52 protein-coding genes (1 of these 52 running past the window's edge) are annotated in these 56,874 nt (G+C 64.5%); 26 read left to right on the top strand and 26 right to left on the bottom strand.

Features of this window, described 5'->3' with window-relative positions; genetic code table 11:
* Positions 1–905 carry the 5' portion of a chloride channel protein gene (locus PCA20602_RS19885; RefSeq protein WP_150722712.1) on the bottom strand. Its footprint begins 850 nt before the window's first position, so 905 of the gene's 1,755 nt are visible here — the first part of the coding sequence; it begins with the start codon at positions 903–905; its stop codon lies beyond the left edge, outside the window.
* Between the two features lie 70 nt (positions 906–975).
* Positions 976–1,449 carry a MarR family winged helix-turn-helix transcriptional regulator gene (locus PCA20602_RS19880; protein ID WP_246182248.1) on the bottom strand — a complete coding sequence of 158 codons (474 nt, stop codon included), beginning with the start codon at positions 1,447–1,449 and terminating at the stop codon, positions 976–978.
* A gap of 255 nt (positions 1,450–1,704) precedes the next feature.
* On the opposite strand from PCA20602_RS19880, the gene PCA20602_RS19875 reads away from it, so the two are divergent.
* Both PCA20602_RS19875 and PCA20602_RS19870 read left to right on the top strand, forming a co-directional pair.
* Positions 1,705–1,947, top strand: a complete 243-nt coding sequence (locus PCA20602_RS19875; RefSeq protein ID WP_069342159.1) for a hypothetical protein — start codon at positions 1,705–1,707, stop codon at positions 1,945–1,947.
* A gap of 442 nt (positions 1,948–2,389) precedes the next feature.
* Positions 2,390–3,040, top strand: coding sequence for a hypothetical protein (locus PCA20602_RS19870; protein WP_150722660.1), 651 nt, complete (start codon positions 2,390–2,392; stop codon positions 3,038–3,040).
* Positions 3,041–3,094: 54 nt separating this feature from the next.
* Here the strand turns inward: PCA20602_RS19870 and PCA20602_RS19865 are convergent, their stop codons facing one another.
* Positions 3,095–4,129 carry a cation diffusion facilitator family transporter gene (locus PCA20602_RS19865; RefSeq protein ID WP_150722659.1) on the bottom strand — a complete coding sequence of 345 codons (1,035 nt, stop codon included), beginning with the start codon at positions 4,127–4,129 and terminating at the stop codon, positions 3,095–3,097.
* Positions 4,130–4,271: 142 nt separating this feature from the next.
* Between PCA20602_RS19865 and PCA20602_RS19860 the strand changes: the two genes are divergently transcribed.
* The 4 genes from PCA20602_RS19860 (at position 4,272) to ahpF (ending at position 8,776) form a co-directional block, all read left to right on the top strand.
* Positions 4,272–5,519, top strand: a complete 1,248-nt coding sequence (locus PCA20602_RS19860; RefSeq protein ID WP_150722658.1) for a helix-turn-helix domain-containing protein — start codon at positions 4,272–4,274, stop codon at positions 5,517–5,519.
* A gap of 51 nt (positions 5,520–5,570) precedes the next feature.
* The gene (locus PCA20602_RS19855) at positions 5,571–6,248 is read left to right on the top strand and encodes a Vgb family protein (protein WP_150722657.1); all 678 of its coding nucleotides are present in this window, start codon (positions 5,571–5,573) and stop codon (positions 6,246–6,248) included.
* Positions 6,249–6,419: 171 nt separating this feature from the next.
* Positions 6,420–6,983, top strand: a complete 564-nt coding sequence (gene ahpC, locus PCA20602_RS19850; protein ID WP_069342163.1) for an alkyl hydroperoxide reductase subunit C — start codon at positions 6,420–6,422, stop codon at positions 6,981–6,983.
* Positions 6,984–7,186: 203 nt separating this feature from the next.
* Entirely contained in the window at positions 7,187–8,776 is a 1,590-nt protein-coding gene (ahpF, locus tag PCA20602_RS19845) for an alkyl hydroperoxide reductase subunit F (RefSeq protein WP_150722656.1), read from the top strand.
* Positions 8,777–8,902: 126 nt separating this feature from the next.
* On the opposite strand, the gene PCA20602_RS19840 is transcribed toward ahpF, so the two are convergent.
* Positions 8,903–9,721: a 4'-phosphopantetheinyl transferase family protein gene (locus PCA20602_RS19840; protein ID WP_150722655.1), complete on the bottom strand. Its 819-nt coding sequence runs from the start codon at positions 9,719–9,721 to the stop codon at positions 8,903–8,905.
* A gap of 451 nt (positions 9,722–10,172) precedes the next feature.
* On the opposite strand from PCA20602_RS19840, the gene PCA20602_RS19835 reads away from it, so the two are divergent.
* Complete coding sequence (locus PCA20602_RS19835) at positions 10,173–11,171, top strand: aldo/keto reductase (RefSeq protein ID WP_150722654.1); 999 nt, start codon at positions 10,173–10,175, stop codon at positions 11,169–11,171.
* 86 nt (positions 11,172–11,257) lie between these two features.
* Here the strand turns inward: PCA20602_RS19835 and PCA20602_RS19830 are convergent, their stop codons facing one another.
* Positions 11,258–12,256 (bottom strand): sigma-54-dependent Fis family transcriptional regulator, encoded by a 999-nt coding sequence (locus PCA20602_RS19830; protein ID WP_246182247.1) that lies wholly within the window; start codon positions 12,254–12,256, stop codon positions 11,258–11,260.
* Positions 12,257–12,556: 300 nt separating this feature from the next.
* Here PCA20602_RS19830 and PCA20602_RS19825 point away from each other — a divergent pair, with 300 nt between their 5' ends.
* A complete protein-coding gene (locus tag PCA20602_RS19825; RefSeq protein WP_150722653.1) occupies positions 12,557–13,471 on the top strand; it encodes a LysR family transcriptional regulator in 915 nt (304 codons plus the stop codon).
* Positions 13,472–13,545: 74 nt separating this feature from the next.
* Here PCA20602_RS19825 and PCA20602_RS19820 read toward each other — a convergent pair whose 3' ends face one another.
* From PCA20602_RS19820 to PCA20602_RS19795, 6 genes are all read right to left on the bottom strand, one after another.
* Positions 13,546–14,772: an aminotransferase-like domain-containing protein gene (locus tag PCA20602_RS19820; protein WP_150722652.1), complete on the bottom strand. Its 1,227-nt coding sequence runs from the start codon at positions 14,770–14,772 to the stop codon at positions 13,546–13,548.
* A gap of 149 nt (positions 14,773–14,921) precedes the next feature.
* Positions 14,922–15,413, bottom strand: a complete 492-nt coding sequence (locus PCA20602_RS19815) for an SRPBCC family protein (RefSeq protein WP_150722651.1) — start codon at positions 15,411–15,413, stop codon at positions 14,922–14,924.
* Positions 15,414–15,480: 67 nt separating this feature from the next.
* Complete coding sequence (locus PCA20602_RS19810) at positions 15,481–19,080, bottom strand: amino acid adenylation domain-containing protein (protein ID WP_150722650.1); 3,600 nt, start codon at positions 19,078–19,080, stop codon at positions 15,481–15,483.
* A 10-nt stretch (positions 19,081–19,090) separates the two neighbouring features.
* Positions 19,091–20,014 carry a diiron oxygenase gene (locus tag PCA20602_RS19805; protein ID WP_069342172.1) on the bottom strand — a complete coding sequence of 308 codons (924 nt, stop codon included), beginning with the start codon at positions 20,012–20,014 and terminating at the stop codon, positions 19,091–19,093.
* A gap of 150 nt (positions 20,015–20,164) precedes the next feature.
* Positions 20,165–20,950 carry a DUF3050 domain-containing protein gene (locus PCA20602_RS19800; RefSeq protein WP_069342173.1) on the bottom strand — a complete coding sequence of 262 codons (786 nt, stop codon included), beginning with the start codon at positions 20,948–20,950 and terminating at the stop codon, positions 20,165–20,167.
* A gap of 324 nt (positions 20,951–21,274) precedes the next feature.
* Positions 21,275–22,309, bottom strand: a complete 1,035-nt coding sequence (locus PCA20602_RS19795; protein ID WP_242558593.1) for a LacI family DNA-binding transcriptional regulator — start codon at positions 22,307–22,309, stop codon at positions 21,275–21,277.
* Between the two features lie 227 nt (positions 22,310–22,536).
* Between PCA20602_RS19795 and PCA20602_RS19790 the strand changes: the two genes are divergently transcribed.
* From PCA20602_RS19790 to PCA20602_RS19765, 6 genes are read left to right on the top strand one after another with little or no spacing between them, the layout of a single operon-like run.
* Positions 22,537–23,352, top strand: coding sequence for an SDR family NAD(P)-dependent oxidoreductase (locus PCA20602_RS19790; RefSeq protein WP_150722649.1), 816 nt, complete (start codon positions 22,537–22,539; stop codon positions 23,350–23,352).
* 60 nt (positions 23,353–23,412) lie between these two features.
* Positions 23,413–24,456, top strand: coding sequence for a TRAP transporter substrate-binding protein (locus PCA20602_RS19785; RefSeq protein WP_150722648.1), 1,044 nt, complete (start codon positions 23,413–23,415; stop codon positions 24,454–24,456).
* A gap of 1 nt (position 24,457) precedes the next feature.
* Positions 24,458–26,386, top strand: coding sequence for a TRAP transporter large permease (locus PCA20602_RS19780; RefSeq protein WP_217432466.1), 1,929 nt, complete (start codon positions 24,458–24,460; stop codon positions 26,384–26,386).
* A gap of 13 nt (positions 26,387–26,399) precedes the next feature.
* Complete coding sequence (locus PCA20602_RS19775; RefSeq protein WP_150722647.1) at positions 26,400–26,954, top strand: VOC family protein; 555 nt, start codon at positions 26,400–26,402, stop codon at positions 26,952–26,954.
* On the top strand, positions 26,951–28,240 hold the full coding sequence (locus PCA20602_RS19770; protein WP_150722646.1) for a ribulose-bisphosphate carboxylase large subunit family protein: 1,290 nt from the start codon (positions 26,951–26,953) through the stop codon (positions 28,238–28,240). Before PCA20602_RS19775 ends, PCA20602_RS19770 begins: the two co-directional genes overlap by 4 nt.
* 13 nt (positions 28,241–28,253) lie before the next feature.
* Positions 28,254–29,654, top strand: a complete 1,401-nt coding sequence (locus tag PCA20602_RS19765; protein ID WP_246182246.1) for a four-carbon acid sugar kinase family protein — start codon at positions 28,254–28,256, stop codon at positions 29,652–29,654.
* 60 nt (positions 29,655–29,714) lie between these two features.
* Here PCA20602_RS19765 and PCA20602_RS19760 read toward each other — a convergent pair whose 3' ends face one another.
* Positions 29,715–30,479, bottom strand: coding sequence for an IclR family transcriptional regulator (locus PCA20602_RS19760; RefSeq protein WP_069342174.1), 765 nt, complete (start codon positions 30,477–30,479; stop codon positions 29,715–29,717).
* Positions 30,480–30,739: 260 nt separating this feature from the next.
* Here PCA20602_RS19760 and sauS point away from each other — a divergent pair, with 260 nt between their 5' ends.
* The 3 genes from sauS (at position 30,740) to PCA20602_RS19745 (ending at position 35,336) form a co-directional block, all read left to right on the top strand.
* Positions 30,740–32,215 carry an acylating sulfoacetaldehyde dehydrogenase gene (sauS, locus tag PCA20602_RS19755; RefSeq protein WP_150722645.1) on the top strand — a complete coding sequence of 492 codons (1,476 nt, stop codon included), beginning with the start codon at positions 30,740–30,742 and terminating at the stop codon, positions 32,213–32,215.
* Entirely contained in the window at positions 32,212–33,843 is a 1,632-nt protein-coding gene (locus PCA20602_RS19750) for an AMP-binding protein (RefSeq protein WP_150722644.1), read from the top strand. The genes sauS and PCA20602_RS19750 overlap by 4 nt, the downstream gene beginning before the upstream one ends.
* 89 nt (positions 33,844–33,932) lie before the next feature.
* On the top strand, positions 33,933–35,336 hold the full coding sequence (locus PCA20602_RS19745; RefSeq protein WP_150722643.1) for an MFS transporter: 1,404 nt from the start codon (positions 33,933–33,935) through the stop codon (positions 35,334–35,336).
* An 81-nt stretch (positions 35,337–35,417) separates the two neighbouring features.
* Here PCA20602_RS19745 and PCA20602_RS19740 read toward each other — a convergent pair whose 3' ends face one another.
* The 6 genes from PCA20602_RS19740 to PCA20602_RS19715 all read right to left on the bottom strand — a co-directional run bounded on the left by PCA20602_RS19740 (position 35,418) and on the right by PCA20602_RS19715 (position 42,183).
* Positions 35,418–37,079 (bottom strand): ABC transporter permease, encoded by a 1,662-nt coding sequence (locus PCA20602_RS19740; protein WP_150722642.1) that lies wholly within the window; start codon positions 37,077–37,079, stop codon positions 35,418–35,420.
* A gap of 2 nt (positions 37,080–37,081) precedes the next feature.
* The gene (locus PCA20602_RS19735; protein WP_240493519.1) at positions 37,082–38,020 is read right to left on the bottom strand and encodes an ABC transporter substrate-binding protein; all 939 of its coding nucleotides are present in this window, start codon (positions 38,018–38,020) and stop codon (positions 37,082–37,084) included.
* A 39-nt stretch (positions 38,021–38,059) separates the two neighbouring features.
* Positions 38,060–38,779 carry an ABC transporter ATP-binding protein gene (locus PCA20602_RS19730; RefSeq protein WP_150722641.1) on the bottom strand — a complete coding sequence of 240 codons (720 nt, stop codon included), beginning with the start codon at positions 38,777–38,779 and terminating at the stop codon, positions 38,060–38,062.
* Complete coding sequence (locus tag PCA20602_RS19725; RefSeq protein ID WP_150722640.1) at positions 38,779–39,915, bottom strand: porin; 1,137 nt, start codon at positions 39,913–39,915, stop codon at positions 38,779–38,781. The genes PCA20602_RS19730 and PCA20602_RS19725 overlap by 1 nt, the downstream gene beginning before the upstream one ends.
* A gap of 240 nt (positions 39,916–40,155) precedes the next feature.
* A complete protein-coding gene (locus tag PCA20602_RS19720) occupies positions 40,156–41,475 on the bottom strand; it encodes an ATP-binding protein (RefSeq protein ID WP_150722639.1) in 1,320 nt (439 codons plus the stop codon).
* Between the two features lie 3 nt (positions 41,476–41,478).
* Positions 41,479–42,183 (bottom strand): response regulator, encoded by a 705-nt coding sequence (locus PCA20602_RS19715; protein WP_150722638.1) that lies wholly within the window; start codon positions 42,181–42,183, stop codon positions 41,479–41,481.
* Between the two features lie 276 nt (positions 42,184–42,459).
* Between PCA20602_RS19715 and PCA20602_RS19710 the strand changes: the two genes are divergently transcribed.
* Positions 42,460–43,377 carry a MipA/OmpV family protein gene (locus PCA20602_RS19710; RefSeq protein WP_174981350.1) on the top strand — a complete coding sequence of 306 codons (918 nt, stop codon included), beginning with the start codon at positions 42,460–42,462 and terminating at the stop codon, positions 43,375–43,377.
* A 41-nt stretch (positions 43,378–43,418) separates the two neighbouring features.
* Positions 43,419–44,525, top strand: coding sequence for an SDR family oxidoreductase (locus tag PCA20602_RS19705; protein ID WP_150722636.1), 1,107 nt, complete (start codon positions 43,419–43,421; stop codon positions 44,523–44,525).
* A gap of 106 nt (positions 44,526–44,631) precedes the next feature.
* Here the strand turns inward: PCA20602_RS19705 and PCA20602_RS19700 are convergent, their stop codons facing one another.
* The 3 genes from PCA20602_RS19700 to PCA20602_RS19690 form a co-directional block, all read right to left on the bottom strand.
* Positions 44,632–45,540 (bottom strand): LysR family transcriptional regulator, encoded by a 909-nt coding sequence (locus PCA20602_RS19700; protein WP_069342184.1) that lies wholly within the window; start codon positions 45,538–45,540, stop codon positions 44,632–44,634.
* Between the two features lie 83 nt (positions 45,541–45,623).
* Positions 45,624–46,571, bottom strand: coding sequence for a PfkB family carbohydrate kinase (locus PCA20602_RS19695; RefSeq protein ID WP_150722635.1), 948 nt, complete (start codon positions 46,569–46,571; stop codon positions 45,624–45,626).
* Between the two features lie 105 nt (positions 46,572–46,676).
* Positions 46,677–47,468: a sulfite exporter TauE/SafE family protein gene (locus PCA20602_RS19690; protein WP_150722634.1), complete on the bottom strand. Its 792-nt coding sequence runs from the start codon at positions 47,466–47,468 to the stop codon at positions 46,677–46,679.
* 145 nt (positions 47,469–47,613) lie between these two features.
* On the opposite strand from PCA20602_RS19690, the gene PCA20602_RS19685 reads away from it, so the two are divergent.
* Both PCA20602_RS19685 and PCA20602_RS19680 read left to right on the top strand, forming a co-directional pair.
* Complete coding sequence (locus PCA20602_RS19685; protein ID WP_246182245.1) at positions 47,614–48,546, top strand: LysR family transcriptional regulator; 933 nt, start codon at positions 47,614–47,616, stop codon at positions 48,544–48,546.
* A 336-nt stretch (positions 48,547–48,882) separates the two neighbouring features.
* The gene (locus PCA20602_RS19680) at positions 48,883–50,295 is read left to right on the top strand and encodes a methyl-accepting chemotaxis protein (RefSeq protein WP_150722633.1); all 1,413 of its coding nucleotides are present in this window, start codon (positions 48,883–48,885) and stop codon (positions 50,293–50,295) included.
* Positions 50,296–50,396: 101 nt separating this feature from the next.
* On the opposite strand, the gene PCA20602_RS19675 is transcribed toward PCA20602_RS19680, so the two are convergent.
* The 5 genes from PCA20602_RS19675 to PCA20602_RS19655 form a co-directional block, all read right to left on the bottom strand.
* Complete coding sequence (locus PCA20602_RS19675; protein WP_246182244.1) at positions 50,397–50,705, bottom strand: hypothetical protein; 309 nt, start codon at positions 50,703–50,705, stop codon at positions 50,397–50,399.
* 501 nt (positions 50,706–51,206) lie between these two features.
* Complete coding sequence (locus PCA20602_RS19670; RefSeq protein ID WP_217432464.1) at positions 51,207–51,791, bottom strand: hypothetical protein; 585 nt, start codon at positions 51,789–51,791, stop codon at positions 51,207–51,209.
* 144 nt (positions 51,792–51,935) lie between these two features.
* Complete coding sequence (locus tag PCA20602_RS19665) at positions 51,936–52,073, bottom strand: entericidin A/B family lipoprotein (protein WP_039374867.1); 138 nt, start codon at positions 52,071–52,073, stop codon at positions 51,936–51,938.
* Between the two features lie 132 nt (positions 52,074–52,205).
* The gene (locus PCA20602_RS19660) at positions 52,206–52,412 is read right to left on the bottom strand and encodes a CsbD family protein (protein ID WP_039374866.1); all 207 of its coding nucleotides are present in this window, start codon (positions 52,410–52,412) and stop codon (positions 52,206–52,208) included.
* A 141-nt stretch (positions 52,413–52,553) separates the two neighbouring features.
* Positions 52,554–54,044 carry a sensor histidine kinase gene (locus PCA20602_RS19655; RefSeq protein WP_174981346.1) on the bottom strand — a complete coding sequence of 497 codons (1,491 nt, stop codon included), beginning with the start codon at positions 54,042–54,044 and terminating at the stop codon, positions 52,554–52,556.
* A gap of 408 nt (positions 54,045–54,452) precedes the next feature.
* On the opposite strand from PCA20602_RS19655, the gene PCA20602_RS19650 reads away from it, so the two are divergent.
* The 5 genes from PCA20602_RS19650 (at position 54,453) to PCA20602_RS19630 (ending at position 56,710) form a co-directional block, all read left to right on the top strand.
* Positions 54,453–54,629 (top strand): DUF1328 family protein, encoded by a 177-nt coding sequence (locus tag PCA20602_RS19650; protein WP_042114863.1) that lies wholly within the window; start codon positions 54,453–54,455, stop codon positions 54,627–54,629.
* Between the two features lie 24 nt (positions 54,630–54,653).
* Positions 54,654–54,815, top strand: coding sequence for a DUF1328 domain-containing protein (locus PCA20602_RS19645; protein ID WP_039374862.1), 162 nt, complete (start codon positions 54,654–54,656; stop codon positions 54,813–54,815).
* 247 nt (positions 54,816–55,062) lie between these two features.
* Positions 55,063–55,560, top strand: coding sequence for a ferritin-like domain-containing protein (locus PCA20602_RS19640; protein WP_425495691.1), 498 nt, complete (start codon positions 55,063–55,065; stop codon positions 55,558–55,560).
* A 72-nt stretch (positions 55,561–55,632) separates the two neighbouring features.
* Complete coding sequence (locus PCA20602_RS19635) at positions 55,633–56,274, top strand: response regulator (protein WP_039400349.1); 642 nt, start codon at positions 55,633–55,635, stop codon at positions 56,272–56,274.
* A 13-nt stretch (positions 56,275–56,287) separates the two neighbouring features.
* Positions 56,288–56,710 (top strand): response regulator, encoded by a 423-nt coding sequence (locus PCA20602_RS19630; RefSeq protein ID WP_150722631.1) that lies wholly within the window; start codon positions 56,288–56,290, stop codon positions 56,708–56,710.
* Positions 56,711–56,874 lie beyond the last annotated feature (164 nt).

Below are 56,874 nucleotides of genomic sequence, written 5' to 3'. Positions count from 1 at the left end.
AGATCGGCGATGACGTCGTAACCGACCCCCAGCGCGCGCGGTTCGAGATAGCCGCCAATGCCCACGGCGAGACCGCCGATGGCAGGCCACCACATCCAGTGCACGGGCAGCTTGTGGAAGGCGTCTTCGATGGCGTACAGCGCGCGCGACATCCCTGCGGAGAGCAGGCCCGCGCACACCCCGGCAATCAGGCAGGAGACCAGCGCAATGGGCGAGACGGCGGGTGTCGTCATCGGAAAGAGGGGCCCGGCTTCAAGCAGCAGCGGGCGGGCGAAACCGGCGACGGCGCACGCCACGATCACCGGCAGCAGACTGCGCGGCCGCCATTCGAACAGCAGCAGCTCCACGGCCAGCAGCACGGCGGCGACCGGCGTGCCGAAGACTGCCGTCATGCCCGCCGTGGCGCCGGCCACGAGCAAGGTCTTGCGCTCGGCGGCGCTCAGGTGGAAGTACTGTGCGATGAGCGAGCCGACGGCCCCGCCCGTCATGATGATCGGGCCTTCCGCGCCGAACGGGCCGCCGCTGCCGATCACGATGCCGGACGAGAGCGGCTTGAGCACGGCCACGCGCGGCGACATCTTGCTCTTGCCGAACAGAATCGCCTCGATGGCTTCGGGAATGCCGTGTCCGCGAATCTTGTCGCTGCCGAAGCGCGCCATGACGCCGACGATCAGACCGCCGATGACGGGCAGGGCAATGACTGCGATGCCGAGGGTGTTTTGCGACGGCGAGTGCGCGGCGAACGAGAGCGTCTGATAGAAGAAGAGGTTGGTGAACCCCTGAATCAGATTGAGCAGCAGCCAGGCGGCGGGCACACCGCAGAAGCCGATGACGGCCGCCAGAGCAATGAGGCGCGGCAGCCCCGGCGCGCGCGCGAAATCGCGCGCATGCGCGGGAAGCGGCATCGGGGCGTGTGTCGACGCCGATGCCTGTGCCGGAGTGGAGTGAGGTGCAGAAGCCATGACGGTACCGGGATTACAGATGGACGCCACGAATGTGGAAGATGTCGGCGAAGGTGCTCAGTTCGTTGCGATGCTGGGCCGCGAGATTCGCCAGACACGCTTCGCCCGCCGGGGACAGATGAATTTCCACGACGCGCCGGTCGCTCTCGTTCTGACGACGCGTGACGAGCCCGGCCTTCTCGCAGCGGGCAACGAGCGCAACCACGCTGTGATGCACGGCCTGAAGCCGCTCCGCTAATTCACTGATAGACGCCCACTCCCGCCCCGGGATACCTTTGACGTGCAGCAACAACAGATACTGCTGCGGCGTGATGCCTCCCTCGCGTGCCGCCGTCTCGCTGAAATTGAGAAAGCGCCGCAGCCGATAGCGAAATTCCGAGAGCGCCTCGAAGTCGCTCTTCGTCAGGGCGTGCGCTGTGATCGGCGCGTCGGGCACTTCGGGGGCATGTTGCTGCGCCGGATGGTCCGGGGGAGTCGATGCAGTCATAAGTCAGCGGCTAAGAATATGGGAGACGTCTGAAAGCCGAAAAATATATCACATTGCGATATAAATGACGGTCTTAGGGATAGCCGGGGTGACAAATCTGGGCGGTCGCGTGCAGAATCGCGAAAAAACGAGACTCAGTCGTTACTGGAAACTCGATCCCCGCCAGGACGTAGCAGTGCCGGAGTGTGGTTTGCCAATCGCCGCTAGCCGGCGCAGGCGTCCTCCGAGCGGGCCGACCTCTGACAGGGAGGAGACATGGCTTCCACGGTCCGACGCCGCTGGCGTACGGGAACGTTGTTGTTGCTGTCGGTGGCACTCGGTTCGACCGTTGCCGCTTATCACTACGCCACCGGTTTCGAAATCGGCGGCGGCGTCTTTCAGCAGATCGGTTTCGGACGTCAGGGCACGTCGTCCGGACCGGGCGCGCACGCGCGCGGCGCCCCACGGCAATGCGCGGGAAGCGATTGCCGTGACGACGGCGAATCTCCGCCACGCTGAACCCCACGTTTCAAACGCCTTCCTGAGCACGGATACCCCGGATCGGCTCCGCCTGGACCGTCGATCCGTCGTCCCGGCCCCGCGCTTGTTGTGCGGCGGCAACGCATGCTCACGGCCAATCTGACTGTCACAGGCCGCGTGCTAGCATCGCGGCACTAAACCAGAACGATGCCGGATACCACGGCAAACGTCAGGGGCGCAACATCTCAGCGGGGAATGTAGTGAAGTTTGATTTCGGAATACACCGTAGGACCGGTCGCGCCTATTGCTACGCGATCTCACCCTCTGCAACGACGATCGACACGGGCATGCGCGAACGCGGTTCGCCGTCTCGACGATCCGGGTTGTCAGCCGACGCTCGCCAATCCTCGTTCTTGACGTGGCCCAACGCCATCTAACGTCCTCCAACGCCTCTCCCCCTTTTTTGAGTTGCAAGTAACACATGAACTGCAAGGCAATGGCTTTTGCCGTGGCGACGCTCGCATGCACGGCGCATGCGCACGCCATCGAAATGTACGGCACCGTGGGCACCGAAGGTCTGGGCTACGGTATGGGTGTCGGTATCACGCGTCATATCGGTGCGCGTGCCGACGTGAATGGGCTGGCGCTGTCGCATAGCTTTACGGCCGGTGAAGTGCGCTACAACGGCAAGGCGCGTTTCCTGCACGGCGGCATTTATGCGGACTTCTTCCCGGCCCCCGCAACGTTACCGTTTCGCCTGACGGCGGGCGTGCTGGTCGGCAACGACCATGTCGATCTCGTGGGCCACGCGGTGCAGGACGTCTATGTCTATCGCGGCGTAGCCTATCCGACGGCGGGGCAATCGGTGACCGGCCGTATCAAGCTGCCGACGGTGCGCCCGTATCTCGGTATCGGTTTCGGCCACGCACCGGAAGGCACGCCCGGCTGGTCGATGTCGTTCGACGCAGGTGTCGCGTACGGCCGGCCGAAGGTCGACCTCAACGTGTCGCCGTTCATCACTGCCATCGTCGGACAGGCAACCGTCGATGCACAGCGTCAGGAGCTTCAGGACAAGGCTGACCGGCTTCGCTTCTACCCCGTCGTGAAGCTCGGCGTGACGTATCGCTGGTAATGCACGTTTGCGGCCCGGCGAAGCGCAACGCTCGCCGGGCCGTGACCGCCGGCGTCATCCGTCTCGCTCGTTACACGGCGATTGGGCTTCACATGCCGCGTCTTCGATCTGAATCGTGGCGTGCTCCACGTTGAAGCGCGTGGCCAGCCGTTGCTGCACGGCGACCATGGCGTCGCGCGTGCTCGCGCCGGGCGCGGGCACGGCATGCAAGGTGATCATGTGACGCTCGCCCGTAATCGACCACGCGTGGATGTGATGCACGCTGCGCACCTGTGTGACCGTGGCCTCCAGATCGGCCTTGATTTCCGTAGGGTTGAGCGAGTCGGGCGTGCCTTCGAGCAGGATGTGGGCGGATGACCTCACGATGCCCCACGCGCTCTTCAGAATGATGACCGCCACGAAGATCGACAGCAGCGGGTCGATGGGCATCCAGCCGGTGAGCAGAATGACGACGGCCGCGACGATCGCCGCTGCCGAGCCCAGCATGTCGCCCAGCACGTGTAACCAGGCGCCGCGCATGTTCAGATTCTCGCGGTTGCCGCCATGCAACACCATGAACGCGGCGATGTTCGCGAGCAGCCCCGCAAACGCCACGATAAGCATCGTCGTCCCCACAATCGGTACCGGCTCGGTAAACCGTCGGATCGCTTCGATCACGATCCATCCCGCAATGACGAACAGCGCGCATCCGTTGACGAATGCCGCCAGCACTTCGAGCCGCTTGTAACCGTAGGTCAATTGCAGCGTCGCCGGTCGCTTGCCGTAGTGAATCGCGATCCAGCTAAAAGCGAGCGCGGCCGCATCGCTCACCATGTGGCCGGCGTCGGCGAGCAGCGCAAGCGAGCCGGAGAGCAGGCCGCCGACAATTTCGATCACCATGAAAACCGCGATGAGCACGAAGGCGATGCCGATCCGCCGCTGATCGGTCACGCCACTGGCATGGCTATGACCTGCGTGGCTGTGTCCCGCATGGCTGTGTCCGGCGTGCGTGTGGTGAGCGTGATCGTGGTCGCCGTCTCCATCGCTGCCGTTGCCGTGCGGATGATCGTGGTCGTGCGCCTCGTGCGCCTTGTGCGATGGGTTTGGCATGGCTTACCTCGCGTCGGGATGCCTCGATTGTAATCCTGCGCTGCTTGTCTGCCTTAGCGTCTGCCTGATGACGGCACGTCGAAGGCGCGCCCGTCGTAGGCACAGAGGCGGGGAGTGAGAGGTCGCGCGGTAATATCCCGCGATGGACTCCCTCCTTGCCGCTTCCGCCCGCGCGCTGGCCGCGGGCGATCCGCTTGGCGCATTGCGCCGTGTCGCCCTTCGCGACGATCCGCCGGCGCTTGCGCTGCGCGGAATCGCGATGGCGCAGCTCGGCGATTATCCCCTCGCCCGCGATCTGCTCAAGCGGGCGGCGCGTGGCTTCGGTGCACATGAAGCACTTGCGCGGGCACGGTGCGTCGTCGCCGACGCCGAAGTCGCGCTCGCCATGCGCGACATCGGCGGCACCCTTCGCGCATTGCAGACGGCGGCGGCGTATCTCGCATCGCATGGCGACGCACCGAACGCCATGCTCGCGCGGCTCATCGTGGCCCGGCGTCTGCTGCTGATGGGCAAGCTCGATGCGACGGCGCAGGCCCTCGATGAGGTGTCCCACAGTGACATCCCGGCACGTCTCGTTGCCGTGCATGCCCTGATTGCGGCAGAACTGGCGCTGCGCACCCTGCGCGTCGACGACGCACGTCATGCGCTTGGCCGCGCGCGATCCGCCGCCGACACCGCCGGTGTGCCAGCACTGCGCGCGGAGATCGACGGTCTTCATGACGTGCTGACGCGCCCCGCGGCGAGACGGTGGCAGCGCGGCAGAGAGCAGACGGTGTCGATCGAAACCGCCGCAGCGCTGGTGCACTCCGATACGCTGGTGATCGACGCCTGCCGTCGTGGTGTCGGCACGGGCAATGTGTGGCGTCCGCTGGCGAGGCGTCCGGTGCTCTTCACGCTCGCGTTGACGCTGGCCCGCGCCTGGCCGGGAGATGCCTCGCGCGAACGCCTGATCGCCGAAGCGTTTCACCTGCGCCGTCCCGAGGATATGGACGAGACGCATCGCGCACGTCTGCGCGTCGAGATCGGGCGTCTGCGTACGCTGCTTCGCGGCATCGCCGATATCGATGCCACGGCGGCCGGTTTCGCGCTGCGACCGTGTGGCCGCGCAGGCATGGCAAGCGAACCGGATGTCGCCGTGCTGCTTCCGCCCATCGATGGCGAACGGGCATCGCTCGTTGCGCTGCTTGCCGACGGCGCCGCGTGGTCGACGTCGGCGCTCGCGCTGGCCCTCGGCGCCAGTCAGCGCACGGTGCAGCGTGCGCTGAGCGAGCTGGAGACGCAGGGACGGGTGCGCGCAATCGGTCTGGCGCGCGCGCGTCGCTGGATGGCGCCTCCGCTCACCGAATTCACGACGATATTGTTACTCCCTGCCGGATGGGCGTTTGGCTAGAGTGGACTTGCACGCCGAACGTGGCGTCTCTACAGAAGACAGGAGCCTGACATGACGAGCAAACCCCAGCAGCAAAGCCGCCTTCAAACGACCGCCGTGAGTGCGGCCGACATCACCAGCGAATATGGTCCGTTCCCGGGCTTCGATCGCATCCACGGCGTGACCTTCGACGGACGGCAGGTATGGGCCGCTACCGGCGAAGCGCTGGTGGCCTTCGATCCGTCTAACGGCGCAGTCAGCCGCACGCTCGACGCGCCGAGCGATGCCGGTACCGCATTCGACGGCAAGCATCTCTATCAAATCGCGGAATCGCGCATCGACAAGATCGATCCGTCGACCGGTCGCGTGCTGCATTCGATCCCGGCGCCCGCCGACCGGGGCAGCAACTCCGGGCTCACGTGGGCCGAAGGCAGCCTGTGGGTCGGTCAGTACCGCGACCGCCGCATCCTGCAAATCGACCCGGCGGACGGACGCGTGTTACGCACCATCGAGTCCGACCGCTTCGTCACGGGCGTGACGTGGGCGAACGACGAACTGTGGCACGGCACGTGGGAGAACGAACAGAGCGAGCTGCGTCAGGTCGACCCGACCAGCAGCGAAGTCCTCAAGCGCGTGCAAATGCCGGATGGCGTGGTCGTGAGCGGCCTGGAGTACGACGGACACGGGACCTTCTACTGCGGCGGTGCAACCAGCGGCAAGGTGCGTGCCGTGCGCTACCCCAAGGCCTGACGCCCCCCTTGTCCGCATGGCCGCCGCCGGGGGGCGCGGCGAGGCCATAGCCGCCAGGCTATCGACATCGATAGTCTGGCTTAATCGCATAGATTCTAAGAATCAATTTCAATTGATCGATAGCATTCGGCATACTGGCAACACTTTCCACCCCGTCCAAGAGACAACGTCATGCCGATCATCAACACCCAGATCAAGCCGTTCAAAGCCAACGCCTACCAAAATGGCGACTTCATCACCGTGACCGACGAGACCCTGAAGGGCAAGTGGTCGGTGGTGGTGTTCTACCCGGCCGACTTCACCTTCGTGTGCCCGACCGAACTTGGCGATCTGGCCGACAACTACGAAGAATTCAAGAAGCTGGGCGTTGAAATCTACAGCGTCTCGACCGACACGCATTTCACGCACAAGGCCTGGCACGACACGTCGGACACGATCCAGAAGATCCAGTACCCGATGGTTGCCGACCCGACGCTGGCGATCTCGCGCAACTTCGACGTGCTGATCGAGGAAGAAGGTCTGGCCCTGCGCGGCACGTTCGTGATCAACCCGGAAGGCGAGATCAAGCTGTGCGAAATCCATGACAACGGCATCGGCCGGGACGCCAAGGAACTGCTGCGCAAGGTGCAGGCCGCTCAGTACATCGCCGCTCACCCGGGCGAAGTGTGCCCCGCCAAGTGGACGCCGGGCGCTGAAACGCTGAGCCCGTCGCTCGACCTGATCGGCAAGATCTAAGCGTCACGCATGACCGAAACCGCATCGTAGTTTCGTTGCTGTAAGCGCCGCTCCCGTCACAGAGCGGCGTGTCCTGCCGGCGCGCGGGTCCCCCTAAACCCCGCTGCGCCGGCACCCAACCCCGAATTCCCGACAACTCATCTGCGCCAGCCGACGGCCGACGCGGTGGACCTCGCTCACCCTATCGAGACGGAAACAAAGCCATGTTGGACGCGAACCTCAAAGCCCAGTTGCAAACGTACCTCCAGAAAGTCACGCGCCCCATCGAGATCGCCGTGTGGCTCGACGATAGCCCCAAGTCTGCCGAAATGAAGGCGCTGGTCGACGAGATCGCGCCGCTGTCGGACAAGATTGCCGTCGTGTCGCGTGATGACGCCAACGAGCGTCGTCCGTCCTTCGCGATCGGCACGCCGGGTGAGGCGCCGCGCATCCGTTTCGCAGGGTTGCCGATGGGTCATGAGTTCACGTCGCTGGTGCTCGCGCTGCTGCACGTCGGTGGTCATCCGCTCAAGCTCGACGACGACACCATCGCGCAGGTTCGCGATCTCGATGGCGATTTCCGCTTCGAGACGTACATTTCGCTGTCGTGCCAGAACTGCCCGGAAGTCGTGCAGGCACTGAACGTGATGGCGCTCATCAATCCGCGTATCCAGCAAGTCACCATCGACGGTGCGCTGTTCCAGAGCGAAGTCGAAGCACGTCAGGTGATGGCGGTGCCGACGGTGTTCCTCAACGGCGAATCGTTCACGCAAGGCCGCACCAGCGTGAAGGAACTGCTCGCGAAGCTCGACACGGGCGCGACCGCCCGTGCCGCCAAGGCGCTCGAGAACAAGCCGGTCTACGACATGCTGATCGTGGGCGGTGGACCGGCAGGGGCCGCCGCAGCCATTTACGCGGCGCGCAAGGGCATCGTGACGGGCGTCGTCGCCGAGCGCTTCGGTGGTCAGGTGCTCGACACGATGGCGATCGAGAACTTCGTCTCCGTCACGCACACCGAAGGGCCGAAGTTCGCCACGGCGCTGGAGCAGCACGTGAAGTCGTATGACGTCGACGTAATCGACACGCAGCGTGCCGAAGCGTTGATCCCCGGCAAGATTCACGAAGTGCATCTGGCCAGCGGCGCGGTGCTCAAGGCCCGTGCCGTGGTACTGGCGACCGGCGCCCGCTGGCGCGAAATCGGCGCACCGGGCGAGCGCGAATACCGCAATCGTGGCGTCGCCTACTGCCCGCACTGCGATGGCCCGTTGTTCAAGGGCAAGCGCGTTGCCGTGGTCGGTGGCGGCAACTCGGGCGTGGAAGCGGCGATCGATCTGGCGGGCATCGTCAAGGAAGTCACGCTGATCGAATACGGCACGCAACTGCGCGCCGACGAAGTGCTTCAGCGCAAGCTGCGCAGCCTGCCGAACGTGCGCGTGCTGATGAATGCGCAAACGACGGAAATCGTCGGTGACGGCCAGAAGGTCAACGGTCTGACGTATCTCGACCGTGCCACGGGCGAGGGTTCGACGATTGCGCTCGAAGGCGTGTTCGTGCAGATCGGTCTGGTGCCGAACACCGAGTGGATCAAGGGCACGGTCGCGCTCTCGCGTCATGGCGAGATCGAAGTCGATGCCAAGGGTGCGACGTCCGTGCCGGGCGTGTTCGCGGCGGGCGACGTGACGACGGTGCCGTTCAAGCAGATCGTGATCGCCGTTGGCGAGGGTGCCAAGGCATCGCTCGGCGCGTTCGAGCATCTGATGCTCAGTTCGGTCGAAGACGAGATGGTGGCGGAAGCCGCCGCCGTGGCGGCCTGATCCCGACGAGGGTGTTGCGGTCACAGGACCGCAGCACCGATCGACATGCAGTACGCGAAGCGCCCATGACGTCGTGCATGGGCGTTTTGCTTTTCCGTGCGACGTCAGCCGCCCGGCCTGCGTCGCTCATCCGTCGATACGCTCGACGCTGACATTGCCAGCGCCCGACACCGTGCCGGTAATCCGTAGCATTGGGTCGAGCCAGTCCGTCATGCTCCAGATGTCGTGGGTGACGCGGCGTTGCCACACGCGCAGCGGCGTTTCGCTCATCGGCAGCCCTGAGAGGTCGATGGCGCTCATGCTTTCCAGTGTGGTGCCGCCGACCTTGACGAGACTTTCCTTGCGCGTCCACAGACGCAGCCACGCCAGCGCACGCGGCGACGGCGCGTGATGCGTAAATGCCACGCTTGCGAACGCGCCGAGTCGACTGCGCTCGCGCGCGTTCACGCCCGGCAGGTCGATGTCGAGCGATAGCGCTTCGTCCCAGTGTTCGATGTCGATGCCGACCGGCGCGATGGCGCATGCTGCCGCGACCGCCCCCCGGGTGTGGCTCAGGCTGACATGCAAGCCGGGATGGGCGGGCAGGCGAGGGCGTCCGTGCGCACCGCCGCATTGTTCGCAGCGCTGCACGAGGATATAGGTGCGCGCAGCGGCCCCCGGCGTGTCGGAGCAGCCCGTGACGCGCGCTGCCGCCACGCGCGCAAGGATGTGTGCCGCCACATAATCATCCCGATCGGCCGGTCGGGAAAAGGCGTCGGCGCGCTTGCGCTCGTCCGGCGTCAAATGTGCCGTCCATCCCCTGAAGCGAGCCAGCACACTGGCTGACGTCCCGTATAGCGCCAGCCCGGTGAGTCCAGCGAGCGTGCTGAACGCATGGCGTGTGTTGATCCCCTCTGACCCGCTCGGCTTGTCATGGGTTTGCGTGGCCGTATTGTCGTTTGTCATCGTGTGTCGTGCGCCGCTTCGGCGGCGAAGACAAATGACGGACTCCAAGCAATTTGAATGCCATCGTGAACCGGCTGCCTCGCGCGGCGGCGTTCGTAACGCCTGCCAAGTGTTCGACGCGCGCTCACACGCACGGACACCTGTCGCAACGTGCGACAGGTGTCGCAGTGCCGGACAGCTGTACGGTCATTTCGACGGGAGAAAATCCGTCTCGCGGCGCACGATGCTCACGACATCCCGCACACGATGAATCCTCGTTCGAAGCAATGAGCGCGTGCAGGCATGCGGGTTGTGAGAGGGTGGTACGCATTGCGATTCAGGCTTGAGGGAAATATCAGGCTGGCGAACACCGAAATGGTTCGAAACTTGCATGGTGATGACGACGTACCGGTGTCGCCTGACTGTCAACTTCGTGACGCCGGACCCACGACCACACCACAGGAGTTTTGCGATGCTGCCAACACGCCGGCTTGGGAATCAGGGACTGGAAGTCCCCGCTATTGGACTCGGTTGCATGGGGATGAGCTATGCCTATGGTCCCTCCGACGACACCGAGTCGGTTCGCGTATTGGAACGGGCGTTGGAGATGGGATGCAACTTCTTCGACACCGCAGAGGTGTACGGACCGTTCGAGAACGAACGCCTGCTCGGGCGGGTGCTCAAGGGGCGTCGCGACAAGGCGATCATTGCGACCAAGTTCGGATTCCGCTTCGAGAATGGGGCGGTGACGGGCGCCGACAGTCGTCCCGAGCACATTCGCGAGGTGGTCGATGCAAGCCTCTCGCGGCTGGGTACCGATTACATCGATTTGCTCTATCAGCATCGCGTCGATCCTAATGTGCCGATCGAGGACGTGGCAGGCACGGTCGGCGAACTCGTCAAGGCAGGCAAGGTGCGCTACTTCGGATTGTCGGAAGCGGGTGAGCGAACGATTCGCCGCGCGCACGCCGTGCATCCGGTCAGCGCGCTGCAAAGCGAATACTCGCTCTGGCATCGCGATCTGGAAGCGTCGATCCTGCCGTGCCTGCGCGAGCTGGGTGTCGGGCTCGTGCCCTTCGCACCGCTCGGGCGCGGCTTTCTTACGGGCACGGCACGCCGCGCAGAGGACTTCCCGGAAGGGGATTCCCGACGTACGTCAGACCCGCGTTTGCAGGGCGAAAACTTCGACGCGAATGTGAAGCTGGCGAAGACGCTCGCAGGCTATGCGACACAGATCGGCGCAACACCGGCACAACTGGCGCTCGCGTGGCTGCTCTCGCGCAGCGACGACATCGTGCCGATTCCCGGCACCCGTCGTGTGAGCCGTCTGGAGGAAAACCTGGGAGCGGCGAGCCTGCACCTCGACCCCGCCATGACGCGCACGCTCGACGCGCACTTCGGTGCAGGAGCGACGACCGGATCTCGTTACAAAGCGACGGCCATGATGGCGCTGCTGGCCGACCCGGCATAAGGCAGAGGAAGCCAGGAAAGACGCAGCAGGGTAGTAAGACAGCAGTAAGGAAGACGGGCGGCACACATCGCCGCCCGTCGACGGGCTTAGCGTTCCGAGCCGAGCAAGACGTCGCTGCCCATGTCGCGCACGTGAGGAATGTGAAGTTCGCGAAGTTTGCGATAGAGCGACGTGCGGCAGATGCCGAGTTCGCGGGAGGCTGCCGAGATGTTCCAGCGCCGCGACGACAGCACGCGAATGATGATTTCGCGCTCGCCGTTGGCAATGGCCGAGAGCGTTGCGATCGGGGCAATCTGAATATTGCCGGGTGGGCTGGGCAGCGAGGTGACCGGCGCCGCTGCACGAGTGGCCGCAGCTGTCGCGCTTTGCACGAGATTCGCCGGCAGATCGTGCACCCGGATCGTGTCGTCGCTTTTGACGGCGCACGCGTACTGAACCGCAGCACGCATTTGACGCAGGTTGCCCGGCCACGAGTAGGACAGCAACAGCTCACGGGTTTCGTTGTCGAGCGATGCGAAGCCGGCGTTGCCGCGCGACTCCGCGACGATCATCGTATCGAGCAACCAGGCGCGGTCTTGCCGTAGTCGTAGTGGTGGTAGATGCACGATGCCGACGGCGACTCGATAGTAAAGGTCCTCGCGAAACGCGCCCGCCTGAACCCGCGATTCCAGGTTCTGGTGCGTCGCACAAATGAGTTGAAGATCGACGGGCACGGGCGTGGCGGAACCAATAGGCGTGACCTCCCGTTCGGAAAGCACACGCAGCAAACGCGTCTGTTGTGCGAACGGCATGTCGCCGATTTCGTCGAGAAACAGTGTGCCGCCATCGGCCTGCACGACCTTGCCTTTCATGCCGGTATTGAGCGCGCCGGAGAATGCGCCGCGTTGATAGCCAAACAGTTCGCTTTCGATGAGGTTTTCCGGGATCGAGCCGCAGTTGACCGACACCATGCTGGCGCGACGGCGGGCGCTGTAGTCATGCAGCGCCCGTGAGAGGTATTCCTTGCCGGTACCGGTTTCTCCGAGAATCAGGATGGGAAGCTGGCGATCGATGAGCAGTCGGGCACGGGCAAGGGTCGCCAGCATTGAGGAGTCGTTACCGCAGAGCCGATCGAGCGATGGCCTGGACGAAGACTGAAAGTTTGCGTTTGAACGGGCCAGCGGATCGTGGGCGTACATAGCGTCTCTCATTGACTTTATAGGAATTGGCGAGCGCTGCGTTTGGCGGCGCAATATCGCATCGTGGCGACTGCCGTGGGGGTGCTCCATAAAGCAAAACCAAGGATAGTTCGATTTTCGAGAGGTCTCCAATACCATATGATGCGATGACTGATACCGGTTCGCTATGAATAGAAACCGATGTTCTTTACAGGGGGAGAAGGCTCCATGGAACTGAGGCAACTTCGCTATTTCGTAGTACTGGCTGAAACACTTCACTTCGGGCGCGCAGCGAACCTGCTGCATATCTCGCAACCGCCGTTATCGCGTCAGATCGCGATGCTCGAAGAGGAGTTGGGCGTTGTACTGTTTCAACGCACACAGCGCAGCGTCGCGCTCACCGCGGCAGGACAGCGTTTCTACCGCGATGCCCGCTCGGTGCTCGCCACGCTCGACCAGGCACGCTCGCATGCGCGTGCTGCCGAGGTTGGCGATTCCGGCATGCTTTGTGCCGGCTTCATGTTTGCCGTCGCGTGCAGTGTGTTGCCGGTGCTCACGCGCGCGTTTGCCGCGGCATTTCCGCGTATCGAAGTCAAACTCAAGGAAACGATTCCGACCGAACTGGCCGATCAGTTGCGCTGCGGGAAAGTGGACGTCGGCATCATGTATTCCTCCGATGCGACCGACGAACTGTGCACGGAAACCATCTTTCGCGAGCCTCTGGTGGCGGCGCTACCCGCCGGACATCGGCTTGCGGCCCGCACGGCGATCTCCATCGGCGAGCTGCGCGATGACGCTTTCATCATCTCGCCGCGCGAGGCGTCGCCCTTCATCCACAACACGATTACCGAGCATTGCCGTCAGGCGGGGTTTTCGCCACGCGTGCGGCTCGAGACCAACTTCCAGCAAACGATCGTGAATCTCGTCGGACAGCGGCTTGGCGTGGCGCTCGTGCATAGCTCGATGCGCAGCACGCGCGCGGAGAACGTGCAGTTCGTGCCGTTGCTGCATGCGCCGCACATCGACGTGGCGCTCGTGTGGAACGAGAAAAGCAGCAATCCCTGCGTGCCACGCTTCGTGCAGACGGCGCAAAACCTCGGATTGTTCGAGCCTTCCGACGCCACGCTTCAGGCGTGTGCGTAAGACGCCGTCGTCACGGAGATTGCAGGCGTAGCGGCGACGACGGCGTTCGGGGTGGGTTTTCGGGAGACGGTGATTCAGGAGACCGTGAGACAGGCTTCTGTCGTGCGAAGTCGCGCCTTGATGGCCTGTGCGAGACGTGCGATGCCGGTCTCGATCTGCGAAGGCGTCGCGGTCGTGAACGTGAGGCGCATCGTGTTGGCCTTCGGCGCGACGGCGTGGAACGACGCGCCCGGAATGAACGCGACGCCGCGTGCGAGCGCATCGTCGAACAGGCTCGCGCTGTCGATACCGGCCGGCAACGTCACCCAGAGGAACATGCCGCCCGTGGGACGTGTCCAGGACACGCCCTCGGGCATCTGCTCCGCGAGGCATTTGAGCATGAGAGCACATTGCGCGCGGTAGCGCAGGCGAATGGCGTCGAGATGGGTGTCGTATTCGCCATCGGTCAGCAGGGCATGCGCGAGCCGTTGCGTGATGCCCGTGGTATGCAGATCGCTCGCCTGCTTGGCTTGCAGCAGCTTGACCATCAATTCCTCGGGCGCGACGACATAACCCACGCGTAAGCCGGGCGCGATGACTTTGGAGAACGAGCCGAGATGCACGACGCTGTCTGGCGCCATCGAAAGCAGCGACGGTGGCGTGACACCGCTATAAACCAGTTCACCGTATGGGTCGTCTTCGACGAGCAGCAAGCCGTTGCGTGCGGCTTTCGACACCAGCGCGATTCGCCGATCGAGCGCGAGGGTGCGCCCCGTCGGGTTCTGGAAATTCGGCTGGGTGTAGAGCAGTCGCGCGTTGCGCATCGACGCTTCATCCATGCGCTCGGGAAGCAGTCCTGCGGCGTCCGCCGGCACCTCTTCGAAAACGGGCTCGTACTGCGCGAGTGCCTGCACGGCGCCGAGGTACGTCGGCGTCTCGATCAATACGCGCGAGCCGGGATCGACGAGCACGCGTGCGACGAGATCGAGGGCCTGTTGCGAGCCGGTCGTCACGAGCACCTGCGAAGGACTGACAGCGGCGCCCTGGCGCGTGAGCCGTGCGGCAATCGCCTCTCGCAACGGCAGGTAGCCCTCGGAGGGTCCGTATTGCAGTGCACCGACCGCATCACGTTGCAGAATGCGCTCGACCGACGCCTGAAGGCGTTCGACCGGCAGCGCATAGGGCGAAGGCAGACCGCCCGCGAACGAGATGATGTCGGGCCGCTCGGCGACCTTGAGGAGTTCACGCAGCGCCGACGGCTGCATGCGTTGCGCGCGCGCCGCGAGTTGCCAGCGGCCGGCGGGCGGGAGATGTCTGTCCATGAGGCGGTCCGTGACGAAGCGAAATGAGGAAGGATCGCCCCCACGATGCGGCGTGTGGGGGCGGCAAGCATGAGACGAATGCGCGATGCCAGCGAGGGAGATCGACGAGGAAGGTCAACGTCAGCACCCGCGCCGGCACCGCCGAACGATCACTCGTTGAACATCTTGCGCAGGTTGTCCATCGCCATCTTTAGGAAGCCGACGGCGAAGGCGTCGAACGCCGGTTGATCCTTCGGGTTGCCCGAGCGCGCTTCGCCCACGATGCGATAGGTCGCCGTACAGGCCTTGTCGCCGCGCGGCACGACTTCCATCGACGCCCACATGTTGCCGATGTCGAATGTCGTGTAGATCAGCGTCCAGCTCATCGTCATGGCGTCGTCGTCACGCGTGTTGAGTTGCTCCACGACCAGATCGCCGCCGGTGAAGTGCTTGTGACGCAGCGAGCGCGGCCCCGTCGCGGTACCGGTCATCTGAATGTATTCCAGCCCCGTGACGAAACGGTTGTAGCCGTCGAAGCGGCCCACGATGTTCCAGACATCGCGCGCAGAGGCATCGAGGTCCGCAACGCCGGCGTGGACCGTCGTCGTCAGGTTGTGGATCAGCGTATCGGGTTGCAGTTCGGTGCGGACTTTTTGCAGCATGATGAACTCCTCGACAGGAAAAAAGGGACTGCGCGAATATCAATGGGTATAACGATTGGCCGGGCGATCAGGCGACAGATGCCGTCTCCGTCTCGCGTTCGGTGCGCCGGGTACCGCTGCCGCCCGGCTCGGGCAGGAATCCGCTGTCGATGAGATAGCGGAAGTGATGGGCGAGCAGCGCGTCATCCTTGCGCGGATACGCGATGCCCAGACGTTGCAGTGCTTGCGCAGTCTCCCGATGTTCGATGCGCGCCATGTCGCCGATGTCCTCCTGACTGTCGTCGAGATAGAACGCGACCACGTCGAACAGCGCGTTGCTCTCGTCGATGGATGTCAGCCGGTTACGCCAGTCGGCAGGCTCCTCCAGTGCGAGCGAGTAGCCGCACTGCGCGAGCGCGCCGAGATAGTCCTCCCACGTCAGCGGTTGTGGGTTCTGGAGATGGAACACGCGCAGTTCGCGCTGTGGATCGGTCGTGCAACGCACCATGGCGCGCGCGAGGAAGTCCACCGGCGTGAAGTCGAAGTCGGTGTCGCCGGCGGGCGCGGCGCCCAGTTGCAGCGAACCTTTGACGAGCAGCAGGATACGGTTGCGCGTCGGTTGGCACAGCCCCGTGCCCGCGACACCCGTGATGTTTCCGGGGCGCAGGATCGTCGCATCGATGCCGCGCTCGGCCGCCTCCCAGACCAGATGCTCCGCCACCCACTTCGTCACGTTGTAGCCATTGTTCACGAAAGCCGGGGCGTTGCGCGCGGGTCCCTGCTCCAGCACGTGACCGTTGGCATCCACGGCGCTCGCGGCAGACAGCGTCGAGACGAAGTGCATCGACTTGTTGCGGAACTCGCAGGCGAGGCGCAACAGTTCGAGCGTCGCGCCGACGTTCGCGTCGTACAGATACGGATAGTCGTAGACGTGGTTGACGTGCGCGCCGTTGTGATAGATCGCGTCAATGTCGTGGGCGAGCGTGCGCCAGGTCTCCGGCGACAGACCGAGCCGGGGCTGGGTCAGGTCACCGAGAACGACCTTCAAGCGGGGATGACCGGCGAGCGACGCCAGCCCGTTGGCCTGGAACGCCTGAGCCAGCCGCGCTTCCCCTTCCTTCTGGCTCGCGGCGCGCACCATGCAATGCACGGTCGCCGAGGTCTGTGCGATCAGCTCGGCGGCGATGAACGTGCCGAGGAAGCCGTTCGCGCCGGTCAGCAGCACCGCGCGTGCGCGATCCGCCACCGGACGCAGCCCGTCGACCGGACGGATGTCGTCGGGCAGCGCCATGTCGTCGAAGACCCGCTGCGGAATCCGTTCGCCCTTGTTCACGTCGTCGTTCGCGAGCAGCGAAGCGAGCGCACCGATGGTCGGTCGTTCCATGAAGCGCGCCAGCGGTGCGTTGCCGCCGAACTCCTTCTTGACGGCGAGCATCAGCCGCGAGACGAGCAACGAGTGGCCGCCGAGGTTGAAGAAGGAGTCGTCGCGGCCGATCTCGAACGGTTCGAGATCGAGCAGGCGCGCCCACAGCGCACGCAGATTCGTCTCGGTCTCGGTGAGCGGTTCCTGCGCTGCGGCGTCGGTTGGCAGGGCACGCTGCACGGACAGACGAGCGAGCGCACTGCGGTCGATCTTGCCGTTGTTCGTGGCGGGCAGCGCGTCGAGCACGACGATCTCGAATGGCACCATGTAGTCCGGCAGACGCGCCACGAGCAGGTCGCGCAGCGCGTCACCCGTGGCGCCGGCCGTCAGCGCGCGGGCGACGAAGCCCCGGATGCGCTTTCTGTCGTCGACCACGCAGGCGCATTGGCCGAAGAGGCCAGTGGCCAGCGCGGCAGATTCGATCTCGCCGAGTTCGACGCGGAAACCGCGAATCTTGACTTGCGCGTCGCGGCGTCCGACGAAGTGCAGCAGACCGTCGTCGTCCCATTGCACGATGTCGCCCGTGCGATAGAGCTTCTCGTCGCGCGCCGAGGGCCAGGTGCCCATCGGATCGGCAAAGGGATTCGGCACGAAGCTGCGCTCGGTCAGATCCGGGCGGTGCAGGTACCCGTCGGCGACACCGGCGCCGGCCACGCACAGTTCGCCCGGCTCGCCGGACAGCGCGGGTTGTCCCGTCTCCGTGAGCACGTAGCAGCGCACGTTCGCGATGGGACGACCGATCAGGCGGTTGCTGTCACCGGCCTTCAGGCGCGCGATGGTGACGAGCACGGTGCACTCTGCCGGGCCGAAGATGTTGTGGAACTCGCGTCCCTGACTCCAGCGGGCGATCGTGTCGGGGAAGCACACGTCGCCGCCGGTGAGCAGGTGACGCAGCGCCGGCCACTGCGCGTCAGGCATGACTCCGAGCAAGGCGGGCGGCAGGAAGGCGTGCGTGACGGCTTCGCGTTCGATGAGCGAGCTGAGGTCGTCGAGCGCGTGGCGTTGCGCCTCGGTCGGAATCACCAGCGTCGCACCTGCGAGGAACGTCGGGAAGATGTCGAGCAGCGAGACGTCGAACGCGACTGTGCAGAACTGCAACGCGCGCGAACTGGCGTCGAGGCCGATGTAGTCGCGATACCAGTGGCAGAAGTGAACGATGTTCCGGTGCGTGAGCATCACGCCCTTGGGCGTGCCGGTCGAACCCGATGTGAAGATCGTGATGGCGCAGCGATTGGCGCGATCCTCGACCCGCTCCACCGGCCATGCCGTCACGCCGATGGCCACGTTCGCGACATTGAGCGAGCGCAGCCGGACGACCTTGATGTCCAGGCCGTCGAGGATGCTCGTGTCGAAATCGTCGTCGGTGATGAGGCAGGCGGCGCGGCTCTGTTCGAGGATCTGGCGCACGCGCTCGGGCGGGAACGACGGGTCGAGCGGCGCATAGGCCGCACCCGCGCCGATCGCGCCGAGGATCGCCGTGTACAACAGTCGCGATTTGGGCAGGCGTACGGCGACGACATGCGGCGAGCCGTCGTCCGGCGTGGTTTTCGGCAGCAGTGCGGCGAGATCGATCGCGAGCTTCATCGACGCCGCGACGAAGGTCCGGTAATCGACATCGCCGTGTTCGTCGCGCAATGCGATGGCGGTGGGGGCAGCCAGTGCGCGGCGCGAGACCATTTCCGGCAGCGAAGGCTCCAGCGCGATCGTGCGCGCCGTTTCGTTGCTCGCATGCCAGCCCGTCAAACGGTGCAGATCGAGGGCAATGCTGCCCGGCGGCACTTCGGCGACGGCGCGCGAGGCGAGCGCTTCGGGCGTCAGGATGTCGCGACCGAGCTGGCTGACGATATCCACGAGCATGGCTTCGGCTTCGGCATCGATTTGCGCGACGAGGTCGGCGCCGCAACGCGGATTGCCGAAGTCACATTCGGCCGTCGCCACGTCGATGTCGCCTTTCGCCCCGGGCCATTGCCATGTGAGCGATGCGCGTGAGGGCGGGAAGGCAGGCGCGTAGGCGCGGAACGTGAGCACCTGCCGCGCAGTGCAGGCGATTTCCGGAGTGATGTCGCCACAGTCGATGCGCCACTCGACGGCGAGCGGCGCGGTGCCCGGCGTGGGGACGAACGCCCCCAGTTGCTCGGCCATCTCCGTGAGCGGGCCGCCCGTGTGGCTCAACGGGGTCACGTCGTGCCCCATGTCGTGAAGGGCGGCGAACAGGCGCGCCCCGAGGCGGTTGTTGCCCGCAATGGCGAAGGAAATCGCTCTCATGACTCGTTCCTCACAGGTATTGCGCGATGGCTGCGCGCGTGGGCTCATGCTCGAGCAGGCCCGCCATCTTCAAGAACTTGCGGATGTTGACGATCATCGGATGCTGATTCGTGATCGGATATGCCCCGACCATGTCGTTCGCGATCTGTTCGCGCGTGGCGGCAGGCAGATCGAGCGTGTCGATCAGACGCCGGTCGAATTCGAGTTGAAGCTCGTTGGTGAGGTATTCGCGCAGGAAGAACGGCAATCCCTTGCCGAGTTCGACGCGTGCCGTCTCGTCAATCTCCGACCAGTACAGCTTCACCAGATTGATCCAGAAGACCGAGTGGCGCCCTTCGTCGGCCAGATGGTCGGCCATCACGCCCTTGACCGAGCGCTTGAGCGTGGTGTCGCGCGAGAAGGCGGCGACCTCGGCCGTCACGGTGTTCTCGGAGATGGCGACACCGAGCAGTTCCATGCCGGCGGCGTATTGCGGCGGCACGTATTCCATGGCGCGGGGAATCGCACGCGAGAGTTCGATTTCCTTGTTCTGCTCGATCGGGCCGATGCCGGTGCTGCGTTCGACCTGGTCGAGGTAATCCATGGCGACGTACGCGTGGTAGTTCTCGTCAATGACCACCGACATGGCGTCGCTGCGGCAGGCGAACGGAAACTCGAACGGGAAGCGCGACTTGGCGATGGCGAGCGCCGTGCGGTTAACGATTTCCGTCTCGAAGATGATGACGTCGTTGATGTACTTGTAGAAGCTTTGCAGCAGGATGTAGTCCTGCACCTCGCGACCGGCGTCGATCACGGCGGGATGTGCGTACAGCGGCTGGCGCTCGACCGGGTAGTAGCTCAGATCGTCGTCTTCGACGATGCGGCGCGGGCGCGAACGGATCGTGGCGCGTTGTTCCCATTGGTCAGCGTGACTGACGTAACTCTGCAATGACATGGCGTTGCCTCGGAAGATGGGGGACGGCAGAGGGCATTCGACTGGCAGTTCCCGGCATGCGCTCGGGAAGACGGGGGCGGGACCGGCGTGCGCTGTGCGCGCAGACACCGGAACGTGGCCACCCGTCGAACCTTTTGCAGCCTTCGAAACTCAGGCAGCGACGGCTTCCTTTTGCGTCGCGACGATGTGCTCGTGCAGCCCGTCCCACAGACGCAGGCGTTCGTCGATGGCACGCAGCCCGGCTTCCAGCGCTTCGACGAGCAGACGTTCGTCGTTATGTGCGGACTCGACGATCATGGCGCGCGCGGCCGGGCCGTGTTCGCCGGAGTCCACTTCGATGTGACGTTCGAGATAGAAGGTCAGCAGCGGCACGCTCTTCGGGTCGATCTGCCAGCCGTCGAGCAGCGTGCGGAACATGTCGGGAATCACGTTCTCGCGGCCATAGAAGAAGTTGCCAAGCACCTGATGCGTCTTGCCTTCGTAGCAGGTGGCGAACGTCGAATTGACGAATCGAAGCACGGGGGCGGGGGCTTCGACGGCGGCAAGTGCAGCGCTCACGCTATGACCGGCGACCAGCAGGTCGATGAGCTTTTCGATCTGACGCGTATCGGCACCCACATCGCGCATCGCGGCAAGGTACAGATCGAAGTGGCTCATCGGCCCTTGCGGCGTCTCGTCGCATTCCTCGCCGAGCACGATCTCGTTGATCAGGCGCGCGGCGTGGATGTTGCGCGGGGCGATCCACGGCAGCGTGATGGTCGTGAGGTCGGCCTGAAGGCGCTTGACCAGCGACATGAAGTCCCAGACGGCGAAGACGTGCCATTCCATGAACGTCTGCAGACCTTGCATCGATTCGATGGAGTGAAAAACCGGGTGATGTGCAAGCGTCGCGTGATGTTCCTTGATCTGACGTTCGAGATGTTCGATCTTGTCCACGATAGGCATCCTTGTGATAACGAAATTGAAATCAACCTGTGCGAGGGGGAATGCGGCGCGACTTTCACGTCGTCGCCCACAGGGATCAGCAAGTTCGGTGCCAGTGTCTCGAAACGCCAGTATCTCGATGATTGGAAGGGATTTTCGAACGATCGCTGTGCGCGCTAGGGGATGACACCTGTACAACTAATGGACAGGTGTGCACGCGGGTGTCGCGGTGGCGAAACGGGCGTGGAGCATCAGGTCGGAGGCAGTCCGAACGGAATCACGGGGACGTCCGGAAGGATGCTGCAACGCAGCGCGACGCGTGGAAAATGCTGCCGCTCAGGGCAGGTTTTCCCGGAAGATGACCTGACTGCGATTCGCCTCGATGCCCGCCGACAAGTCGCGCTTCTCGCGCAAGTTGGCAAATATGCGCACGCAGTTCATGATGGCGCTCTGCGGGCTCTGGGTGATGACGGCGTCCATCGACCCGTCGATGAGCAAGGCGCGCGTGTCGGGCGTGAGGCCGTGTCCGATGAAGACCACCTTGTGTTGCTTGCCCAGCGACTTGAGCGCCTGCCCGACGCCCTCGGACCCGCCACCGATGTTGTAGATCGCCGCGAGGTCGGGATGCTGTTCGAGCAGTGCGCGCGTTTGCCGGTAGTTGACCGCTTCGTCGTCATAACCTTCGCGCAACCCCACGACCTGCATGTGCGGATACTGTTCGGCGAACAGTTGCAGGAAGCCGGCTTCGCGCTCCACGTGCGCCTTGTAGCTGAGCGACCCGGCGATGAGCGCGACCTTGGCGGGCTTGTCCGTACCGACGAACCGGGCGATCAGATACGCCGCCGTGCGTCCCGCGGATCCGTTGTCCAGCCCGACATAGGCGATGCGGCGCGAATGCGACAGATCGGACACGAGCGTGACGGCCGCCACGCCCGCATCGGCCAGCGTGTCCACGGCTTCGCGGACTTTCGGGTGCTCCAGCGGCATGAAGGCCACGCCGTTGCACTCGCGCCCGCGTCGCAGCAACGCCGTCGACAACGCATCGGGATCGAACCCCTGGATGAACTGCACGCGACAGTTCACGTGATACGGCGCCCATTGCGTCTGCGAGCATTGCACCCATTCGCCGAGCATGCGCAGGAACTTGCTGCTGCGCCCGGGCAGGACGAACAGCACTTGCGTCGCAGGCGTCGAACGCACCGCTTCGAGCGCTGGCTCCGGCAGGTACTTCAGTTCGCCGGCGGCTTGCAGCACGCGCTGAACCGTCGTCTGGCGCACGCCTTCGCGGCGATGCAGCACGCGGTCGACCGTGGCCGTGGATACCCCCGCCAGCCGTGCGATGTCGGCCAGATTCGGCATGTTGCGTCTCATCTCATGCGCCTCCGATGTGTTGCTGTGCGGGATCGTCCCGGCATTGTGGATCACAGCATACTTCATCAAATCACATCAAAACACATCATGAAATCGGATTGAGCGATCGCGGTATTGCGCCCTATCGTACGACCTCAACAGCTGAGCCCGAATGCGATGGCGGTCGATGCATGGCAGACCGTCATACGAGCGCGGCACCACAACAAACAGAAACAGGAGACATTGTCATGGCGGGAGCAGGTGAGCCGGTGCCGCGCAGGCTGGAGGGCCGGGTGGCGCTGGTGTTCGGTGCGGGATCGATCGGCGAAGGATGGGGCAACGGCAAGGCCGCCGCCGTGGCATACGCCCGGCATGGCGCGAAGGTCGTCGCCGTCGATCTTCAGCAGTCCGCTGCCGACGCCACGCGTGAGGTGATCGTGAGCGAAGGCAACGACGCCATCGCGATTGCCGCCGACGTCACCGCGCTGGCCGACGTCGAGCGTGTCGTGGCCGCTGCAATGGAGACTTACGGGCGCATCGACATCCTGCACAACAACGTCGGCATCACCTCGCAAGGCGGGCCGGTCGAGACGACCGAAGCCGTGTGGGACCGGGTGATGACGGTCAACGTCAAGAGCATGTTTCTCACGTGCAAGGCAGTGCTGCCGGTCATGGAGGCGCAGGGCAGCGGGGCGATCGTCAATATCGGCGCGCTCGGCGGGGTTCGCTGGACGGGCTATGCCTACTGCGCCTACGCGGCGTCGAAGGGCGCGGTGAATTCGTTCACGCAGAGCGTGGCGCTGCAATATGCGGCGCGCGGCATTCGTGCGAACTGCATTCTGCCGGGCGTGATGGACACGCCGCACATCTATCAGCAGATTTCCGGGTTTTACCAGAGCGCGCACGAGATGGTGGATGCGCGCAACCGTCTGTCCCCGACCGGTCGCATGGGGGATGGCTGGGACGTTGCGAATGCGGCTGTGTTTCTGGCGTCGGACGAAGCGCGCTACATCAATGGTGTAGAACTGCTCGTCGACGGCGGCATGCACGCGCGTTGCGCCTGACGTCGTCCGGCCGCTGCGCCGGCGCTCGCGCTGAAAACCACAATATCAGGAGACAAGCAGATGACCCGTTCCACTTCTCAGAGCCGCCGCAACGTGCTGCGCGCGCTGTCCGCCTTGCCCGCTCTGGGTGTTGCCGGCATGACCGGTGCGCTGCCGGGCATGGCGCGCGCCGCTGCGCCGCAATACGTGTTCAAGTACGGCAATAACCTGCCGGTCAGTCATCCGCTGAACGTACGCGCGCAAGAAGTCGCCGCGCGCATCGCTTCGGAGAGTCAGGGCCGGATGGAACTGCGCGTCTTTCCGAACAACCAGCTTGGCGGCGATACCGACATGCTCGCGCAGGTGCGTAACGGCGGCATCGACATCTTCAATGCCGGCACGATGGTGATCGCCACGCTCGCGCCGATCAGCGCGATCACGGCGGTGGGCTTTGCGTTTTCCAGCTATGACCAGGTGTGGCACGCCGTCGACGGGCAATTGGGTAACAGCATTCGCGAGGCCTTTGCGAAGACCGGCCTCTACACGTTCGAGAAGATGTGGGACAACGGCTTCCGCCAGATCACGAGCGGCAACAGGCCCATCGCGAAAGCCGCCGATCTCTCGGGCATGAAGATTCGCGTGCCGGTCAGCCCGATGGGCATCTCGCTTTTCAAATCGCTGCAAGCGTCGCCGACGAGTCTCCAGTTCAGCGAGGTCTACTCCGCCCTGCAAACGCGTGTGGTCGATGCGCAGGAGAATCCGCTGGCCATCGTGCAGACGGCCAAGCTCTACGAAGTGCAGAAGTACTGCGCCATCACGAATCACAGCTGGGACGGGTATCACCTCGTGGTCAACGGCCGTTCGTGGCGCGCGCTGCCCGATGACCTCAAGACCATCGTTGCACGCGCCTTCAACGAAGCGGCGATCAAGCAGCGCGAAGACGTCTACAAGCTCAACACGGGTCTGCAAAGCGAACTGGCGTCCAAGGGGCTGGCGTTCAATGCGGCATCGCCGGAGACGTTCCGCGCGCAGTTGCAAAAGTCCGGCTACTACGCCGAGTGGCAGAAGAAGTTCGGTGCACAGGCGTGGGCGTTGCTCGAAGCCACGGCCGGCAAGGTAGCGTGACATGACGCCCCGTCATGCGCACTCCCCGAACGGCATGCCTGCCGGGGGCGCCGGGGACGTCAGGGACACAACCCTGCGCGACGTGCCGCCGCAACGCGGCTGGCACGCGTTCGTCGGCGGACTCGACCGTGCCATCGGGTGGCTGACCGAGATTCCGGCGGCGCTGCTTGTGCTCGCCGACATCGTGGTCATGCTCGCCGGTGTGATCGCCCGGTATGCGTTTCACGCGCCGCTGGTCTGGGGCGACGAACTGGCCGGCATCCTGTTTCTGTGGATGTCGATGCTCGGCGCCGTGGTCGCGTTGCGACGCGGCGAACACATGCGCATGACGGCGTTCGTCGGCAAAGCGAAGCCCGAGACCCGCGCATTCCTCGACGTGCTGGCGATTGCCGCTGCACTGGCGTTCCTGATGCTGATCGTGCATCCCGCATACGAGTACGCGTCAGAGGAAGCGTTCGTGGTCACGCCCGCGCTGGAAATCAGCAATGCGTGGCGCGCGGCGGCGCTTCCGGTCGGCGTCGCGTTGATGCTGCTGGTGGCCGTGTTGCGGCTGTTGCGCACGGCGCCGCTCGTCAAGGCCGTGCAGGCCGTGGCGGTAGTCGCGGCGGTCTGTCTTGGGTTCTGGCTGCTCGGCCCCGTGCTCGAACCGCTCGGGCGCTGGAATCTGGTGATCTTCTTCGCTGGCGTGGTCGGGGCCTGTGTCTTCGCGGGCGTGCCGATTGCATTTTCGTTCGCGCTCGCCACGTTCGGCTTTCTCGCCCTGACGACGACCACGCCGCTGGTCGTGCTCGTGGGGCGCATGGACGAGGGCATGTCGCATCTGATCCTGCTGGCGGTGCCGTTGTTCGTCTTCCTCGGCCTGCTGATCGAGATGACGGGCATGGCGCGCGCGATGGTGCAATGCCTTGCGAGCTTGCTGGGGCATGTGCGCGGCGGACTGAGCTACGTGCTGATCGGCGGGATGTATCTGGTGTCGGGCATTTCCGGTTCGAAGGCCGCCGATATGGCGGCGATCGCCCCGGTGCTGTTTCCCGAGATGAAGAAGCGCGGCGCGGATGCGGGCGATCTCGTGGCACTGCTCTCGACCACGGGGGCGCAGACGGAGACGATTCCGCCGTCGATCGTGCTGATCACCATCGGCTCGGTGACCGGCGTCTCGATTGCGGCGCTCTTCACCGGCGGGCTGTTGCCGGGTGTCGTGCTGGGGATCGCGCTGTGCTGCGTCGTATGGTGGCGCTATCGCCATGAAGACCTCTCCGGCGTGAAAAAGGCGAAGAAGGGCGAAGTGCTGCGTGCCTTCGTCTACGCCTTGCCTGCGCTTGCGTTGCCGTTCGTGATTCGGGCGGCGGTGGTCGAGGGGATTGCCACGGCGACGGAAGTCTCGACCATCGGCATTGCTTACTCGGTGATCGCGGGGCTGTTGATCTACCGCCAGTTCGATACGCGCCGCTTGTTGCCGATGCTGATCGAGACGGCGGCACTCTCGGGCGCGATCATCTTCATCATCGGCGCGGCCACGGGCATGGCGTGGGGGCTGACGCAGTCGGGCTTCGCGCAGGATCTGGCCGCCGCCATGGAGCGCATGCCGGGCGGTAGCGCGGGTTTCATCTTCGTCTCGGTGATCGCGTTCATCGTGCTGGGCAGCGTGCTCGAAGGCATTCCGGCCATCGTGCTGTTCGGGCCCTTGATGTTTCCGATTGCGCGCGCGGTCGGTGTGCACGAGGTGCATTACGCGATGATCGTGGTGCTCTCGATGGGGCTGGGCCTGTTCGCGCCGCCCTTCGGCGTGGGGTATTACGCGGCGTGCGCCATCGGCAAGGTCGATCCGGCCAAAGGCATGCGCGCGATCTGGGGCTATCTGGTGGCGCTGATCGTCGGCCTCATCTGCGTGGCCGCCATTCCGTGGATCTCCACAGGTTTTCTTCACTGATACAACACGATCCATGAGCAGATTCTTCGGCGAAATCCGCCAGGTGGCATATATCGTGCCCGACATCGAAGCGGCCATGACCTACTGGTCGAATGTGCTGGGCGTAGGGCCGTGGTACTACAACCCCAAGGTGCCGATTCGCAACTACACCTATCGCGGCGAGTCCTTCGAGCCGCATAACTCGGTGGCGCTGGCCAACGCGGGCGGCTTGCAGATCGAGCTGCTCCAGATTCGCAACGACGTGCCGTCGATGTATCGGGATTTTCTCCAGGCGGGGCGCTCGGGTGCACAACACGTGGCGTACTGGACGCAGGACTTCGATGCCGATCTGGCGCGTGCGCAGGCGGCGGGCTTCGAGGTCTGCATGGGCGGCGAAGTGGGCGAGAACGGCCGCTTCGTCTACTTCGAAGATCGCAATGCCGAACCCGGCTGTCACCCGGGCACCACCATCGAACTGTCGGAAGTCGCCGGTCCGAAGGGGCGTCTTTTCGCGATGATTCGCGAGGCCGCCGCCGCGTGGGACGGCACGGATCCCGTTCGTCCCTTTCCGGATCTGACGACGCTATGACGGCAACGCTCAACGCCACGTATCTGATCGAAACGCCCCTCGATCCGCGCAAGGTGGCTGAAGTCATGGCCGGCGAGCAGTCGTGCGGCACGTTCACGCGTGTCGAAGGCGAGACCGATGCCTTGCGTGAGCGCGCCCGCGCCGTCGTGCAGGCCGTCGATTTCGTCGGCGACGTCGAGCGTCCGTCGCTGCCCAACGCGTTTCTCGAGCGCAAGGGCGGACCCGGTGTCACCGGTCCCTGGCATCGGGCGCGCGTGCGCATCGCCTTTCCTTGTGACAACATCGGCGCCAACCTGCCGACGCTCGCTGCTACGGTGGCGGGCAATCTTTACGATCTGGGCGAAGTCACCGGCATGCGGCTCGAACGCATCGCCTTGCCGTCGGCCTACCGCAAGCAGTTCGAGTTTCCGCGCTGCGGTATTGCCGGCACGCGCGAAGCGACGGGCGTGGCGCGCGGGGCGCTGGTCGGCACGATTCTCAAACCGAACGTCGGCATGAGTGCGCAGGACACCGCAGCGCTGGTGGCGCGCCTGTGTGTCGCAGGCGTCGACTTCATCAAAGACGACGAGGTATGCGCTAACCCGGTCCATGCACCGCTGGCGCTGCGGGTGCCGGCGGTCATGGCGGCCGTGCGCGCGCATCGGGAGCGCACCGGCAAGCAGGTGATGGTGGCGTTCAACATCACTGACGAGACGGAGGCGATGCTGCGTCACGCCGATCTCGTGCGACGCGAAGGCGGCAATTGCGTGATGGTCAGCCTGAACTGGTGCGGATTCTCGGCGGTGCAGACGCTACGTCGTCACACGGGGATGGCGATCCACGGGCATCGCAACGGCTTCGGCGCGATGTCGCGGGCGCCGATGCTCGGCATCGGCTTTCAGGCGTATCAGGCGCTGTGGCGTCTGGCCGGTGTCGACCATATGCACGTGCACGGCTTGCAGGGCAAGTTTTCGCAGCCGGATGACGAGGTCGTCGAATCGGCGCACGACTGCTACACGCCGCTGGCCTTCGATACCCCCGGCAACGGCGACATCGACGATCGCGTCATGCCGGCGTTCTCCTCCGGGCAATGGGCGGGCACGGTGCCTGCGACCTGGCGTGCGGTGCGTCGCGACGATCTGCTCTTCATGGCGGGCGGCGGCATCCTCGCTCACCCGGACGGCCCTGCCGCCGGTGTACAGAGCCTGCGCGACGCATGGCAGGCGGTGCGCGAGGGCGAGTCGCTCGAAGCGGCCGCCTTGCACTCACCGGCACTGGCGGCGGCGTTGCAGCGCTTCGGTCGTTGAGCGGAGCGCCGTCATGCCCATCGACACGATTGAAGCTACGGCCGACGCGATGCATCGCCCGCAACTGCTCTACTACGGAGACGATTTCACCGGCGCCACCGATGCGCTGGCGACGGCCGCGCGCGCGGGTTTGCGAAGTGTGCTGCTATTCGGGCCGCCGGATGAAGCGCGTCTGGCATCGCTGGGCGCGCTCGACTGTCTGGGCATTGCCGGGGTGTCGCGCTCGCTGGCACCCGCCGCCATGCGCGACGAACTCGGCCCGATTGCGGACCTGGCGCGTCGCCTGAAACCGGCGGTGCTGCACTATAAGACCTGCTCGACCTTCGACAGCGGGCCGGACGTGGGCAGCATCGGCGAAGCGATGCGCGCGCTCGCCCCCGCGATGCCCAGTCAGTGGACGGCCATCGTCGGGGGGCAGCCGAACCTCGGGCGGTACTGTCTGTTCGGCAATCTGTTCGCCGCAGCAGGCGCGGGGGGCGAGGTGTTTCGTCTCGACCGGCATCCGACGATGAGTCGTCATCCCGTGACGCCGATGCACGAAGCCGATTTGCGGCGGCATCTCGCTGCGCAAGGGGTGTCGGACATCGGGCTGATGCCGTGGACCGGCTATGTGCCCTCGGCGGGAGTCACGGAGGCAGACGCCGTGGCGCGGATCGCGCAGGTCACCTCGCGCCTTGAATCGTTGCGTGCGTCGGGTGTCGTCAACGTGCTTTGGGATGTCGCGGCGACATCGGATCTCGCCGAGATCGGCTCCGTGCTTTGGGCACAGGCTCAGCAAGCGCCGTTGCTGGCGGTAGGGCCTAGCAGCGTGACGCAGGCGTTGTCGAGCGCCATGACGCGAGGCGCCACGCCGCAGACGCCGGAAACGGCGGGAGCGGCGCGAACGGAACGTGTCGCCGCCGCAAGCGGACCGGTGCTGGTGCTCGCTGGGAGCTTGTCTCCGGTGACGGCAAGGCAGGTGAGTGCGGCCAGATCGTTCGAAATCGTCCGTCTCGACGCGGCGCGTCTGGTGCAGGGCGATGGACGCTATCTGGCCTCCGTGGCCGACGAACTGACGCAACATCTGCGGGCGGGGCGGCATACGCTGGCGTGTACGGTGCCGTCGGCCGGGCGTGAGGGCGATGGTGCGTCCGTGTCCGCGCTGGCACTGGCGCAGGCGGGCGGACGTCTGCTCCGGAAAGTGCTGCAAGCGGCGCCTGTCTCGCGGGCGGCGATTGCCGGAGGCGACACATCGAGCCACGGGGTGCGCGGACTGGACGCGTGGGGGCTGACCTATGCCGGCACCCTCTCGGCGGGTGCGCCGCTTTGCCGCCTGCGCAGCGACTGCGCCACGCTCGACGGGATGGAGATCCTGCTCAAGGGCGGTCAGATGGGCGATGAAGATCTGTTCGAGCGGCTGGTGCACGGCAACTGACGACGCGCCCTTCCACGCTCGTCAACATGCACTGACACCCATCGATAACCCCATCGTGGCTCAGTTACGGAACGTTCTCGCCGTCTCTTCGGCGGCGAAGCGAAGCTCCGGCTCGAAGGCGAGCAGATCGTCGAGCGTCAGCCTGCCGATGGGCGCCTGCACGGCGATGGCGGCGCACGCGCGATTGCGGTTGAGCAGCACCGGCACGGCAATCGCGATCAATCCCTGCAAGTGTTCCTGATTGTTGATGCCCATCTTGCGACGGCGTGTGTGCTGCAACTCCGTGCGTAACGCGTCGCGATCGGTAAAGGTCTGATCGGAGAAACGGCGCAGCGGCAGCGTGTCGATCAGATGTTCGCGCCGTTCCTTCGGCAAGAAACTCAGTAGCAATTTACCGCTCGCCGAGCAATGCAGCGGGACATGCGATCCCGGTTGCAAATGCATGCGCAGCGGCCACTCCGTCTCCACACGATCCACGTAAATCACATCGTTGCCGGAGAGCATCGTGAGATTGCACGTCTCGCCGATGCTCGCGACGAGTTGTTGCAGCAGGCCGTGACGCGCGGCGGCAGGCCCGGTCTGCATCAGCACGTTCACGGCGAGCGCCCGCACGCGTGGCGAGCATTCGTAGCGCCGGTCGTTGTCGCTTCGGGTGATGAGCCAGGCATCCTTGAGCTGGGTCAGGATGCGATGCACCGTCTGCTTCGGCAGACCGAGTGCGTTCACGAGGTCCATCATCGACAGCGGACTGCCTGCGTCTGCCAGAGTTTCGAGCACGCGAAACGCACGCACTGCGGCTGCGTTCGATTGATTCGATGCCGTCATGTCGCCTCCTGAGGTCTGGCTTCGTCCCCTTGTCTCTTTGATGCCTTGCCCGCTTGGCAATCTCGTCGTTGCGTGCGGTGCTGAGCCTGATTGTGCATCGGTTTCATCGCTTTTGCGGACTTCATCGGTCCCGAATTTCGAGGCACCCTGTACACCCGCCGACGGTGTCCGGGTTGACCGGGAATTTGAGACCGGCGGCGCGACCGCGGTTGACTAGATTGGTCACACGAACCCAATCGAAAAACCACAGGAGGCGTCTCATGAATTCACGGGCTCCCGGCGCGGTCGTTGCGTCACAGAACCCTCGGTCGTTCCCCTCGGACACGCACACTGGCGCACCCGATGTCGATGCCATGGTCGGGCAACTGATCGCGCGGGCCAGACTGGCGCAGCGCGATTTCGCGGCGGGCGGGCAACCCGCGCTCGACACGGCGGCCAGCGCGGCGGCCTGGGCCATCATGGCGCCGTCGCGCAACCGGCAACTGGCGGAACTGGCCGTGCGCGACACCGGGCTCGGCAACGTCGACGACAAGATCCAGAAGAACTTCCGCAAGACACTCGGCCTGCTGCGCGATCTGCACGGACGCAAGACGCACGGTGTCATTGCCGAGGACACCCGCAAGGGCATCGTGGAGATTGCCCGGCCGGTCGGCGTCGTGGCGGCGATTACGCCATCGACCAACCCGGCGGCCACGCCGGCGAACAAGATCGTCAACGCGCTCAAGTGCGGCAATGCGGTGATCGTGGCGCCGTCACCCAAGGGTTACAGCGCATGCGCGTTGCTGCTGCGGTTCATTCACGCCGAGTTCGAGCGGGCGGGTCTGTCGCGGGATCTCGTGCAGATGTTGCCCGAGCCGATCAGCAAGGCGGCGACGGCTTCGCTCATGCGTCAGGCGGATCTGATCGTCGCGACCGGATCGCAGGCGAACGTTCGTATGGCTTACACCAGTGGTACGCCGGCGTTCGGCGTCGGGGCGGGGAATGTGGCGTCGATCGTCACGTCGAGCGCTGATCTGACCGATGCCGCCGACAAGATCGCCCGCTCGAAAACCTTCGACAACGCGACCAGTTGCTCGTCGGAGAACAGTGTGGTGATCGAAGACGGTATCTACGACGCCATGCTCGATGCGCTGCGTCGCGCGGGCGGCGTGCTGCTCGACGCCAGCCAGAAGCGCGCACTGGCGCAGGTCATGTGGGTGGATGGCAAGCTCTCGGGCCAGTGCACGGCGCAGTCCGCGCAACGCATTGCGGAAATCGCCGGGCTTCACGACGTGGCCGCGCAGCGCCCCGCCTTTCTGATGGTCGAAGAGACGGGGACCGGTGCGGATCATCCGTTCTCCGGCGAAAAGCTCTCGCCGGTGCTGACCGTCTATCGCGCGAAGGACTTCGACGACGCGACGTCGCTCGTCGCACGCCTCTACGACTACATGGGTGCGGGGCATTCGGTCGGATTGCACAGTGCGGACCCGGCGCAGGCGGTGCATCTGGGCGAAACGCTCCCGGTCGCGCGCGTGATCGTGAATCAGGCGCATTGCTTTGCCACCGGCGGCAATTTCGACAACGGTCTGCCGTTCTCGCTCTCGATGGGATGCGGCACCTGGGGGAAGAACAACTTCACCGAGAACCTCGGCTTTCGCCAGTATCTCAACGTCACGCGCGTGGCTTACCCCATCGCCGCCGAAGTGCCGGACGCCGACGATCTGCTCGCCGACTACTTCGGGAGATTCGGACGATGAACGCGCCCACGAATCCGGTAGCGACCGCCGCCGTCGTTGCGGCGCGCGAGCCGGTCGCCACGCCTGCTGACACGTTGCGCGAACTGATCGATACACAGGCGTCTGCGTATGGCCAACGACCGTATCTGCTCGCATTGACCGAGGGAGAAGGGGCGGGCGCGGCACTGACGTTCGAAGCCTTGCGCGACGATTGTCGTGCGCTCGCGCGTCGCTTTGCCGACGCCGGGCTGCGCGAAGGCGACATCGTCTCCGTCTGCATGGGCAACGGGCCGCAGACGGCGCGCATCATCCTCGCCGCGATGTACTGCGGTCTGATCGTCAATCCCGTCAATCTGCTGTGTCAGCCGACGCAACTGCAATACATCATCGAGCACTCGGAGACGCGTGTGATCTTCGTCTCCGACGCGATGCTCCCGGCGGTCGTGCAGGCGGTGGAGGCCGCACGAGCGCAGGGCATGACGCGGCCTGTGGCGCTGGTGTGCACGTCGCCGGAGGCGTCCGGCTTGCCGGACATCCCGGCGTTGGATGTGAGCAACGCCGCACCCTCGTTGGCCGGGAGCGACATTGCGTTGCTCATGTACACCTCCGGGACGACCGGCGTGCCGAAGGGCGTGCTGCTTTCGCATCGGAATCTGCTCGCCAATGCGGCTTTCATCAGTGCGGAGCATCGGCTGACGCAGGACGATCGCGTGCTGGCGTCGCTGCCGCTGTATCACATCAACGGTCTCGTGGTGACGCTGCTCACGCCCTTGTTTCACGGGGGTTCCGTGGTGATGGCGCCCCGCTTCTCCGCACGCACCTTCTGGCGCGACGTCATGGCCACACGCTGTACGTGGATCAACGTCGTGCCGACCATCGTGGCGTATTTGCTCGACGGCCTGCACGACGGCGACGTGCCGGAGCGCGCTGCGCTGGCTGGACTGCGATTCTGCCGCAGCGCATCGGCGGCATTGCCTGCCGATCACCATCGTGCGTTCGAGGCGCGGTTCGGCATCGGCATCATCGAGACGATGGGCATGACCGAGACGGCCGCGCCGGTCTTCAGCAACCCGTTCGACGCCAAGGCAAGACGCATCGGCAGCATCGGATTGCCATCGGGTGGGGAAGCGAAAGTCGTCCGGCGCGACGGATCGCAAGCGGAGCCGGGCGAGACCGGAGAGCTGGTGCTACGTGGCGCACAGGTCATGCGCGGGTATTACAAGCGGCCGGAGGAGACCGCCGGCGCGTTCACGGCCGACGGCTGGCTGCGTACCGGCGACCTGGGCTATCGCGACGACGATGGCTACTTCTACATCACCGGACGCGCCAAGGAACTGATCATCAAAGGCGGCGAGAACATCGCCCCGCGCGAGATCGACGAAGCGTTGCTGCGTCACCCCGACGTGCTCGAAGCGGCAGCCGTCGGCGTGCCCGACCCGGCCTACGGGCAAGAGATCGTGGCGTTCGTCGTGCTCAGAGAGGCGGCGCATGCCGACGGCCATACGCCACCCGATGTGCAGGCACTTCGCGAGCACTGTCTGCAAACGCTTGGCCGCTACAAGACCCCCAAGGAGTTTCGTTTCGTAACCGAGTTGCCCCGTGGCCCGTCGGGCAAGGTGCAACGGCTGAAATTGCTGCAACCGTCGTGATTCGTAGTGCAAGGGGGGCGATGTCCCCCGTCATGCAGGACACGATCGCACGCGCATGACGTGTGCGACGTAAATACATAGGAGACAACATGGACAAGCGTACCGGTCGCGTGAAGACGCGCCACATCATTCTTGCGGTCATGTGCCTGATGTATTTCATCTCGTACATCGATCGCGTCAACATTGCGGTTGCGGGCCCCTTCATCCGACAGGAGATGGGGCTCACGACGGTGCAGCTAGGCCTCGTGTTCTCGGCGTTTGCCTATCCGTATGCCGCGATGCAGATCTTCGGCGGATGGCTGGCAGATCGTTACGGGCCGAAGCTGGTGCTGACGGTGCTTTCGCTGATCTGGGGCGCGGCCACGCTTGCCACCGGATTTGCCGGCAGCATCGTGACGCTGGTCGTGCTGCGCTTCGTGCTGGGCATCGGCGAGGGCGGTGCGTTTCCCACCGCCACGCGTGCCTTCACTTACTGGATGCCTGTCGGTGAGCGCGGGTTTGCGCAGGGCATCACTCACAGCTTTGCGCGTCTTGGCGGGGCGATTACGCCGCCGGTGGTGCTCGCCATTGTGGTGGCGTTCGACTGGCGCGAAGCGTTCATCGTGCTGGGTGTGGTGAGCCTCGCGTGGACCGTGCTGTACATGAAGGTTTTCACCAACACGCCGGAGCAGCACCGTCGCGTGACGCCGCAAGAGGCTGCGGAGATCGGCTATCGTTCGGGAGATTGCGAGCGGGCCAAACGGGCGTCGACACCTTGGCGCAAGCTCATCCGCCGCATGTGGCTCGTGACGTTCGTGGACTTCTGCTACGGCTGGCTGCTGTGGGTCTATCTGACGTGGATGCCGTCGTATCTGCGCGAATCGCAGGGCTTCGATCTCAAGCAACTGGCCTTGTTCACGGCGTTGCCGTTGCTCGCCGGCGTGGTGGGCGACACGTTGGGCGGGGTCGTCTCCGACAAGCTTTACAAGATGACAGGCCGGTTGCGTTTCGCGCGGGTGTCGGTGCTGGTCGTCGGCATGGGCGGATCGCTGGCGTTCCTGTTGCCCATGACGATGGTGTCCGATCCGATGGTGGCGGTGCTGCTGCTCTCGTCGTCGTTCTTCTTCCTCGAAATCACCAACCCGGTGCTGTGGACGCTTCCGCTCGACATCGCGGGCAAGTACGCCGGCACGGCGGGTGGCATGATGAACACGGGCTTCGGGCTGGCGGGCATGATCTCGCCCGTGGCGTTCGGCTATCTGATCGAGACGAGCGGCAGCTACAACGTGCCGTTCACGATCTCGGCGGCGCTGCTCGGTGCTGGCGTCATTGCGGCGCTATTCATCGACACCAGCAAGACCGTCGACAAGGATGAAGAGGATGAAGCGGCCGCGCTGTCCGGCGAACGGATCGTAGCGGCTGGTGCGGCTGGTGCGGCTGGCGCGAGTACGATGTGGGTCGCGACCGGACCGCAGCGGCACCCGTTGCGGCGTCCGCTGCGCTGGCGCCGGTGATGGGGCGAGCGCACGGGCGAGTGTGAGGTATGGACAGGGCAGATGGCCGTTGCAAGACGGCCATCTGCCCGTGTTCACCGATCAGGCGGTGCTCTCGCGCTTGCTGCCAAGCAGCGATGCCAGCATGAGCAGCGTGCCGCTCACTGCCATCGACACGACGCCCATTGCCATGCCCTGACCGATCGAGCCCTGTTCGAACTGACGCCAGACGAAGATCGAGACGGTCTGCACGCCGCTCGGCGCCAGCAGCAGCGACGTCACCAGTTCACGCGAGGCGATGGCGAACACGATCATCAGCGATGCGCCGAGCGCGGGCATCACCAACGGCAGCGTGATGCGTCGCAGCGTGACGCCCGCGGGCGCGCCATGCACGCGTGCCGCCGCTTCCAGCGAGGCCGCCATCTGACGCAACGCGGCGCTCGTGTATCGCACCGGATACGGCAGGAGCAGGCAACAGTACGAGAGCAACAGAATGCCCCACGTGTTGTACGGCGTGACCGGCCAGAACGGCAGGTTCCACGCGAGGATCAGGCCGACGCCGACCACGATGCCCGGCAGCGCATGCGGCAGCAGCGAGAGACCGTCGATCAGCACGCGTCCACGCATCGTCGACTTCACGACGCACCACGCACACAGGAACCCGAGTACGCCGGTGACCAGTGACGTGCCCAGTGCCAGCGACAGGCTCGTCGCCAGCGCTTCGAGCCCTTCCGCGCCCTGACCGAGCAACGCCGTGAAGTGCGCCGTCGTCAGGTTGGCGATCGACAGCCCGCCCGAGAGCGTGCCGGAGAAGGCCGTCGCCAGGATCGAGAACAGCGGTGCGGCTGTGGCGAGCAAGGCTACTGCGCCGAAGCCAAGCATGACGGGGACCGTCCAGCGTCCCAACGCACGGGGCGGCGACGCGATGGGCTTGCCCGTCTGCGTCTCGAAGTCCTTGCCCGCCGCGAGTCGATGCTGCAATACGAACGCGAACAGCGCTAGCACGGCGAGCACCACCGACAGGATCGATGCGCCGGGCAGATCGATCGGCCAGTCGGCGAAGCGGCCTTCGATGGACGTGACGAGTACGGAGAACCCGGCACGCGCGCCGAGCGCGGCAGGCGCGCCGAACTCTTCGATCGCCATGGTGAACGCGAGCAGCAGGCTGGCCGCGAACGCCGGTAACGCCAGCGGCAGCGTCACGCGCAGGAACGCACGCCATGCCGAGGCGCCATGCACGCGAGCGACGTCAGCCAGCCGCGAGCCGGTCGTGGCCAGTGCGCGCGAGACGGCGAAGTAGACGACGGGGAAGATGTTGAGCGTCATCACGAAGACGAGGCCAGGTAGCGAGAACAGGAACCGTCCGGCGTCGAGTCCGGTGAGTTGCTGGGCGTAGCCGCCCGTTTGCAACAGCAGCATCCAGCCCAGTGCCGCGAGGTACGGCGGCACCAGAAACGGCAGCAGGAAGCACAGATCCCAGAGCCGTGCGCCCGGTACATGAAACAGACCGCGAACCGCACCGAGCGCACCGCCGACCAGCGCCGTGCCGAGCGCCACCGACAGGCCCAGTCGCAGCGTGTTGGTGACGAGCGGCAACGTGTCGCTATGCGACAGCGTTGGCCAGACAGCGGAGAAGGGCGCGCGCAGCGAGCCCTGTGCGAGGTGCGGGAAGACTGCCTGTAACAGAACGAACGCGACCGGCAACGCCACCACGACGGCGAGCGCTACGACGGTCGCCGTGGGAAGAAGTCGGAGCGATTTCACCGTTAGTGCTGGCCGTTGAGTTTTGCGAAACGTGCCAGCACTTCGGCGCGCGAAGCGCTCGACGATTGCGCGTCGCCTTGCGGCAGCAGACGCAGATCCTTGAACGAGGCGCGTTTGATGGCGATGTCTTCGCGCGCCGGAATCAGCCACGCTTCGGCGACCATCTGCTGGCCTTCTTCGGAGAGCACGTAATCGATGAACTGACGCGCTTCGTTCTGCTGCTTCGACGTGTTCAGAATCATCATCGGACGCGGTGCGATGACCGTGCCGCTCGTCGGGAAGAGCACCTTCACGGCTTCACCGTTGGCCGCTGCCGCGTACGCGACGTAGTCGACCGCGCCGAATACGGCCGCCTTCGCGCCTTGCAGCACCGGGTTGAGCGCTTGCGCGTTCGGACCCGAGACGACCATGCCGTTTTGCTTGAGGTCGTCGAAGAGCTTCCACGCTTCGTTGCCCAGACGCGCTTGCAGCCCCAGCAACAGGTCGGCCGATGCGCCCGAGAGGGCCGGGTCCGGCATCGTCACGAGATTGCGATAAGCGGGCTTGGTGAGGTCGCGCCAGTCGTGCGGTTCCGGCGTGCCCGACTTGGCGTTCCACACGATGCCGAGTGCGGAGAGACCTTGCGCGACGTAGTGCGTTGTTTTGAACGGGGCCGGCACGCGCGAAGCGTTGGCGCTCTGGAACGGGGCGAGCCAGCCGCGCTTTTCCAGATCCTGTGCGGTATCCCACGAGGCCGAGATGAGCACGTCGGCACGCGGGTTGGCCTGTTCGGCTTCGATGCGGGCCATCACCTTGCCGGTCGTGGCCTGAAAGACATCGACTTTGATGCCGGTCTTCTTCTCGAAACCCGAAGCGAGTTTCTTGCTGAGGTTGCCGGGGCCGGCGGTATAGACGGTCAGCGCATGCGCATGTTGCGCGCCGACGCTTGCAGCAAAGGCCATGGTGAGTGTCGCGATAATTTTGCGGTGGAGCATTATGGGCTACCTCGTAATACGTTTGTCAACGCGCCCGTGGGCGAGGATCACGATCTGGTCGGCCAGCGCTTCGGCTTCTTCGCGGTCATGGGTCACGTAGACAGCGGTGGTGCCCAGACGCGAGAGCAGCGCGCCGATATCGGCGCACAAACGCGTGCGCAGATCGCGGTCGAGGTTGGATAGCGGTTCGTCGAACAGCAGCAGACGGGGCGCCGAGACGATGGCGCGCGCGAGGGCGACACGTTGCTGCTGGCCGCCGGAGAGCGCTTGTGGACGACGGTTGCCCAGACCTGCGAGTCCCACGAGCGAGAGCGCGTCTTCGACGCGTTGTGCGCGCTCGGCGCGTTTCACGCCGCGCATCTCCAGCGGGAACGCCACGTTGGCGGCCACGCTCATGTGCGGCCACAGGGCGTAGTCCTGAAAGACCATGCCGAGCGAGCGCAATTCGGGGGCGTGGCACACGCTGGCGCTGGCAACCACCGTATCGTCGAAATGGATTTCGCCCCCGGTGGGGGCGAGCAGGCCGGCGAGCAGCTTGAGCAGGGTGCTCTTGCCGCATCCCGAGGGGCCGAGCAGGGCGGTCGTGGTGCCGGCCGGGACATCGATGTCGATGCCGTCGAGCACGCGCGCCGCACCGAAAGTCTGGTGCAGCGCGCGCAGCGACACGGACACGCCCGCGCGCGACGGCGTCGTGCCGTCTTGCGAAGGGCGGGTGTCGCTCGTCATCAGAACGTGTGCTTGATGCCGGCCATCGTACCGAACTGGTTCTTGCCGGCGACCACGTTGGTGCCGAAACCGTTCAGACCGAGATCGGAGCCGTTGCGGTTCAAGACGTAGCCGAGGTTGAGGTAGACGTCGGTACGCTTCGAGAAGCTGTAGTCGGCGCTGACCTGGAACGACAGCGGATCACGGTTCGTGCCGTAGAAGTCCTGATACATGGCGGTGGCCGAGAGGTCGACGGCGGGCGTGGCGTGCCACGTCGAGCCGATCCAGTAGTAGCTCGACGCTTCCACCGGGCTCTTGTTCAGTGCCGAGAGGTGGATGGCCTTGGCGTTCAGGTAGCGATACCCGACGTACAGATCGACGCTATGCAGCGAGTACCGCACGGCGGCGGCGATACGGCGGTCCATGTTGCCTTCGTACCCGCCGACCTTCGAGGTCATGGCGGCGTTCGGCAGCGTCGATCCGCCGTTCTTCTGGTCGTAGGCGATCACGAACGACAGCGGGCCGTTGGCGTAGCGGATACCGGCATCGACGACCTGCGCGCGACGGTTGTCGCCCGGCGTGGTGCTGGCGGCGCCGAAGCTCACGTCGTCGTAGCCCTTCGAGTACTGGATCATGCCTTCGAAGTCACCGAATTTGCCGGTGTAGCGCAGGCTGTTGTCCAGACGGTCGGAGAACGCCGTGTCTTGCATCTTGATGGCGTAGACGGCGTTGTTGAGCGGGTTGAACTTGGAAACCCAATCGAGGAACACACCGCCCTGACGGCCGATCGAGAAAGCGCCGACGGACTTGTTCGACAGGCCGACGTAGGCGAGACGTCCGAACTCGCGACCGCCCTGAAGCGATTGACCGCTGGCGAGGTTAAAGCCGTTTTCGAGCAGGAAGAACGCTTTATTGCCGCCACCGAGGTCTTCAGTGCCTTTGATACCCCAGCGCGAACCTGCGAGGTTGCCCGAAGTAATGCGCGAGAGGCTGACGGTATTGCCGGCGGCGTTCTTGTCGGCGTTGGTAAGGAATTCGACACCCGAGTCGATCAGCCCGTAGAGCTGAACGTGAGACTGAGCCAGAGCGGGCATGGGCAGGCAGCTGGCGAACGCCAGACAGCCCCCGGCCGCCGCGATGCGGAGGTTGGGTTTCATGACAAGGTCCTCTTTGGGATTAAATTGAGCCGCCAATGTAAGCGGCCAACATGTCGTGAAAATGACAATGCATCGTCATCCCAACGAGGAGGGGGGGGCGCATTGGCCGACCGGGCGTGGCGGCCGTTAAGGGGGATGAGGGAAATGAGGGGAGGGTGCGTTATTTAATTGCACAAACTAACGAGAAACGCTAATTTTCTGCAATTGAATAACGCGACAAGCCTGTGATGCGGTCGGCGCTCACAGCGTCGGGCCGAACGAAGCCGAATGATTAGCCGGCAAGGTGATCGTAAAGCGTGCGCCACCGAGGGGGGAGGTTTCGACGCCCACGCGGCCGCCGTGGAGCAGGGCGATGCGGCGCACGATGGCCAGCCCCAGACCGAAGCCGCCCGTCGCGCGATTGCGGCTGCTGTCCAGACGATGGAACGGCTCGAAGATGCGGGCACGCTCTGGCGCCGGGACACCCTCGCCATCGTCGTCGACGTAAATCACGATCTCACCGTTCTCGCTCGTCTTCGCCCCGCAAACGATGCGTCGCGAGGTATGTCGCATCGCGTTGTTGAGCAGGTTCTGTACCGCCCGCGCCAACAGCTTCGGCTCGACCTCCACCCGATCGGCGCCCGGCTCCGCCGCGATGTCCAGCGCAATGGAGCGCGCCGCCAGCACTTCCGTGCAGTTCGCCGCGAGACTGTCGAACATCAGTCGCAGCGACACCCACTGACGCGTCGGCGGCGCCGTGATCTGGTCCAGACGCGCGAGCGACAACAACTCGGTGACGAGTTCGTCCAACTCGCGAATGTCGCCCTTGAGCGCATTGATCCGGTCATCGGCATCGGCGTCGTGACGCCGCTGCTGCAAGATCTCCAGCCCGAAATCCAGCCGTGCGATCGGTGTGCGCAGTTCATGCGACACCGCATTGATCATGTCCTTCTGCGTCTTGATGGAACGCTCGATGCGATCGGCCATCGTGTTGAATACGCCCACCAGCGCCGTGAGGTTCGAGAAGCTCGACACCTTCGCCCGTGAACTGAAATCGCCTTCGCCAAACCGAATCGCCGCCCGGTTCAGCGACTTCAGATCGGACCAGTACCAGCGCACCCACGTGAGGACCGCGATCAGCATCAGTAACGCCACCACCGCATAGGCCAGGTAGTTGATTTGCTTCATGCTCAGGTCGGTGCCGCTCGCGGAGGTCAATACCCACTGCGAATCGCGCAGGCGCATGGCGTAATGCTCGCCGTCGGTGCCGTTGACGATCGGCAATCCCGCTTCAAGTTCGTGGCGCAGATACTCACGCTCGACAGGAAAGTCCTTGAGCGGCTTGAGCTCCAACGTGTCCTGCGTCTTCGACGCAAATTCGGCGATGAACTGCGGCCATTCGGATTCCGGGATGTCGGCAAGTTTCTCGTTGATGAGCCACGCGTAGCCGCCCAGTTGCGTCTGCGCCGAGCGGTTCATGGTGTCCATGAACAGATGGCCGAACGTGTAGGTGATGATCAGAATCGCGGCGACGACAGAGATGCCGACCAGCGCGTACAACTTCAAAAGCACGCGAAACATGCGTCAACTCTCCCAGGCGGACGGGCTGAACAGATAACCCCGGCCCCAAACGGTCTTGATACGTTGCGGCTCGCCATCGGTGTCTTCGAAGCGCTTGCGCAACCGGTAAATGCCCACGTCCACCGTGCGATCGATGCCGTCGAATTCGATCCCGCGCAGTTGCTGGAGGATTTCATCACGCGTGACGACACGCCCCGCCCCCCGCGCCAGAATCAGCAGCAGGCTGAACTCGTTCGATTTCAATTCGACGCTCGCCCCACGCCAGAACACCATGCGATCGCGCGGAACGATGCGCAACTGCCCGAAGGTGAGCCCGTCGTCGCTCTCGACTTCCACCTCGGCCATCGGCACGGCGCGTCGTAACAAGGCGCGCAAGCGTGCGAGCAGCAGACGCGGTTCCACCGGCTTGACGACGTAATCGTCCGCGCCGACCTCCAGGCCGGCGACCTGATCGTAGGTGTCCTCGCGCGCCGTGAGGATGAGAATCGGCGTGGCGCTGACCGCGCGCAACTGGCGGCAGATCTCCATGCCGTCCATGCCGGGCAACATCAGATCCAGAACCACGATGTCAGGCGAAAACGCGCGAAAACGCTCCAGGGCACGCGAGCCATCGCCCACGACCGCCACTTCGAAGCGGTAGGCGTGCAGATATTCGGTGACGAGTGCGGCCAGACGCGCATCGTCCTCGACCAGCAAGACTCGGTACATGGCCGGTATTCCTTTCCTGTTGTGCGGTGCCGCACGCCATCGGCGGCACTCCGGTGAAGCGCATTTTACTGCCCGAAAGCCCCGCCGGGCGGACGTTTCAAACCTGCGAACAAATGAAAACATTTGTTCACAACTCTCCTAAATCGGATAACAGCCACGCGGCGGCTTCTTTCCTACTATGCGATCACCTTGCGATCCATCCGTCTGCATCCGTCGATCGCAATGCCAACCCCCGCAATCGAAATTCAAACACTTATCGGATCTTGTAGGAGTGCCATGAAAAGCCGCCACAGCAACTCAGCCCGCAACTCAGCGTGCCACCTTCGCACGGCGCAACGCGAGCAACGCCATCGCCATCTGCATCGACTTGCAGCGGCCGGTGCGGCGGGACTGCTGTTCGCCGGCATTGCTTCGCAGGCGTATGCCGTCGAGCCGGCACGCTATAGCGGCATTCAGCAGGATCAGAGCCTGCCGACCAATGCAGCCGACAGCGGCTATGAGTTCACCATCGGCGGCGGCGTCGGGTATTCGCCGCGCTACATGGGCAGCGACGAATACCACGCCACGCCTGCGCTGAATCTCGCGCTGCAAACGCCTTTCGGCGTGTTCGTCGGACTGAGCGGCATCGGCTATCGCCTGTCGCTACCGGCCGGTTTCTTCGTGTCCGCGGCGCTGTCGTACGACGGCGGTCGCAAGGACCACCCCAAGGGGCTCGATGCCGGTTCCGACAAGCTGCGCGGCATGGGCGATATCAAAGGCTCGCTCTTCACCACGCTGCAGGCCGGTTACGCCATCGGCGATCTGGCGGTCGTGAGTGTGGCGACTGACGTTCCACTCACCAACCGCGATCGCGGCAACGTCTATCGCTTCGCGGTGGACAGCGTGGTCTATCAGTCGGCGGCGGATTCGGTCGGCGTCGGTGCGGCCGCGCACTTCGCCAGCGGCAAGTATGCACAGACCTATTTCGGTGTGACGGCCAATCAGAGCCTGAGCTCCGGCTACCGGCAATACGCGCCGGGCGGCGGTCTGTACGGCGTGAGCCTCACCGCCAACTGGACACACAAGTTCACCAAGCACTGGAGTACCACGGTCGCGGGCGGTGTGATGCGCTACACCGGCAACGCGTCGAAGAGTCCCATCGTTTTCAAGAAGACCAACTATCAGGTCGCCGCCACGCTCGACTACACGTTCTGACGTCGCGGTTTCGTTTCCCCTAGTGTTGCGAGGCCCAAGCCATGCGAATTCTCGTCACCGGCAGTACCGGTTTTGTGGGCGGCGCCGTTGTCGCCCAACTCCTCAAGGACGGCTTCGGTCCGTCGTTGTTGCTGCTCGTGCGTGCGCGCACCAGCAGCGATGGTCTTGCCCGCGTGCGCGCCGCCATGGACCGTTTTCGCGTCGCGCCCGTCCACCGGCTCACGCTGACCGAAGCGAATATCGTGTGCGGCGACCTTGCGCAGCCGATGACGTTCGACGACGACCCGCGCATGCGCAGCGTCACGCACGTGATCCACGCCGGTGCGATTGCCAGCTTCTCCGCGCATCCGCAGCTCAACACGGTGAACGTGAGCGGCACGCTGGCGCTCGCGCGTGCGGTGGCCGCGTCACCGGTGCTGGAGCGCTTCGTACACGTCGGCACGGCCATGGCTTGCGGCGATTCGCTCTCGGGGCTGGTGAAGGAATCGCACGAACTGGCGCTTGCCGATCATCAGGTGGTTGCGTACACGGCATCCAAGGCGGAAGCCGAACGGCGCTTGCGCAAGGAGTGGCCGGGCCTGCCGCTGGTGATCGCGCGGCCGTCCATCGTGGTCGGGCACACGCGTCTCGGATGCGAACCGTCGGGCAGCATCTTCTGGATGTTTCGGATGGTGCAGTTGCTCGGCGCCTTTACCTGTGGACTGGACGATCGGCTGGACGTGGTGCCTGTGGACTACTGCGCCGATGCGCTGATCGATCTGGCGTTCCTGCCGCGTCTGCGTCACGACCTGTATCACGTGTCGGCGGGCGAGGGCAGTGCGCGCACCATCCGCGAGATCGAGGCGGCGCTGGCGAAGGCGCGTGGCGTGGCGCCGCTGGGCGAGCGCTTCCGTCATATCGCAGACACCGAGATCGACCGTCTGACGCCCGCACTGGCGCGTCAGCTCGGACACGGCAACAGCCGTCTGATGGCCAAGGCGCTGCGACGCTACGGCGCGTTCGCGGCGCTCGACTACGTGTTCGACAACCGTCGTCTCCTGTCCGAAGGCACGCCGCCACCGCCGTCGGTCACCGATTACCTGGACGTATGCGTGCGCTCATCCGAGTCGACGTCGGTGGCCGAGCAGATGGCGTGGGATTTCAAATGACTTGAAAGCGATTTGAAGCAGGACCGGAGGAGGCCGGTTCGGCGCGCCGGTCCGGTTCGCGGTGCGACGAGTGCCGTGCGGCGTACGATGGGGTCTTCGTCACGTGTCACCGCAAGGCGGCCGGATCGGTGGCATCCCCTGCGAAGCATTGCGCGAGAAAGCGCTCGGTGGGGCGCGATAAGGCATCGGCATGCGGCACGAGCGCCGTCAGCAGGCGCTTCAGGCCATGCGGCGGATCGATGCGCACGGTGGCGAGCGCGGCGTCTTCATGGCGCATCGACATTGCCGAGACGAAACCCACGCCCATCCCTGCGCGCACCGCTTCCTTGATACTTTCCACCCCCGCCAGTTCGAGCGCCACGCGTGGCTCCAGCCCGGAGACCGAGAACGCGCGCGCGACCAGCGCCCGCACGCCGGACCCAGGCTCGCGCATGATGAGCGGATAGGCGGCGATGGCCTGCAACGAGGCTCCCTCGGGCGTTTGCGCGAGCGGATGGTCGGCGCGTGCAATCGCGACGATCTCGTCGTCACGCCACGGACGCACCGCAATCTCCGGTGACAACCCCGGCGGCACCGCGCCTTCGATGAAGGCCACGTCGAGCCGGTCGAGCTGCGCGACGATCTCGCTGGTGTTGCCGTCGATGATGTGCAGCGCCACGGCCGGGTAGCGCTGGTGGAATTCCGCGATGACGTACGGCAACAGGTAGCTCGCGGGCGTGGTGCTGGCGCCGATGTGCAGCGCGCCGGTCTCGAGTCCGCGCAGGCTGTCGCGCAGTGCGATCGCCTGACGGTAGTCCTGACGCAGCTTGTTGGCGTACACCGCGACCTGCTCGCCGACGGCCGTCAGGCGGATACCGCGTCCGTCACGCCGGTAGAGCGGCTCGCCGAAAGACTCCTGCAAGAGCCGCAACTGTCCGGAGACCGCGGGCTGCGACAGGTGCAATGCCTGCGCCGCGTGGCTGATGTTGCCCAGTTCGGCCACCGTCGCGAATGTCAGCAATTGGTCCGGCGTCATATCGTCGAATTTATCGGCTATGGTGATGATTGGCTCTCATCATAGCCATTATTCGGATGATTGGCGCGGGTGACGAAAGGCGCTCAGAGGGGACGTCGTGAGGCGATGAGTTGCTCGACCGCATCCCAGTCCGGCGCATGCGCGCCGGTACGGGTGCAGGCGAGGGCGGCGGCCGCCGCAGCGCGCCGCAAATGGTCGGTCACGGGGGCCTCGGGTGCGCGTGACCGACTGGCGAGCCACCCGCCGATGGCGGCGTCGCCCGCGCCGACGGTATCGGCCACATCCACGGGATAGGCGAGTTGGACGAGGGTCGTGCCGTCGGCCAGCAAGAGTCGCATGCCGCGCTCGCCGTCCGTCAGCAGGATGTCAACCTGCGGCGCGAGGCGACGCACGTCTGCCAGTGCATCGACGTCGGTCCGCGCGGGATACAGGCCGCGCAGATCCTCCACGGACAACTTGAGCCACGTGGCGAGTTTCGCCATGCGTGCGAACGTCGCGAAATAGTCCGGCCCCATCAGATTGCGAAGATTCGGATCGAAGCTAATGGCGACGCCGCGCGCGTGCAATTGCGTCGCGAGGTCGAGCAGCGTGCCCGCCAGCGGTTCGCGCACGAGGCTGATGCAGCCGAAGTGGGCGACATGGGCGGCGTCTTGCCAGCCGTCGGGCAATGCGCCGGGATCAAATGCCAGATCGGCGGCGCCTTCGCCGAGAAAGAAGTACGCGGGGGGATCGTGACGATGCACGACAGCCACGAGCGGTGGCGCATCGACGGCTTGCCAGTAGCGCTCGTCCAGTCCGGCGTCACGGGACAGGGCGAGCAATTCGGTACCGAACGGGGCGTGGGTGCTGATCGCCCCGCCGTAACCCGTTGCTACGCCCATCGCAGCGCTCACGCGTGCGACGTTCCAGCACGCACCGCCCGCGCGACTCACCCATTGGCGATTTTGCTGGCCTTGGCGACCCTCGGCGTCCGGCTGGCGAATCAGATCGGTAAGGGCTTCGCCGAAAACCAGCAGGGCAGGCAGGGACATGACGGAGGCGTCGCGAGACGATCAGGTGAGAACGGCCGTCAGCATACCCGACCCTCGCTGATCGAACCGCGAGAAACCCACAGCGCGAACCCACAGCGAGAACGGTCAGTGACTGCGGATCAGCAAAGCGATGCCCGCAGCCAGTACTACGACATTTACCGCCCTCACGAACTGCTGCCGCGAGAGGCGCAGCGTGATGTGCTTGCCGACCCACATGCCGACCATCATTGCGGGAATGAGCGAGACCGCGGTGACGAGCATCGACACGTCGGCATAGACCCCCGCGAACAGGAACAAGGTGGCGCGCACGAGGGTGCTCAGACCGATGAGCGTCGCCTGCGTCACGCGCATGGCTTCGACGCGCTCCAACCGGCTCGTCAGATAGATCGCGAAGACGAACCCTCCGCTGCCGAACATCGCCCCGAACATGCCGCCGAGCGCGCCGAACGGCACCGCCCACGCCTGCGACAGACGCGATGTCGCGCGTGGCCCGATCAGCGCAAAGACCGCGTAGGCGCAAACGAACCATGCGAGCGCCCGCAGCAGAACGTCGGGGCGCAGGTGCAGCAGCAATGCGCCGCCGATCAGGCTGCCCAGCACGAGCGCGGGCACCAGACGTTTGAGTTCGTCCGTATCCGCTGCGCGCGCGTTGCGCACCACGTTGCCCGACGCCGCGCCGAAGTCGAGCAGCGCGAGCATCGGCACGATCTGCGCCACGGGCATCGCGTAAGCGAGGATCGGGCTGGCGACGAGCGCCGTGCCGAAGCCCGCGACGCCGAAGATCACATACGCGACGACCAGGGCGGCGCTCATCAGCAGCCAGTGGCCCGGCGTCGGAAGGGCGGCCGTCAGCGTAGCGAGGGTGTCGGGCAGGGCGGTGGACAGCGTTGAAAGCATGGCGGCGGAGGGACGTTTCGACGGAGGTCAGGACGAGAAGCTGCGGGCCGCGTAGACCGAGGGCACGCGGGTTTTCCGTCAGCTTAGGGCCGCGTGAGGGTGTCGCGCCAATATAGAATGTGGCGATATTCGATCTCGAAACGGCATGGTCATGGTGTCGCTGCGGCAGTTGCGGTATTTCCTCGAAGTGGTCGACGCGGGTGGGTTCAGCGCGGCGGCGGAGCGTCTTTTCGTCGCGCAATCCGCCTTGAGCCGGCAGATCTCCGAGCTGGAGCGGGAATTGCAGGCGGTGCTGCTCGAACGCTCCTCCAAGGGGGTGACGCTCACCCCCGCCGGTCGCACATTCGTGGGCGAAGCGCGACGCGTGCTTACCGAACTCGAAAGCTCCGTGGCGCTCACCCGCAGCGTGGCGCGCGGCGAGCAGGGTACGGTGCGACTCGCGCATTCCAGCTCGGTGCCGTTTGCCGGGGCGCTGCCGGCGGCCCTATACGCGCATCTGCGCGCGCATCCCGGGGTGAACGTCGATATCTCGACGTTGTCGTCAGAGCAGCAGCAAGACGAGATCGAAGCGGGACGGATCGACGTCGGACTCGTGCGATTGCCGGTACTGCGCCCCGCGCCGACGCTCGTTTGCGAGACGATGGCGCGAGAGCGTCTGCTATTGCTCGTGCCGAAGGGGCATGCGCTGGCGTCGAGAGCGTCGGTGAGTGTGGCGGCGCTCGCTTCGGCGCCGTTCGTCTCGCTGCCGCATCGCGAGCGCGGCGGGCTGAGCTACCGCGTGGCGCAGCTGTGCCAGCAGCATGGATTCTTCCCCACGGCGGCCGTGGCTACCTCGCGCAAGGCGACGCTCGTTCATCTGGTCGCGGCCGGCTTCGGGGTTGCCGTCGTGCCTGAGAGCCTGGCCGCGCTGGCCGGATCGGACGTCTGCCGCGTGGCGCTGGAAGACGCCGATGCCGGCAGCGAAGTCGCCCTGCTGCGCCGCCGCGATGCCGGGGATCTGGTCATCGCCGTGGGCGAGGCCTTGCGCCGTGCGGTGGCGGGGGCTGATCGCGGCAATAGCGACGATGGCGCTTCCTGATGCGGTCCGAGGTCGGCGTATGTCTCGCGCATGTCCCGCCTAGCATGTCCCGCCTATCTTCCGCGTAAGTCCCGCGTAAGCCGTGCGTGAGAGTGTGGCCGCATAACATCAAAAGCGTCGAAAGTGCAGGGAAAACACGGCCTGAGTGGGTGAAAACCACGCGAAGAAACCCTCAAGTCGGCCGTTTTTTCTCCCGTTATACTTTTCGACACAGGGTCAACAGAGACCCGAACGTGTGGCGCAGACGTCTACCCGGCGTTTTACGTTTTTCGGCAGTTCCGGCGACCGTCCCGCCCTCGTCATAACAAGCAGATCAGAGATGCGAGGAGACTGACGATGGGGCTATTCACGCGCTCAAGGGGAGCCGCGCAGACCGTCAACATCATGAGCGAGGTGGCCGCCAACGCGGGCACCCTCGGGGTGGAGTTGTGCGATATCGCCGGTAATGTCGATGAAATCGCCGTCCGGATCAAGCGACAGGCCGAGGTGTTCCAGGAGCTTCGCCGCGCCGCGACCGATACCAGCGAAGGCAATCAGCGCATTGCCAGCGCCGCACGTGAGGCGCGTGATGTCGCCGACCGCGCGAGCGCCGAAATTTCGGCGTCGCGCAGCACGGCAGACGCATCGCTTGCGTCGATCCACGGGCTGGTCGAAGGCGTTTCCGGTATGGCGGACGAGATATCCGGGCTGCGCGAAGCGCTCGATCACGTCGGCAAAGTGGCCGAAGGCATTTCCGTCATCGCCCGGCAGACGAACCTGCTTGCCCTGAACGCGGCCATTGAAGCGGCGCGCGCCGGTGTGGCGGGACGCAGCTTCGCCGTCGTTGCAACGGAGGTAAAGCTACTCGCGAGCAAGACCGCCGAGGCCACGCAGCAGATCGAGCACACGCTCGCTGCGCTTGGCGAGCGCACCGAACGTCTCATGCGCGAGAGCAATGCCAACGTCGCGCGCGCCAACGATGCCCGCGAAGGCACGCGCGCCATCGCCAGCGTGATCGAGACGGCGGGCAGCGCGCTCGATACGTTCGACCGTCAGGCGGGACAGATTGCGCAGGCGAGCGAAGCCATCGAAAACGAATGCAACACGCTCGCGGCGCACGTCGATGAGATGGCCGATGGCGTGACGCATTCGGCCGATCACGTCGAAAGCGCGCGCGAGCGTATCAACGGTCTGCTGTCAGTCTCCGAGCACCTGATTGGCCTGATTGCCGAAGCGGACGTCGAAACCGAAGACACACCGTTCATTCGCGCGGTGCGTCGCGCGGCCCGGCAGGTCGGGGAAAGTTTCGAGGCGGCGCTGGCCAAGGGGAAGATCAGCGAGCAGGAACTGTTCGACCGGCGCTACGAGCCGATTCCCGGATCCAACCCGCAACAGTTGATGGCGCGCTTCACGCGCTTTACCGACGAGACACTGCCCGCGATTCAGGAGCCGCTACTCGGCATGAACGAGCGCATCACCTTCTGTGCGGCCGTCGACGAGAATGGCTATCTGCCCACGCATAACCGCAAGTTTTCGCAGGCGCCGACGAACGATCCGGTATGGAACGCCGCGCATTGCCGTAACCGACGGCTGTTCAACGATCGCACCGGGGCGGCAGCCGGACGCAATACCAAACCGCTGTTGCTGCAAACGTATCGTCGCGACATGGGCGGCGGAGAGTTTGTCGTGATGAAGGATGCGTCTGCGCCGATTTACGTGAACGGGCGGCACTGGGGCGGTTTCCGGATCGCCTATCGCGTGGCGCGCTGACACTTCACACGCGCTGGCGTCATCAACAAAACGCGCCGCCGACATTGCCGTCGGCGGCGCGTTTTTCATTCGATGCCGGATGTACCGGAGGCAGCCGTCGATCAATAGCCGTACCAGCGGCCATGACGCCAGTAGCCACGCCCGTAATAGCCGCCGTACGGACGACCGTAATACACCGGTGGCGGGCCGTAATAGGCCGGCGCAGGCGCCACGTAGACGGGCGGCGGCGGGGCGACGTAGACCGGCGGGGGCGGCGCGACATACACCGGGGCCGGCGCATAGACCGGGGCCGGCGCGATCAGCGGTACACCGATGCCGATCCCGACCGAGACGTGAGCCTGCGCCGTTCCGATCGCACCCGCGGCGAGCGCGACCCCGACGATGGCAAGGGCGGCAAACTTGGTTTTCATGACATTTCTCCTGCGGACTTGGCAGCGTACTGATGACAGCGCCCGAACGGCACCATGCCGCTCGACGCGCCCGGTGCCCGCCGGCACCCTGATTCGTCAGATTCCTTGGCTTTACTTTACTGAAGTTCCGAAACGCGGTCCTGTCGCAATTGTTGCAAAGTATGCGAACGGGAGGGGTATGGGGAACGTTCGGGCGTAGAAAAGCGGCCGCCAAACGTGTGTATCAGGCCCTTATTCTATGCAGAATCAACGCTTTGCGCTGGTTTCGGTTGACATCGCCCCGCCGCGCACCGACCGCGCAGAGCGGGTCGTTGCGCGACACTTGTTACATTCATTTACATGGCGCTGGCGCGTGTCGCACAAAAACAGCGGGCGAATGCCACTTGCGCAGCATTCGCCCGTTGCCGGCGTCCAGCGATATTCGCGTGGGACGCCGTCTCCTCCCTGCCAAACCTGGGTGACCGTCCGCGAAAATTTGGGGAATTTCGGCGACGGCCCTGCTTACTGGTGATAGCGCGTCTTGGCTTCGGCGACGCAACTGTCCTTGCTGTTGCCCGTCAGGCTGTCGCAGCGTTCCATGGCGGCCTTGTACTGGGCCTTGTTGGCATCGGCGTTGGCATCCTGGCGTGCGGCCATGGTGTCCTTCGACGATTCACGGCTCGTGCGCATGACCTTGGCGTCGCCATAGGCCTTGGTCTTGGCGGCGTCGGCGTCCTTCACGCAGACGTCCTTGTCGTTGCCCTTCTTGTCGTCGCAACGCAGCTTGGCGACGCTGTAGTCCGCGTCTGCCTTGGCGACGGCGGCATCGTAGCGCGCCGTGGGCGTTTGCTTATAGTCGGCTTCTGCGTTGGCCTTGGCGATCTTCTCCTTGCCCTTCGCATCTTCGACACAGATCTTCTTCGCGTTGTCCTTCATGTCGTCGCAACGCGCGGCGGCGGCCTTGTAGTCCGCTTCGGCGGATTTCTGCGCGGCGTCGTACCGGTCCTTGGCGGCGGCATCGGCCGCGCTGGCTGCCGTGGTGCTCAGCATGCCTGCTGCCGCGATGCAGGCGCAGGTCAGGACATTCATGGCGATTCGATGTGACATCTCAGAGTCCTCCTTGGCTGGGGATTTGGCGAGCATGAGGCGCGACGTCGAGCGCCGCGTGTCGTGGATCCGAGGGATCCGGTGTGTCGCTGGGGGGCAACCGGGGGATGCGCCACGCCAGGGGGCGGCGTAGCGCGGCAATCGTTACTTGTTACGGTCGGCGGCGCCCTGAATGGCTTCGCCTCCCTTCTCGACGTCCTTACCTGCGCCGTGGATGGTGTTGCAGCCGGCGAGGCCCAGTGCGAAGCCCGAAAGCAGAGCGATGGCGATCAATCGTTTCATTTTGATTTCTCCTTGGAGAGATGTTGTCGTTCGAGGCGCATGGGAAGCGCGAGGGGAGGACCGTGGCTCACCTCCCGGCGAGCTCGGCCTGCGTGAGCGGCCCGAGGGCGCTATGGACGCCGCGACGCCGGATTACCAGAGCTTGTGCTGGTTGTTCCACGTGTCGACTTCGCGCTCGGCATCGGCCTTGGCCTTGCCGTAACGTTCCTGAATCACGCCGACGAACTTGTCGCGATTGCCTTCGATCTTGAGCAGATCGTCATCGGTGAGATTGCCCCACTGCTTCTTTGCTTCGCCCTTGAGCTGGTTCCACTTGCCCTTGATCAGATCCGAGTTCATAGCAACTCCTTATCATGGTGGGTTGGATTCACATACCGCGCCCCGCAGGGCGTTGGCAGGTGATTCCATGGTAGGGAGTGCGAAGGGTTCGCGCTGTCAGCCGCGCTTTCGTCGCGGTGTAGGCGGAGTCGGGTTGGGCTGTCAGTGCATTCCGACTGGCGGGTGTGGAGGCTGCGCCGGCGTGCCGGAGGACGGCTCGCCGGTCTTGTCGTCGGCGGAGGCGGCGGTCGCCGACGGTGCCTGGGTGACAGGACGTTCGGTGAACTCGGTGCTTTCCGTCACTTCTGTGGCGATTTCGAGGGCGTCTGCCGGATTGCACAGCGGCAGCACCACCTGAATTTCGGTACCGAGCCGCTGCGGCAGCGAATGGATGTCGATGCGCCCGCCCTTGGCGGATACGCGCTGACGCATGCCGAACAGGCCGTGCGTTTTGGGCTTGTTGAACTGATCCGAAGTGAGGCCGATTCCGTTGTCGATGACTTCGAGTCTTACGCGCTGGTCGTCGCACGCCAGCGCCACGCGTACCTGCGTGGCACGCGCGTACTTGCCTGCATTCGTGAGCGCCTCCTGCGCCACGCGGAACAGCACGATGGCCGTCGACTCGGGTAACGCGAAGTCTTCTTCCGGCAGATCGAGATCGAGTTGCCAGTGCTGCTGATCGGCCGTCTCCTCGGAGAGCGAGCGCAGGGCCGTGACGAGTCCGAAGTTGATAAGCACGGTCGGGCGCAGGTTCTCGATGATGCGACGCTTTATCTGAATGCCGGAGTCGAGATTGCGCTGCGCACGTGCGAGCTTTTCCGCAATGACCGGATCGACGCTGCGCACCTTGTGATGCACCCACGTGACGTCCATCTTGCACGCAGTGAGAATAGCGCCCAGCTCATCGTGCAATTCGCGCGAGAGGCGCGTCTTTTCATCTTCACTGACGTTCTGCAAGTGAGTGGCCAGCTCGTCGAGCTGTTCGGTGCGCTCGCGCACGAGGCGGTCGAGATGCGCCTGCTGCTCGTGCAGTTGATCGCGCGCCAGTTGCTCCTGTCGCATCTGCTTGCCGAGTGAGCGGAACAACAGTACGAACAGCAGAATCGTCAGCACCGAGAGGGCCCCGGCACTCACGGCCGAAATGGCCTGATCGAAGCGGCCGTCGTCCTGCGCCGTGCGCGCCCGCGCCAGTTCGCGGTTGTACAGATCGGTGATGCCGGTCTGCACGGGCTCCATCGTCCCGATGCCCAGTCTCGAGGGGGAGAGCGCTTCGTCAAGCGACATCTCGCCCTGCGTGACGGCGGCACGCGCCGTATCCATTGCCGTAATGCGCTCGGAGAAGACTTTCATGACCCGCGCGAATTCGCGTGTGGCCTGATCGTCGCCAACATCCTGATAGTGCTGGATGATGAGTGCCGAGAGGTCGCGAATGCGTCGCACGGCCGAGAGATACGGATCGAGATACACCGGATTGTTCGTGAGCAGATAGCCGCGCTGACTCGCCACCACGGTCGATGTGCGCGCAATGATCTCGTTGAGCTCGTTGGCGGCCATCATGTTTTGCAGCGCGCTTTCGTAAGTGGACGCGAGACGGCGGTGCGCCGATTCCAGCCCGATCAGGCTGCCGACCGTGATGACGATCGCGGCGATCATGGCGATGATCCAGCTTCTGCGACGCAACCAGGACGTAAATCGGGGCATTGGGAGATGGGGGCCTTGAGTGGCGTTGATAGGGGATTGGCGGGCGTATGTCGAAATGCGGCGATGGCCTTGCCGCCCGATATCCTGCGACGTGCAAGAGCATAAGGCGACGTCGGGTGCTTCGATAATACGGCGAAAACTGCACCTTTCGGGCAATTGTCAGCCAATTCCTACGTAAAAACCAGCGCCGCGCGGGCAGTCCCGCCAGCGGCGTTTTTCTACTATTCATTCAGCGCCCTGTGCTTCACGCGCTTCATATGTGGGCGATCAGGATCGTCGATCCCCCCGGATGCGAGACGTGCCAGCCACGGGGAGCCGGAAAAGTCTCCGGGAAATGAAGCAATAAACAAGGAGAACGCCATGTTGAAGTGGGCTTTGTTGTTCGCACTGATCTCCATCGTCGCCGGTCTGTTGGGCTTCACCGGGATCGCTGCGGGTGCGGCCGGGATCGCGAAGATTCTGTTCGTTCTGTTCCTGGTCCTGTTCGTGATCTTCCTGCTGCTTGGATTGACCGTCGCCAAGAAGATCGTCGACTAGCCATCACCATTCAAGGAGGTTGCGATGCTTCACTATGCCGTCGTTTTTTTCGTGATCGCGTTGATCGCCGCAGTTTTCGGCTTTACGGGAATCGCTGCGGGTGCCGCCGAAATCGCGAAGATCCTGTTCTTCATCTTCCTGGTGATCTTTCTGGTCACGCTGCTCTTCGGGGTGGTCCGACGATAGTCACCGTCAGGGAACGCGGGGCGGCAATAGCCGCCCTTCGCCGCATCCGGCGCGCGCGTCCCCACGGTTCCTATGGTTCCCATGGTTCCCTTCGTAACCCCGTCCGACGCACAAACCGCTACAGGAGGATTCGCCAATGCATACCGCCAAGCAAGCCAAACAGCACGCCAAGCGCACCAAGCACGCGATGACCGGTAATGGTCACAGCCAGCACGCGGGTGATGAATTCGAAATCGACGTTCGCGCCATGCGCGAGCGTGCCCGTGAGCACCTCGATGACGGTGCTGTCACGGAGGACTACCGCGCCGATCGCGACGCGGTCGTGCACATGCTCAACGACGCGCTCGCGACAGAACTGGTCTGCGTGCTGCGTTACAAGCGTCACCATTTCATGGCCACCGGCATTCATGCCGAGCCGGTAGCGGCCGAATTCGCCGAGCACGCGGCCCAGGAGCAGGATCACGCGGATCGCATTGCGACGCGTATCGTGCAACTGGGCGGCGAGCCCGATTTTTCCCCCGACAGCCTGTCGTCGCGCAGCCACGCCGAGTACGTTACCTGTACCAGCCTGCGGGATATGATTCGCGAAAATCTCGTGGCAGAACGTATTGCGATTGAGAGTTACCGCGAGATGATTCATTATTTGGGCGACCGGGATACCACGACGCGTCGCATGCTCGAAGAAATCCTCTCTGTCGAGGAAGAGCATGCCGACGATATGCGGGATCTGCTCGACCGGGAGTGACGGCCATGGCACGCGTACCGAAATCGTTCGAGCGCGGCCAGGAGGCCGACGGGGACAGTCTCTGGAGCTTAGATGTCACTGACAATAAAAATCCTGATTGCCGACGATCACGCCATTGTTCGTACCGGCTTCAAGCAATTCATCGCCGACGAGTCGGATATGGAGGTGCTGGGCGAGGCCGCGAGCGGGGACGAGGTGATTCGTGCCGTGCGAGAAACCGAATTCGATGTCGTGCTGCTGGATATCGCCATGCCTGACAAGAACGGCATCGACACCCTGCGCGTGATCAAGCAGTTGAGACCCGAGCAGGGTGTCCTGTTCTTGTCGACCTATCCGGAAGCGCAATACGCGGTGAATCTGCTGCGCGCCGGGGCCGATGGCTATCTGATGAAGGACGCGGCGCCCGAGGAAATCATCCGGGCGATTCGCACGGTCGCACGCGGTCACCGTTATGTCAGCGAAGTCACGGCGGACCTGCTGGCGCAGAAGCTTGACAAGCCGGTCGACGAACCGATGCACGAGCAGCTCTCGGAGCGCGAGTTTCAGGTGTTCTGCAAGCTCGCTCAGGGGCGTACGCCCACTGAAATCGCCGACGAGTTGCATTTGTCGGTGAAGACCGTCAGTACCTATCGCGCGCGGGTGCTGGAAAAGATGCATTTGAAAACCAATGCCGACCTGACGCTGTATGCGCTCAAGAACGGTTTGATAAGTTGATAGAGAGGCTGTCATGTCAACCGGGAACGCGGCAACGCTTACGGGGTCCCGCTTGCCCCTGAAGGTGCTGCTGATCGAAGATTCGGCGGTGATTCGCGAGAGCCTGTCCGAAGCACTCGGATCGACCGGGATGCTCGAGGTCACAGGTGTGGCGGAGACGGCCGATGACGCGGTTCGCACCCTGGAAAACGATTCTTTCGACGCGGTCATCGTCGACATCCAGCTCCGGCGCGGCTCGGGCATGGACGTCCTGTCGTATCTGCACGACACGGGAATGCTGGAAAAGCTCATGGCCATCGTCTTGACGAATTACGCCCTGGCGACGTACCGCAAACGCTGCCAGCAACTGGGTGTGCAGTACTTTTTCGACAAATCGCTGGAGTTCGACCGGGTCATCGAGGTACTGGACGAATTTGCGACCGGTCGGCAGGCCTGACTTCGCCCGTTGGCGGTCATCGATTCCTTACCTCCTAAAATCCATATAAAGAGATCAAATTTTATTATTTTCAACTATTTAGGCGCTTGGGCTAGAATGTCGCCTTTGCGCTAAATAGAGTCTTGGCGGCGGCACTGCGGGCGGTTTTGCAGTGGGGCTGCTAT

The organism is Pandoraea capi (genome assembly GCF_902459735.1).
GTDB lineage: Bacteria > Pseudomonadota > Gammaproteobacteria > Burkholderiales > Burkholderiaceae > Pandoraea > Pandoraea capi.
The sequence above is the reverse complement of the archived record's forward strand: the minus strand, read 5'-3'. Positions and strand labels throughout refer to the sequence as shown.

Bases quoted from the DNA above. Each gene is read 5' to 3' on its own strand.
- PCA20602_RS19825 (WP_150722653.1), top strand. From the start codon at position 12,557: ATGGAACTGAGGCAACTTCGCTATTTCGTAGTACTGGCTGAAACACTT.
- PCA20602_RS19875 (WP_069342159.1), top strand. From the start codon at position 1,705: ATGGCTTCCACGGTCCGACGCCGCTGGCGTACGGGAACGTTGTTGTTG.
- PCA20602_RS19640 (WP_425495691.1), top strand. From the start codon at position 55,063: ATGCGCGAGCGTGCCCGTGAGCACCTCGATGACGGTGCTGTCACGGAG.
- PCA20602_RS19685 (WP_246182245.1), top strand. From the start codon at position 47,614: ATGGTCATGGTGTCGCTGCGGCAGTTGCGGTATTTCCTCGAAGTGGTC.
- PCA20602_RS19795 (WP_242558593.1), bottom strand. From the start codon at position 22,309: ATGAGACGCAACATGCCGAATCTGGCCGACATCGCACGGCTGGCGGGG.
- PCA20602_RS19790 (WP_150722649.1), top strand. From the start codon at position 22,537: ATGGCGGGAGCAGGTGAGCCGGTGCCGCGCAGGCTGGAGGGCCGGGTG.
- PCA20602_RS19810 (WP_150722650.1), bottom strand. From the start codon at position 19,080: ATGAGAGCGATTTCCTTCGCCATTGCGGGCAACAACCGCCTCGGGGCG.
- PCA20602_RS19760 (WP_069342174.1), bottom strand. From the start codon at position 30,479: ATGACGGCATCGAATCAATCGAACGCAGCCGCAGTGCGTGCGTTTCGC.
- PCA20602_RS19780 (WP_217432466.1), top strand. From the start codon at position 24,458: ATGACGCCCCGTCATGCGCACTCCCCGAACGGCATGCCTGCCGGGGGC.
- PCA20602_RS19735 (WP_240493519.1), bottom strand. From the start codon at position 38,020: ATGGCCTTTGCTGCAAGCGTCGGCGCGCAACATGCGCATGCGCTGACC.
- PCA20602_RS19745 (WP_150722643.1), top strand. From the start codon at position 33,933: ATGGACAAGCGTACCGGTCGCGTGAAGACGCGCCACATCATTCTTGCG.
- PCA20602_RS19820 (WP_150722652.1), bottom strand. From the start codon at position 14,772: ATGGACAGACATCTCCCGCCCGCCGGCCGCTGGCAACTCGCGGCGCGC.
- PCA20602_RS19860 (WP_150722658.1), top strand. From the start codon at position 4,272: ATGGACTCCCTCCTTGCCGCTTCCGCCCGCGCGCTGGCCGCGGGCGAT.
- PCA20602_RS19865 (WP_150722659.1), bottom strand. From the start codon at position 4,129: ATGCCAAACCCATCGCACAAGGCGCACGAGGCGCACGACCACGATCAT.
- ahpF (WP_150722656.1), top strand. From the start codon at position 7,187: ATGTTGGACGCGAACCTCAAAGCCCAGTTGCAAACGTACCTCCAGAAA.
- PCA20602_RS19690 (WP_150722634.1), bottom strand. From the start codon at position 47,468: ATGCTTTCAACGCTGTCCACCGCCCTGCCCGACACCCTCGCTACGCTG.
- PCA20602_RS19700 (WP_069342184.1), bottom strand. From the start codon at position 45,540: ATGACGCCGGACCAATTGCTGACATTCGCGACGGTGGCCGAACTGGGC.
- PCA20602_RS19665 (WP_039374867.1), bottom strand. From the start codon at position 52,073: ATGAAACGATTGATCGCCATCGCTCTGCTTTCGGGCTTCGCACTGGGC.
- sauS (WP_150722645.1), top strand. From the start codon at position 30,740: ATGAATTCACGGGCTCCCGGCGCGGTCGTTGCGTCACAGAACCCTCGG.
- PCA20602_RS19670 (WP_217432464.1), bottom strand. From the start codon at position 51,791: ATGTCACATCGAATCGCCATGAATGTCCTGACCTGCGCCTGCATCGCG.
- PCA20602_RS19730 (WP_150722641.1), bottom strand. From the start codon at position 38,779: ATGACGAGCGACACCCGCCCTTCGCAAGACGGCACGACGCCGTCGCGC.
- PCA20602_RS19710 (WP_174981350.1), top strand. From the start codon at position 42,460: ATGAAAAGCCGCCACAGCAACTCAGCCCGCAACTCAGCGTGCCACCTT.
- PCA20602_RS19770 (WP_150722646.1), top strand. From the start codon at position 26,951: ATGACGGCAACGCTCAACGCCACGTATCTGATCGAAACGCCCCTCGAT.
- PCA20602_RS19650 (WP_042114863.1), top strand. From the start codon at position 54,453: ATGTTGAAGTGGGCTTTGTTGTTCGCACTGATCTCCATCGTCGCCGGT.
- PCA20602_RS19715 (WP_150722638.1), bottom strand. From the start codon at position 42,183: ATGTACCGAGTCTTGCTGGTCGAGGACGATGCGCGTCTGGCCGCACTC.
- PCA20602_RS19835 (WP_150722654.1), top strand. From the start codon at position 10,173: ATGCTGCCAACACGCCGGCTTGGGAATCAGGGACTGGAAGTCCCCGCT.
- PCA20602_RS19775 (WP_150722647.1), top strand. From the start codon at position 26,400: ATGAGCAGATTCTTCGGCGAAATCCGCCAGGTGGCATATATCGTGCCC.
- PCA20602_RS19660 (WP_039374866.1), bottom strand. From the start codon at position 52,412: ATGAACTCGGATCTGATCAAGGGCAAGTGGAACCAGCTCAAGGGCGAA.
- PCA20602_RS19765 (WP_246182246.1), top strand. From the start codon at position 28,254: ATGCCCATCGACACGATTGAAGCTACGGCCGACGCGATGCATCGCCCG.
- PCA20602_RS19785 (WP_150722648.1), top strand. From the start codon at position 23,413: ATGACCCGTTCCACTTCTCAGAGCCGCCGCAACGTGCTGCGCGCGCTG.
- PCA20602_RS19645 (WP_039374862.1), top strand. From the start codon at position 54,654: ATGCTTCACTATGCCGTCGTTTTTTTCGTGATCGCGTTGATCGCCGCA.
- PCA20602_RS19655 (WP_174981346.1), bottom strand. From the start codon at position 54,044: ATGATCGCCGCGATCGTCATCACGGTCGGCAGCCTGATCGGGCTGGAA.
- PCA20602_RS19630 (WP_150722631.1), top strand. From the start codon at position 56,288: ATGTCAACCGGGAACGCGGCAACGCTTACGGGGTCCCGCTTGCCCCTG.
- PCA20602_RS19840 (WP_150722655.1), bottom strand. From the start codon at position 9,721: ATGACAAACGACAATACGGCCACGCAAACCCATGACAAGCCGAGCGGG.
- PCA20602_RS19720 (WP_150722639.1), bottom strand. From the start codon at position 41,475: ATGTTTCGCGTGCTTTTGAAGTTGTACGCGCTGGTCGGCATCTCTGTC.
- PCA20602_RS19870 (WP_150722660.1), top strand. From the start codon at position 2,390: ATGAACTGCAAGGCAATGGCTTTTGCCGTGGCGACGCTCGCATGCACG.
- PCA20602_RS19725 (WP_150722640.1), bottom strand. From the start codon at position 39,915: ATGAAACCCAACCTCCGCATCGCGGCGGCCGGGGGCTGTCTGGCGTTC.
- PCA20602_RS19750 (WP_150722644.1), top strand. From the start codon at position 32,212: ATGAACGCGCCCACGAATCCGGTAGCGACCGCCGCCGTCGTTGCGGCG.
- PCA20602_RS19805 (WP_069342172.1), bottom strand. From the start codon at position 20,014: ATGTCATTGCAGAGTTACGTCAGTCACGCTGACCAATGGGAACAACGC.
- PCA20602_RS19695 (WP_150722635.1), bottom strand. From the start codon at position 46,571: ATGTCCCTGCCTGCCCTGCTGGTTTTCGGCGAAGCCCTTACCGATCTG.
- PCA20602_RS19705 (WP_150722636.1), top strand. From the start codon at position 43,419: ATGCGAATTCTCGTCACCGGCAGTACCGGTTTTGTGGGCGGCGCCGTT.
- PCA20602_RS19635 (WP_039400349.1), top strand. From the start codon at position 55,633: ATGTCACTGACAATAAAAATCCTGATTGCCGACGATCACGCCATTGTT.
- PCA20602_RS19815 (WP_150722651.1), bottom strand. From the start codon at position 15,413: ATGCTGCAAAAAGTCCGCACCGAACTGCAACCCGATACGCTGATCCAC.
- PCA20602_RS19880 (WP_246182248.1), bottom strand. From the start codon at position 1,449: ATGACTGCATCGACTCCCCCGGACCATCCGGCGCAGCAACATGCCCCC.
- PCA20602_RS19855 (WP_150722657.1), top strand. From the start codon at position 5,571: ATGACGAGCAAACCCCAGCAGCAAAGCCGCCTTCAAACGACCGCCGTG.
- ahpC (WP_069342163.1), top strand. From the start codon at position 6,420: ATGCCGATCATCAACACCCAGATCAAGCCGTTCAAAGCCAACGCCTAC.
- PCA20602_RS19675 (WP_246182244.1), bottom strand. From the start codon at position 50,705: ATGAAAACCAAGTTTGCCGCCCTTGCCATCGTCGGGGTCGCGCTCGCC.
- PCA20602_RS19680 (WP_150722633.1), top strand. From the start codon at position 48,883: ATGGGGCTATTCACGCGCTCAAGGGGAGCCGCGCAGACCGTCAACATC.
- PCA20602_RS19830 (WP_246182247.1), bottom strand. From the start codon at position 12,256: ATGCTGGCGACCCTTGCCCGTGCCCGACTGCTCATCGATCGCCAGCTT.